Annotated in this window: 57 protein-coding genes and 1 tRNA gene (2 of these 58 running past the window's edge); 38 read left to right on the forward strand and 20 right to left on the reverse strand. The window is 61.7% G+C overall.

From position 1 onward, the window contains the following. Positions 1–115 carry the 3' portion of a hypothetical protein gene (locus tag TM1040_RS13185; protein ID WP_044026798.1) on the forward strand. The gene continues 101 nt to the left of window position 1, outside the view, so 115 of the gene's 216 nt are visible here — the last part of the coding sequence; the start codon falls outside the window, past its left edge; it ends in the stop codon at positions 113–115. A gap of 440 nt (positions 116–555) precedes the next feature. Further along, the gene (locus TM1040_RS13190; protein ID WP_044026799.1) at positions 556–825 is read left to right on the forward strand and encodes a DUF982 domain-containing protein; all 270 of its coding nucleotides are present in this window, start codon (positions 556–558) and stop codon (positions 823–825) included. Between the two features lie 298 nt (positions 826–1123). Here the strand turns inward: TM1040_RS13190 and TM1040_RS13195 are convergent. Both TM1040_RS13195 and TM1040_RS13200 read right to left on the reverse strand, forming a co-directional pair. After that, positions 1124–1197 (reverse strand) — tRNA-Cys (locus tag TM1040_RS13195). A gap of 176 nt (positions 1198–1373) precedes the next feature. Next, positions 1374–1853, reverse strand: a complete 480-nt coding sequence (locus TM1040_RS13200; protein WP_011539083.1) for an Lrp/AsnC family transcriptional regulator — start codon at positions 1851–1853, stop codon at positions 1374–1376. Positions 1854–2063: 210 nt separating this feature from the next. On the opposite strand from TM1040_RS13200, the gene cobA reads away from it, so the two are divergent. The 6 genes from cobA to TM1040_RS13230 all read left to right on the forward strand — a co-directional run bounded on the left by cobA (position 2064) and on the right by TM1040_RS13230 (position 7010). Next, positions 2064–2816 carry a uroporphyrinogen-III C-methyltransferase gene (gene cobA, locus TM1040_RS13205; RefSeq protein WP_011539084.1) on the forward strand — a complete coding sequence of 251 codons (753 nt, stop codon included), beginning with the start codon at positions 2064–2066 and terminating at the stop codon, positions 2814–2816. Next, positions 2816–3136 (forward strand): DUF2849 domain-containing protein, encoded by a 321-nt coding sequence (locus TM1040_RS13210; RefSeq protein ID WP_011539085.1) that lies wholly within the window; start codon positions 2816–2818, stop codon positions 3134–3136. The genes cobA and TM1040_RS13210 overlap by 1 nt, the downstream gene beginning before the upstream one ends. Then, entirely contained in the window at positions 3129–4796 is a 1668-nt protein-coding gene (locus tag TM1040_RS13215; RefSeq protein WP_011539086.1) for a nitrite/sulfite reductase, read from the forward strand. Before TM1040_RS13210 ends, TM1040_RS13215 begins: the two co-directional genes overlap by 8 nt. 3 nt (positions 4797–4799) lie before the next feature. After that, complete coding sequence (locus TM1040_RS13220) at positions 4800–5561, forward strand: phosphoadenylyl-sulfate reductase (protein WP_011539087.1); 762 nt, start codon at positions 4800–4802, stop codon at positions 5559–5561. Positions 5562–5566: 5 nt separating this feature from the next. Continuing rightward, positions 5567–5971, forward strand: coding sequence for a DUF934 domain-containing protein (locus TM1040_RS13225; protein WP_011539088.1), 405 nt, complete (start codon positions 5567–5569; stop codon positions 5969–5971). A gap of 166 nt (positions 5972–6137) precedes the next feature. Then, positions 6138–7010, forward strand: a complete 873-nt coding sequence (locus tag TM1040_RS13230; protein WP_011539089.1) for a ferredoxin--NADP reductase — start codon at positions 6138–6140, stop codon at positions 7008–7010. Between the two features lie 152 nt (positions 7011–7162). Here TM1040_RS13230 and TM1040_RS13235 read toward each other — a convergent pair whose 3' ends face one another. Then, on the reverse strand, positions 7163–7960 hold the full coding sequence (locus tag TM1040_RS13235) for a hypothetical protein (RefSeq protein WP_011539090.1): 798 nt from the start codon (positions 7958–7960) through the stop codon (positions 7163–7165). A 248-nt stretch (positions 7961–8208) separates the two neighbouring features. Here TM1040_RS13235 and infC point away from each other — a divergent pair, with 248 nt between their 5' ends. Beyond that, positions 8209–8757 carry a translation initiation factor IF-3 gene (gene infC / locus TM1040_RS13240; protein ID WP_044026801.1) on the forward strand — a complete coding sequence of 183 codons (549 nt, stop codon included), beginning with the start codon at positions 8209–8211 and terminating at the stop codon, positions 8755–8757. A gap of 118 nt (positions 8758–8875) precedes the next feature. Here infC and TM1040_RS13245 read toward each other — a convergent pair whose 3' ends face one another. From TM1040_RS13245 to TM1040_RS13275, 7 genes are all read right to left on the reverse strand, one after another. Beyond that, complete coding sequence (locus tag TM1040_RS13245) at positions 8876–9664, reverse strand: FAD binding domain-containing protein (protein ID WP_011539092.1); 789 nt, start codon at positions 9662–9664, stop codon at positions 8876–8878. 90 nt (positions 9665–9754) lie between these two features. Continuing rightward, entirely contained in the window at positions 9755–12133 is a 2379-nt protein-coding gene (locus TM1040_RS13250; protein WP_011539093.1) for a xanthine dehydrogenase family protein molybdopterin-binding subunit, read from the reverse strand. Between the two features lie 154 nt (positions 12134–12287). Beyond that, a complete protein-coding gene (locus TM1040_RS13255; RefSeq protein ID WP_011539094.1) occupies positions 12288–12773 on the reverse strand; it encodes a (2Fe-2S)-binding protein in 486 nt (161 codons plus the stop codon). Positions 12774–12817: 44 nt separating this feature from the next. Beyond that, the gene (locus TM1040_RS13260) at positions 12818–13891 is read right to left on the reverse strand and encodes a molybdopterin-binding protein (RefSeq protein ID WP_011539095.1); all 1074 of its coding nucleotides are present in this window, start codon (positions 13889–13891) and stop codon (positions 12818–12820) included. After that, the gene (locus tag TM1040_RS13265) at positions 13888–14901 is read right to left on the reverse strand and encodes an XdhC family protein (RefSeq protein WP_044026802.1); all 1014 of its coding nucleotides are present in this window, start codon (positions 14899–14901) and stop codon (positions 13888–13890) included. Before TM1040_RS13265 ends, TM1040_RS13260 begins: the two co-directional genes overlap by 4 nt. A 130-nt stretch (positions 14902–15031) precedes the next feature. Further along, positions 15032–16315 (reverse strand): vWA domain-containing protein, encoded by a 1284-nt coding sequence (locus TM1040_RS13270; protein ID WP_011539097.1) that lies wholly within the window; start codon positions 16313–16315, stop codon positions 15032–15034. A 63-nt stretch (positions 16316–16378) separates the two neighbouring features. Further along, positions 16379–17293, reverse strand: coding sequence for an AAA family ATPase (locus TM1040_RS13275; RefSeq protein WP_011539098.1), 915 nt, complete (start codon positions 17291–17293; stop codon positions 16379–16381). Between the two features lie 262 nt (positions 17294–17555). On the opposite strand from TM1040_RS13275, the gene TM1040_RS13280 reads away from it, so the two are divergent. The 23 genes from TM1040_RS13280 (at position 17556) to TM1040_RS13390 (ending at position 41959) form a co-directional block, all read left to right on the forward strand. Further along, a complete protein-coding gene (locus TM1040_RS13280; protein WP_044026803.1) occupies positions 17556–18578 on the forward strand; it encodes a glycosyltransferase family 2 protein in 1023 nt (340 codons plus the stop codon). Positions 18579–18588: 10 nt separating this feature from the next. Further along, positions 18589–19248: a sulfotransferase gene (locus tag TM1040_RS13285; protein WP_011539100.1), complete on the forward strand. Its 660-nt coding sequence runs from the start codon at positions 18589–18591 to the stop codon at positions 19246–19248. Next, positions 19248–21611 (forward strand): glycosyltransferase family 2 protein, encoded by a 2364-nt coding sequence (locus tag TM1040_RS13290; protein ID WP_011539101.1) that lies wholly within the window; start codon positions 19248–19250, stop codon positions 21609–21611. The genes TM1040_RS13285 and TM1040_RS13290 overlap by 1 nt, the downstream gene beginning before the upstream one ends. 2 nt (positions 21612–21613) lie before the next feature. Continuing rightward, positions 21614–22747 (forward strand): glycosyltransferase family 2 protein, encoded by a 1134-nt coding sequence (locus TM1040_RS13295; protein ID WP_011539102.1) that lies wholly within the window; start codon positions 21614–21616, stop codon positions 22745–22747. A 149-nt stretch (positions 22748–22896) separates the two neighbouring features. Next, complete coding sequence (locus TM1040_RS13300; protein ID WP_011539103.1) at positions 22897–23892, forward strand: hypothetical protein; 996 nt, start codon at positions 22897–22899, stop codon at positions 23890–23892. Positions 23893–23934: 42 nt separating this feature from the next. Further along, positions 23935–24975, forward strand: coding sequence for a dihydroorotase (gene pyrC, locus TM1040_RS13305; RefSeq protein WP_011539104.1), 1041 nt, complete (start codon positions 23935–23937; stop codon positions 24973–24975). A 76-nt stretch (positions 24976–25051) separates the two neighbouring features. After that, positions 25052–25732, forward strand: a complete 681-nt coding sequence (locus tag TM1040_RS13310) for an orotate phosphoribosyltransferase (protein WP_011539105.1) — start codon at positions 25052–25054, stop codon at positions 25730–25732. Between the two features lie 252 nt (positions 25733–25984). Continuing rightward, positions 25985–27502, forward strand: coding sequence for a replicative DNA helicase (locus tag TM1040_RS13315; protein ID WP_011539106.1), 1518 nt, complete (start codon positions 25985–25987; stop codon positions 27500–27502). A gap of 184 nt (positions 27503–27686) precedes the next feature. Further along, positions 27687–28724, forward strand: coding sequence for an alanine racemase (gene alr / locus TM1040_RS13320; protein ID WP_011539107.1), 1038 nt, complete (start codon positions 27687–27689; stop codon positions 28722–28724). Further along, positions 28721–29503: an MlaE family ABC transporter permease gene (locus tag TM1040_RS13325; protein ID WP_011539108.1), complete on the forward strand. Its 783-nt coding sequence runs from the start codon at positions 28721–28723 to the stop codon at positions 29501–29503. Before alr ends, TM1040_RS13325 begins: the two co-directional genes overlap by 4 nt. Before the next feature lie 8 nt (positions 29504–29511). Then, a complete protein-coding gene (locus tag TM1040_RS13330; protein ID WP_044026804.1) occupies positions 29512–30258 on the forward strand; it encodes an ABC transporter ATP-binding protein in 747 nt (248 codons plus the stop codon). A gap of 36 nt (positions 30259–30294) precedes the next feature. Next, positions 30295–30999: a hypothetical protein gene (locus TM1040_RS13335; RefSeq protein ID WP_044026805.1), complete on the forward strand. Its 705-nt coding sequence runs from the start codon at positions 30295–30297 to the stop codon at positions 30997–30999. After that, entirely contained in the window at positions 30996–31484 is a 489-nt protein-coding gene (locus tag TM1040_RS13340) for a paraquat-inducible protein A (protein WP_011539111.1), read from the forward strand. Before TM1040_RS13335 ends, TM1040_RS13340 begins: the two co-directional genes overlap by 4 nt. 321 nt (positions 31485–31805) lie before the next feature. After that, entirely contained in the window at positions 31806–33170 is a 1365-nt protein-coding gene (gene radA / locus TM1040_RS13345; protein ID WP_011539112.1) for a DNA repair protein RadA, read from the forward strand. A gap of 43 nt (positions 33171–33213) precedes the next feature. Then, a complete protein-coding gene (locus TM1040_RS13350) occupies positions 33214–33768 on the forward strand; it encodes a CvpA family protein (protein ID WP_044026806.1) in 555 nt (184 codons plus the stop codon). A gap of 408 nt (positions 33769–34176) precedes the next feature. Beyond that, a complete protein-coding gene (locus TM1040_RS13355; protein WP_011539114.1) occupies positions 34177–34887 on the forward strand; it encodes a Hint domain-containing protein in 711 nt (236 codons plus the stop codon). A gap of 461 nt (positions 34888–35348) precedes the next feature. After that, positions 35349–36869 carry an amidophosphoribosyltransferase gene (gene purF / locus TM1040_RS13360; RefSeq protein ID WP_011539115.1) on the forward strand — a complete coding sequence of 507 codons (1521 nt, stop codon included), beginning with the start codon at positions 35349–35351 and terminating at the stop codon, positions 36867–36869. Between the two features lie 175 nt (positions 36870–37044). After that, a complete protein-coding gene (locus TM1040_RS13365; RefSeq protein WP_084789025.1) occupies positions 37045–37608 on the forward strand; it encodes a DUF2199 domain-containing protein in 564 nt (187 codons plus the stop codon). A gap of 254 nt (positions 37609–37862) precedes the next feature. After that, positions 37863–38117 (forward strand): hypothetical protein, encoded by a 255-nt coding sequence (locus TM1040_RS13370; protein ID WP_011539117.1) that lies wholly within the window; start codon positions 37863–37865, stop codon positions 38115–38117. 83 nt (positions 38118–38200) lie between these two features. Next, positions 38201–38848, forward strand: coding sequence for an SDR family NAD(P)-dependent oxidoreductase (locus tag TM1040_RS13375; protein WP_011539118.1), 648 nt, complete (start codon positions 38201–38203; stop codon positions 38846–38848). 275 nt (positions 38849–39123) lie between these two features. Next, a complete protein-coding gene (gene surE / locus TM1040_RS13380) occupies positions 39124–39906 on the forward strand; it encodes a 5'/3'-nucleotidase SurE (RefSeq protein WP_011539119.1) in 783 nt (260 codons plus the stop codon). Then, positions 39903–40550, forward strand: coding sequence for a protein-L-isoaspartate(D-aspartate) O-methyltransferase (locus tag TM1040_RS13385; protein ID WP_011539120.1), 648 nt, complete (start codon positions 39903–39905; stop codon positions 40548–40550). Before surE ends, TM1040_RS13385 begins: the two co-directional genes overlap by 4 nt. Positions 40551–40678: 128 nt before the next feature. Continuing rightward, positions 40679–41959, forward strand: coding sequence for a M23 family metallopeptidase (locus TM1040_RS13390; RefSeq protein ID WP_011539121.1), 1281 nt, complete (start codon positions 40679–40681; stop codon positions 41957–41959). Positions 41960–42097: 138 nt separating this feature from the next. On the opposite strand, the gene TM1040_RS13395 is transcribed toward TM1040_RS13390, so the two are convergent. The 4 genes from TM1040_RS13395 to TM1040_RS13410 all read right to left on the reverse strand — a co-directional run bounded on the left by TM1040_RS13395 (position 42098) and on the right by TM1040_RS13410 (position 44726). After that, the gene (locus TM1040_RS13395) at positions 42098–42940 is read right to left on the reverse strand and encodes an ATP-binding protein (RefSeq protein WP_044026807.1); all 843 of its coding nucleotides are present in this window, start codon (positions 42938–42940) and stop codon (positions 42098–42100) included. Positions 42941–43127: 187 nt separating this feature from the next. Further along, positions 43128–44018, reverse strand: a complete 891-nt coding sequence (locus TM1040_RS13400; protein WP_011539123.1) for a twin-arginine translocase subunit TatC — start codon at positions 44016–44018, stop codon at positions 43128–43130. After that, complete coding sequence (gene tatB, locus TM1040_RS13405) at positions 44015–44503, reverse strand: Sec-independent protein translocase protein TatB (RefSeq protein WP_011539124.1); 489 nt, start codon at positions 44501–44503, stop codon at positions 44015–44017. Before tatB ends, TM1040_RS13400 begins: the two co-directional genes overlap by 4 nt. A 7-nt stretch (positions 44504–44510) precedes the next feature. After that, positions 44511–44726 carry a twin-arginine translocase TatA/TatE family subunit gene (locus TM1040_RS13410; protein ID WP_011539125.1) on the reverse strand — a complete coding sequence of 72 codons (216 nt, stop codon included), beginning with the start codon at positions 44724–44726 and terminating at the stop codon, positions 44511–44513. Positions 44727–44969: 243 nt separating this feature from the next. Here TM1040_RS13410 and TM1040_RS13415 point away from each other — a divergent pair, with 243 nt between their 5' ends. Together TM1040_RS13415 and TM1040_RS13420 are read left to right on the forward strand one after the other, a co-directional pair. Continuing rightward, the gene (locus TM1040_RS13415; protein ID WP_011539126.1) at positions 44970–45293 is read left to right on the forward strand and encodes a hypothetical protein; all 324 of its coding nucleotides are present in this window, start codon (positions 44970–44972) and stop codon (positions 45291–45293) included. 33 nt (positions 45294–45326) lie between these two features. After that, positions 45327–46016 (forward strand): helix-turn-helix transcriptional regulator, encoded by a 690-nt coding sequence (locus TM1040_RS13420; RefSeq protein WP_011539127.1) that lies wholly within the window; start codon positions 45327–45329, stop codon positions 46014–46016. A 5-nt stretch (positions 46017–46021) separates the two neighbouring features. Here TM1040_RS13420 and TM1040_RS13425 read toward each other — a convergent pair whose 3' ends face one another. The 4 genes from TM1040_RS13425 to TM1040_RS13440 form a co-directional block, all read right to left on the reverse strand. After that, positions 46022–46873: a GNAT family N-acetyltransferase gene (locus TM1040_RS13425; protein ID WP_044026809.1), complete on the reverse strand. Its 852-nt coding sequence runs from the start codon at positions 46871–46873 to the stop codon at positions 46022–46024. 42 nt (positions 46874–46915) lie between these two features. Further along, entirely contained in the window at positions 46916–48043 is a 1128-nt protein-coding gene (locus TM1040_RS13430; RefSeq protein ID WP_011539129.1) for an ABC transporter ATP-binding protein, read from the reverse strand. A gap of 67 nt (positions 48044–48110) precedes the next feature. Further along, complete coding sequence (locus tag TM1040_RS13435) at positions 48111–49229, reverse strand: hypothetical protein (RefSeq protein ID WP_011539130.1); 1119 nt, start codon at positions 49227–49229, stop codon at positions 48111–48113. Between the two features lie 4 nt (positions 49230–49233). Further along, positions 49234–50013: an SDR family oxidoreductase gene (locus TM1040_RS13440; protein ID WP_011539131.1), complete on the reverse strand. Its 780-nt coding sequence runs from the start codon at positions 50011–50013 to the stop codon at positions 49234–49236. Positions 50014–50213: 200 nt separating this feature from the next. On the opposite strand from TM1040_RS13440, the gene TM1040_RS13445 reads away from it, so the two are divergent. Further along, positions 50214–51230, forward strand: a complete 1017-nt coding sequence (locus tag TM1040_RS13445) for a Hint domain-containing protein (RefSeq protein ID WP_011539132.1) — start codon at positions 50214–50216, stop codon at positions 51228–51230. A 78-nt stretch (positions 51231–51308) separates the two neighbouring features. Here TM1040_RS13445 and TM1040_RS13450 read toward each other — a convergent pair whose 3' ends face one another. Both TM1040_RS13450 and TM1040_RS13455 read right to left on the reverse strand, forming a co-directional pair. Then, positions 51309–51701, reverse strand: a complete 393-nt coding sequence (locus TM1040_RS13450; RefSeq protein WP_011539133.1) for a hypothetical protein — start codon at positions 51699–51701, stop codon at positions 51309–51311. 4 nt (positions 51702–51705) lie between these two features. Continuing rightward, a complete protein-coding gene (locus TM1040_RS13455) occupies positions 51706–51999 on the reverse strand; it encodes a DUF883 family protein (protein ID WP_011539134.1) in 294 nt (97 codons plus the stop codon). 292 nt (positions 52000–52291) lie between these two features. Here TM1040_RS13455 and TM1040_RS13460 point away from each other — a divergent pair, with 292 nt between their 5' ends. From TM1040_RS13460 to TM1040_RS13470, 3 genes are all read left to right on the forward strand, one after another. Beyond that, positions 52292–53899: a peptide chain release factor 3 gene (locus TM1040_RS13460; protein ID WP_044027186.1), complete on the forward strand. Its 1608-nt coding sequence runs from the start codon at positions 52292–52294 to the stop codon at positions 53897–53899. A gap of 72 nt (positions 53900–53971) precedes the next feature. Beyond that, positions 53972–54910, forward strand: a complete 939-nt coding sequence (locus TM1040_RS13465) for a glycosyltransferase family 2 protein (protein ID WP_011539136.1) — start codon at positions 53972–53974, stop codon at positions 54908–54910. A 194-nt stretch (positions 54911–55104) separates the two neighbouring features. Continuing rightward, positions 55105–56437: the 5' portion of a DEAD/DEAH box helicase gene (locus TM1040_RS13470; protein WP_011539137.1), read on the forward strand. 149 nt of this gene lie beyond the right edge of the window; 1333 of the gene's 1482 nt are visible here — the first part of the coding sequence; it begins with the start codon at positions 55105–55107; the stop codon falls past the right edge of the window.

The raw sequence follows: 56437 nt of genomic DNA on the forward strand, positions 1-56437 counted from the left end.
TCGCACGACCCAGACAGTCAAGCGTCTCCGAGACGAGGAAGCCGCAGCCAACGCTGAAAAGGTTGCCCGTCTCAGAGCGTTCAGGAAAAAACATACTCCGAAACCAAAGACGTAACCGGGTCTACAAAAAGGCGCACTGCAACCTGCCCTTTTGTGGCAGATGCAGTGTTTCCAGATGCATGCGTCGAGCATTTCACTCTTTTTCGGAAGGGCGTGCTCCGCGGCGCATCGGAAGGCTCCGTGGCGGGGACATCCTCGCCACGGAGGCAACAGACTACTACCCCGATACGACAGCGCGCTCTGTAACCAACGCGGCACGAGATCCGCACTGCGCGCGCATCGCTTAGATCGCCTTTTGCGTGACTACTCCTCGCGCTGCGAGGATAGCGACGCACCTTCTTCGAGAAAGCACTGAAGACTGGGGGGATATCTCGGCCCTCCGTTGCCCTCACCTGCGCGCGCCTACATACGCCCCCGCTCATGCGGAATTTCGGATGCGCGACACCACATTGGACGGGCCTTCACGGCACGTCATACCAAATTCAAGATGAGAACATGATAGAGATTTTTTGGGGACCGAAGATGGTCCTGACCGAGATTGAAACCGGAACTCAAGAGGCCTTTGGCACCATTGAAAAGGCGCACCATTGGCTCAGCCGCAAATGGCCTGTTGCAGATTCCGCGGCCCGAGCTGCACTGGCCCAAGTCGAAGCCGCGATGGAATGCATGGGGTCCGTGCAGGACGCAAGATCGGCATTTCAAGACGCCGCCTGCAGCGCCGGGTTTCACATTGCAGATCAAAGCGCGCAGCCCCTGGCGTCATAGACGCAGCGGGCGTGCAAGGCTTTCAGCTGAAAGAAACAGCGGCCCCGCCCTCGTCGTGCAACAGACCGCAGAGGTCAATTGGGATCATTGGGAGGATAAAACCCTTCGTTCCCAATGGCATCCACCGAGACATTCACGCATGCAAATCTAGCTTCGCGGCGGAACATAGCTTGGACGGTGCCCCCCCAACCGGCCCCGCGTGATCGTAGCATTGAACGCCCAGGTTCGCAGGCAGAACAGGATCCAAGATCGACAAGCGGTGTTGGAGGACTGTAATAAACCGTCAGAGTGGATTATATGGAGGCGAGTACCGGAATCGAACCGGTGTACACGGATTTGCAATCCGCTGCGTCACCACTCCGCCAACTCGCCGCCTTGATACCTCGATGTGGCGGGTGGTGTCCGGCCACTGGGCGTGCACTGCTTTTATGAAGGTTGCCAGCGAGGTGCAAGGGTCAAAACCACATTCCTGCGCGAAAATTCATCCGCAAAATCCACCGCGAGTTCGACGAGCTGAGCCACTCGGTCATCGTCCAAAGCAGGCAAGATCAGTCGACGCGAATTTGCTCGAGCGGGAGATGCGTGGTCGATTTGATCTCTTCCATCGACAAGAGCGCCGTCACATTGTGGACCCGCACCTCTGAGATCAGCGCCTGGTAGAATTTGTCATAGGCGCGCGCGTTCTTCACCCGAACCTTCAGGATATAGTCGATGTCACCCGCAAGGCGGTGCGCTTCCTGAACTTCGGGGCGCTCCTGCAGGGCCTTGAGGAAGGATGCCTGCCAGCTGGCTTCATGCTCCGAGGTGCGGATCAGCACGAAGAAACAGGCCTCAAACCCCAGGGCCTCGGCATCAAGGATCACCGTCTGATTACCGACCACGCCAGCCTCGCGCAATTTGCGGATCCGATTCCAGACCGGGGTCTTGGAACTGCCCACTTGCTTGGCGATTTCATCCAGCGACTGCCCCGCATCACGCTGGAGTTCCGCCAGAATTTTCCGGTCCGTCGCGTCGATCCGCACTGTCATTCCAAAATTCTCCTCAAGTCAGGACGCGCGGACCTCACGGCGAAAGGCAGTGAGACATGTGTCCTTATTTCCCGGCCCATATAGCACAGAGAGGGGAATATTTCCTATATCTAGGGTCACGTCAAACACCAAAAAATGGACCGATGGATGCCCCGCGACACGCATTATATCCCGCCCCTCACGCCGCCCCTGCCGGGAGCCATGGGCGTGATGTGTCCGGGTGTCGTAGCCTTTGCGGGATCCGGTCCCGGAGATGTGGACCTGTTGACGCTCAAGGTGCTGAAGGCCCTTGGTGAGGCGGATGTCATCCTCTTTGACCGGCTGGTGAGCAAGGACATCATGGCGCTGGCGCATGAGGGTGCGTTGCTTGAAGATGTCGGAAAAGAGGGCTTCGGGCCATCAATGGCGCAGGAAGAAATCTGCGCGCGGCTGGTGCATCACGCCAAACGCGGCCTCAAGGTGCTGCGGCTCAAATCGGGCGACCCCACCATCTTTGGCCGGCTGGACGAAGAACTCTCGGCCTGCGAAGCGGCAGATGTCGACACGCAGATCCTGCCGGGGATCACCGCCGCCTCGGCGGCCGTCGCCGCCATTGGTCAGAGCCTGACACAACGGGGGCGCAATACCTCGGTGCGGTTCCTGACCGGTCATGACATGAAGGGGTTTGCCGACCACGACTGGGCCCAGCTTGCGCGCCGCGGCGAAGTGGCCGCTGTTTACATGGGCAAGAAATCCGCTCGTTTTGTGCAGGGGCGTATGCTGATGCATGGCGCCGATCTCACAACCCCCGTGACGGTGGTCGAAAACGCCTCTCGCGCAGATCAGCGTGTGCTGGCCACCACCCTGGAGCATTTGCCCGCCGATCTGGCCGCTGCGCACTTCAGCGGCCCGGCGCTCACCTTCCTTGGGCTTGCGCCGCGACAGGCGGCCGCCCTTACCGACATTCAGATGGAGCTTGCCTGATGGCCCGTGCATTCACCCCCAAAGTTGTCACCGCCAATCACTTGCTGGAGGGCGATGTGATTTACCTCACAGCTGAAAATGACTGGACCCGCGCTTTGAGCGAGGCGGAATTGATCACCGATGAAGCGGAGGCGCAGTTGCGTCTTCTGGAGGCCCAGAGCCAGGCTCAGATTGCCGTTGGTGCCTATCTCGCGGATGCGAAAGCCGGGGAACAGGGTCCGGAACCCACTCATTTCCGCGAAGAATTCCGCCGCACCGGCCCGTCGAACTATGCCCACGGCAAGCAGGAAGCCAAACTGGAGGCCACCGCAAATGTATAAGTACAACGACTTCGACTCCGCCTTTCTCGCAGAGCGCAATCGCCAGTTCCGTGCCCAGGTGGAGCGCCGCATCGCGGGCGCGCTGACCGAGGATGAGTTCAAGCCGCTGCGCCTGATGAACGGTCTCTATCTTCAGCTGCACGCCTATATGCTGCGGGTTGCGATCCCCTATGGCACGCTGAACCCCGATCAGATGCGCGCGCTCGCACTGCTCGCTGAGAAGTGGGACAAGGGCTACGGCCATTTCACCACGCGTCAGAACATCCAGTACAACTGGCCCAAACTGAAGGATGTGCCGGACATGCTGGACGCGCTGGCAGAGGTGAACCTGCATGCGATCCAGACCTCGGGCAACACGATCCGTAACGTGACGGCCGACCATTTCGCCGGCGCTGCCGCAGATGAGATCGAAGATCCCCGCCCCATCGCAGAGCTGATCCGCCAGTGGTCCACCGATCACCCGGAGTTTCAGTTCATGGGCCGTAAGTTCAAGATCGCCGTCTCCGGGGCCGCCAACGATCGCGCCGTCCTGAAGGCACATGACTTGGCGATCAAGATCGTCAAGAACGAGGACGGCGAAGTGGGCTACCAGGTGCTGGTCGGCGGTGGCCTTGGCCGTACGCCGATGATCGGCAAGGTGCTCAATGACTTTGTCGCCGCCGATGACCTCCTGCCCTACATCGAGAGCGTGATCTCGGTCTGGAACCAGCTTGGCCGTCGCGACAACAAGTACAAGGCCCGCATCAAGATCACCGTGCACGAGCTCGGACTGGAGAAGATCCGCGAGCTGACCGAAGAGCGTTTTGCGCAAGTGCGCCCGACCTTTGGCGGCGCAGATCAAGCGTTGTTTCAGGACATCAAGCGCCACTTTGCCGCGCCCGAGTTCCGCAGCGAAGGCACCGAGGTCTTTGACGCCGCTTATGACTCCGATCCTGTGTTCCGCGCCTGGGCCGACACCAACCTCGCCGAACACAAGGCGCCGGGGCATGCGATCGCGACCATCTCGATCAAGAAACATGGCGCCACGCCGGGCGATGCAACCGCCGCGCAGATGTACGCCATGGCAGATATCGCCGAAGAGTTCGCCTATGGCGAGCTGCGCATCAGCCACGAGCAGAACGTGATCCTGCCGCATGTGCACAAGAACGATCTGCCCGCAATCCACGCGCGTCTGAAGGCGGCGGATCTGGCGACCGCGAACATCGGCCTGATCTCGGACATCATTGCCTGCCCGGGCATGGATTACTGCGCGCTGGCCACCGCCCGCTCGATCCCCGTGGCGCAGGAAATCGCCACCCGGTTCGAGGACCTGAAACTCGAGCACGACATTGGCCATCTGCAGATCAAGATCTCTGGCTGCATCAACGCCTGCGGCCACCACCATGTCGGACACATCGGCATCCTTGGTCTGGATCGCGCGGGCGTCGAGAACTATCAGATCACGCTGGGTGGGGATGCGACCGAAACTGCAGCCATCGGCACGCGGACCGGACCGGGCTTTGCCTATGACGAAATCGTCCCCGCGGTGGAGCGCATCGTCGAAACCTATCTGGAGCAACGCGAGAGCGCCGAAGAAGAGTTCCTGCAAACCTACCGCCGCGTCGGCATGGAGCCCTTCAAGGCGGCGCTCTACCCGGCCTCCGAGAAAAAGGTGGCCTGAGGGATGACCCGTATAGATCAGGAGATCAGGGGCCATCCCGCCGCTGCTGGCAGCGCTGAGGCCCTGGCCGAGCAGGTTGCGGCGCTCAATGCCCGCTTCAAACACCACTCGGCCACCTCCGTGATGGAAGGGGCGCTGCGGGATGCTGGCAATATCGCGCTGGTGTCGTCCTTTGGGGCGGAATCGGTGGTGCTGTTGCATATGGCCGCCGTGATCGACCCCTCGGTGCCGGTGCTCTTTGTGGACACGGAACTCTTGTTCACAGAGACGCTGGTCTACCAGCAAGAAGTGAGCGAGCGCCTAGGCCTCAGGAATGTGCATGTCATCAAGGCGGATGACATCGCCGAAAAAGACCCCTATGGCGCGATGCGGTTTTCCGACACCGACGCCTGCTGCACCCTGCGCAAGACCATTCCGCTGCAAAAGGCGCTCGCCGGCTATGACGGCTGGATCACCGGGCGCAAACGGTTTCAGTCCGGCACCCGCGCCGCGCTCGACTTCTTTGAGGTCGAGGATGGCACCGGACGAATGAAGATCAACCCACTGGCCCATTGGGCGCCCGAAGACGTGCGCGCCTATATGGATGAAAACCGCCTGCCCCGTCACCCGCTGGTGGCCAAGGGCTATCCATCGATCGGCTGCGAACCCTGCACCAGCCCGGTCGCAGAAGGCGAAGACCCCCGCGCCGGTCGCTGGCGCAACCAGAACAAGGAAGAATGCGGCATCCACGTTGTGGATGGCAAATTCGTCCGTACAGGAGCTTGAGTAATATGAGCGTTATCGTAACCGACACGGGCTTTGCCCATGACGACTGGACCGGCGGCTTTGAGGGTGCAAATGTGCTTGATCTGGCCTCCGACACAGACCCTGCCACGCTGAAGGACCAGCTGGACGGCGTCGAGATGATCCGCGTTGATTTTCCCTCTTTTGCGGATGGGCGCGGGTTCACCATTGCGCGCATGCTGCGCCTCATGGGATATGACGGCCGTCTGCGCGCCAAGGGTCATGTGATCTCGGATCAATATGCCATGGCGCGCCGGGTTGGATTTGACGAGGTGGAAATCTCTGACGATCTGGCCACCCGCCAGCCCGAAGGCGAATGGCTGTTCCGCGCCAACTGGCAGAGCCACAACTACCAGGCACGCCTGCGCGCGCATTCCAACGCCGCGCGCTAAGCCAGCCCGAAGACCCGTCGTCAGCCCCCCCGCCCCAGCTGCGCGCGCAGTGGATCGCCTAGGGGCACCCCAAGGGCCCGTTCTGCGCAAGAGTGTCGCAGGAGGGGTTCCCCTGACCTAGATCAAAGATTAATCAGAGGTGCCGGTTTATCCCACCGGCAGAGACATGATGAACGAGATTACGCCCGTGAGTGAGCCTGTGACCGAAGCCGCCGCGCCTGCAAAGGCCAAACCCGCCCTGCCCGACGCCCAGACCGTGACGCAAGTGAAACACTGGACTGACCGGCTGTTTTCCTTCCGCTGCACCCGGCCTGCCTCCCTGCGGTTCCGCTCGGGCGAGTTTGTGATGATCGGCCTGATGGGCGACCCGGACCCAAAGACCGGCAAGCAAAAGCCCCTGCTGCGCGCCTATTCCATCGCATCGCCCTCCTGGGACGAGGAAATGGAGTTCTACTCCATCAAGGTTCAGGACGGCCCGCTCACCTCGAAACTGCAGCACATCAAGGTTGGCGATGAAATCATCCTGCGCCCCAAACCAGTGGGCACGCTGGTGCACGATGCGCTTTTGCCCGGCAAACGGATCTGGTTCTTTGCAACCGGCACCGGTTTTGCGCCCTTCGCCTCCCTGCTGCGCGAGCCGCAGACCTATGAGGATTATGATGAGGTCATCATCACCCACACCTGCCGCGAGGTAGGCGAGCTGACCTATGGCCGCGAGCTGATCGAGAGCTTGAAGGAAGACGAGCTCCTCAATGAGGTGATTGGCGAAGGATTCTGGAAGAAGATCAAATACTACCCGACCACCACCCGAGAAGAGAGCGCCAAGATGGGCCGCATCACCGACCTGATGCGCTCGGGCGAGGCCTTTGCAGATCTGGGCGTGCCGCCGCTGAACCCGGAAAGCGACCGCGCAATGATCTGCGGCAACCTTGCTTTCAACCTCGAGCTCAAGGATCTCTTCGAGAATACCTATGGCCTGGAAGAAGGTGCCAATTCCAAGCCTGCGCATTTTGTGGTGGAAAAAGCCTTCCTCGACTGAGGAGGCTTTGACAGCGTCTTACAAGAACGCCCCCGCACGCATGCTGCGGGGGCGTTTTCTATTTAGAACAGAGCCTTGCTGACACAGCTCAATAGAAAACGCCCCGAGGAACGGGGCGTTTGGGACGTTGTTCACAAAGCGGTGCAAGGGGGTCAGAGACCCAATGCGGTGCGCGCCGATTGCAGCGCTGCCTTCAACAGATCCGGGTTATCACGTGCCTGCGTGATCGCGGACTTCAGCGCAGTCTTTTTCAGCGGGTCCAACTCGGAGCCCTCGATGAGCTCGATCACACGGTCGTAGTTGAAACCCTCAGGCGTCAGCAGGGCGGCTGGCGTCTCGGCCTCTGCAGCCGCGGTGACATCTGCAGTCGCATCCGCCCCAATCTCCGGTGTAGCAGCTTCGGTGACGGCTTCAGCTGCGGCATCCGCAGTGTTCTGCGCCTCTGTGGCCAAGTCCACCGCCCCTTCGGTTACGGTGCTGACGGCCTCGGATGCGCTCTCCTGCGCGCCCTCAACGGCGTCTGCAACACCGTCCTGTGCCGCCTCGACCGCCGCCACGGCCTCTTCCTCGGCTGCGGCAACGGCAGCTTCGGCTTGTTCCTGAACGGCCTCTACCGTCTCGCCTGCCCCCTCAACCAGGTTCTCGGCTGCTTCAGAAGCTGCATCAACGGCGTTTTCAACCGCCTCTGTGGCCTGATCTACGGCCGTCTCGGCTGTTTCGGCAATCGCATCAACAGCCTCTTGCGCCTGCTCCTGCAGGTCGCCCGCTTCAGGTTCGCCGGTTTCAACCTCTGCGGCTGCCTCGGTGTCCTCGGTTGTGACTGGGGCCGCTTCATTGGCGACCTCGGCGGGCATATCGGTGACGGGCTGGTCCTCGGGCTGATTGAGGTACCAAACGGCCCCTGCAACCACCACCAAACCAATAGCGGCGCCCACTCCTGCAATTTTCATGGCAATATCCTTCCATGCTGACGTCCCGACGCGGGACGGATTGCAGATGTACTTCTGCTTAATCGAGGGATACAACAAGGGGGAAGTCTTTCGCCGCACTCCCCTCGGCAATGGGCCGCCACCCGTTCCGAGCGCTGCGTGAAAACTCTTGCCAATCGCAAAATCCCTTGTGTTTCCGGCTTGCAAGACAGTCCGACACCGATTAAATTCCCGGCTCAAATTTCTGCAATTATCAAAGGATAGAACCCATAGCTCGCAGACCTCATAACGCGCCGCCAACCCGTGACACTGGCCCGCGCGTCAACGACAAAATCCGCGCTCCCGAAATCCGCCTGATCGGGGCTGAAGGCGAAAACGTCGGCGTTGTGCATCCCGCCAAGGCGATGCAGATGGCCGAAGAGGCCGGTCTTGACCTTGTCGAGATCTCGCCAAACGCCACGCCGCCGGTCTGCAAGATCATGGACTTCGGCAAGTTCAAGTATGAACAGCAAAAACGCGAGAGCGAAGCGCGCAAGAAGCAGAAGATCATCGAGGTCAAAGAGGTCAAGTTCCGTCCCAACACGGATACCCATGACTACGATGTGAAGATGCGCAACGTGATCAAGTTCCTGGAGAACGGAGATAAGGTCAAAGTGACCCTGCGATTCCGTGGCCGCGAGATGGCGCACCAGAACCTGGGACGTGAGCTGCTTCAGCGCGTTGCCGAAGACATCAAGGAACTCGGCAAGGTCGAAAACATGCCGAAGATGGAGGGCCGTCAGATGATCATGATGATCGGCCCGCTTCCGAGCAAGTAATACCCCCTGACGGGGCCCCGCATGACGCAGGTCACGGTGCCCGGTTGCACATAAAAAAAGCCTCCCTTGATACGCAAGGGAGGCTTTTTAGCTTTCAATGATCGAAATCGAGCCTTACTCAGCCCGCGGCCGCAACGGCACGTTTGGTCATCACGGTCACGAGATGCGCGCGATAGTCCTTGGTGCCATGGATGTCGCCGATCATGCCCTCGGCCTCTACCGACAGGCCTGAAATCGCATCAGCGCTGAAAGCGCCCGAGAGCGCAGCCTCCGCCTCGCGCCAGCGGAACACGCCTTCCTCAGAGGCACCTGTGACCGCCACCCGAACACCATCGGCAAATTTCGCGACGAACACCCCGACCATCGCAAACCGCGACGCCGGCTGCAGAAACTTCTGGTAATTCGCGGCCTCGGCCACAGGGAACCGCACCTCGGTGATGATCTCACCTTCCTCAAGCGCGGTGGTGAACATCCCCTGGAAATAGTCATCCGCCGCGATCTCGCGGGCATTGGTCACAATCGTGGCCCCGCTGGCCAGAGCGGCGGCCGGGTAACAGGCGGCGGGATCATTATTGGCAAGTGAGCCGCCAATGGTGCCACGATTGCGCACTGCCGGATCGCCGATCTGACCCGCCAGGGCGGCAAGCGCCGGATAGGCCGCGGCGCCCTCTGCCACCTCTGCGTGGGTCGTCGCCCCGCCGATGGCCAGTTTGCCATCATCTGTCTGACAGATCCCTCTGATCTCCGCGATCCCGCCGAGGCTCACCAGCGTCGAGGGCATCGCCAAACGCTGTTTCAACGTCGGGATCAACGTCTGTCCCCCACCCAGCGCCTGCGCATCCTCTTCGCTCAGCGCCTGTACCGCATCAGCCACCGTTTCGGGACGTGCGAATTCAAACTCATACATCGCTCTTCCTTTCCGAAGGATCGCCCTTGGGCTCCTTCATCTTCTCATAAATATCCCGGGGGTGCGGGGGCTGGCCCCCGCTCCGCCATCTCAACCTTGCATCGCCGCCCAGACCCGCGCCGGCGTCAGCGGCATGTCGATGTGGGTGACATCCTTCCCGGCAGAGCGCAGCGCATCCACCACCGCATTGACCACCGCTGGCGGAGATCCAATTGCCCCTGCCTCTCCGCAGCCTTTCACCCCAAGAGGGTTATGCGTGCAGGGGGTCTGGCAGGAATGATCCACCTGATAAAACGGCACATCATCCGCGCGCGGCATGGCGTAATCCATGAAGCTCGCGGACAAGAGCTGACCATCCTCGTCATAAACACAGCCCTCCAGAAGCGCCTGCCCAATGCCCTGTCCAATTCCGCCGTGGACCTGACCGTCCACAATCATCGGGTTAACGATATTGCCAAAGTCATCGGCAGCGGCAAAGCGCTCGATGGTGACTTTGCCAGTCTCGGGATCCACTTCGACCTCACAGGCATAAGCGCCAGCCGGGTAGGTAAAGTTCGCCGGATCATAGAACGCCGTCTCCTCCAGCCCCGGTTCGATCTCTTCGAGCGGGTAGTTATGTGGCACATAAGCCGCCAAGGTCACATCGCCCCAGGCCACGGATTTATCCGTGCCTGCCACCGAGAACCTCCCGTCCTTAAGCTCAATATCGGCGTCCGAAGCCTCCATCAGATGCGCCGCGATCTTCTTGGCCTTGCTGATGATCTTTTCGGTCGCGCGCACCATGGCAGAGCCGCCCACCGCCAAGGAACGCGAGCCATAGGTGCCCATGCCCATCGGCGCGTTGTTGGTGTCGCCGTGCTCGATCTCCACCATATCCTCGGGGATGCCGATCATCTCGGCGATCACCTGCGGAAAGGACGTCTCATGCCCTTGCCCATGGCTGTGACTGCCGGTCATCACCACGATACCGCCAGTTGCATTGACGCGTACCGTCGCACTCTCATAGAGCCCTGCGCGCGCACCAAGTTGACCCACGAGGTTCGAGGGCGCGATACCACAGGCTTCGATATAGCAGTTGACACCCAGACCACGCAGTTTGCCGCTTTTCTCGCTCTCGGCGCGGCGCGCGGCAAAGCCTGCGATATCCGCAATCTCTTCAAGCTTATCCATCGTCGCCACATAGTCGCCGGTGTCATATTCCACCGCCACAGGCGTGGCATAGGGGAACTCGGTGACAAAGTTCTGCCGCCGGAGCGCGACCGGGTCGACATCCAGCTCGCGCGCGGCCTTGTCGATGACGCGCTCCAACTGGAAGGTCGCCTCGGGACGCCCAGCGCCGCGATAGGCATCGACTGGCACCGTATTGGTAAAGACCGCCTTGACGTTCACATAAATGAGCGGCGTCTTGTAGTTGCCCGCCATCAGCGTGCCATGCAGCCAGGTCGGCACCGAGGGCGCGAAGGTCGAGAGATACGCCCCCATATTGGCGTAAGTTTCGGTGCGCAGAGCGGTGAAGTTGTTGTCTGCGTCCAGCGCCAGTTCGATCTTGGTCACATGATCGCGGCCATGGGCATCAGACATGAAGGCCTCGGACCGCGAGGAGGTCCATTTCACCGCGCGGTTGAGCGCCTTGGCGGCAAAGGTGCAAAACGCTTCTTCGGCGTAGTGGAAGATCTTGGAGCCAAAACCGCCCCCCACATCCGGGGCCACCACGCGCAATTTATGCTCCGGAATGCCGAGCACAAAGGCGCCCATCAGGAGCCGGATCACATGCGGGTTCTGGCTTGTAGTATAAAGCGTGCTTTCGCCGGTAGCGCGGTTGAAATCGCCCACCGCCACGCGCGGCTCCATCGGGTTGGCGACCAAACGATTGTTGACCAACTCGAGCGTGGTTACATGGGCGGCCTCATCAAAGGCCTTGGCCACCGCATCCTTGTTCTCTTCGACAAAGCCCCAATCATAACAGAGGTTTGACGTCAGATCGTCATGTACCTTCGGGGCCTCCTCAGCAAGAGCGGCCTTCATGTCGATCACTGCCGGAAGCTCTTCGATCTCCAGTTCGATCGCCTCGGCGGCATCGCGAGCCAATTCGGCGCTCTCGGCCACCACCGCGGCGATCGGATCACCCACATGGCGCACCTTGCCCTGCGCCAGCACCGGGTGGGCAGGTTCCTGCATCACCTCACCAAAGCGATCCGTCACCTGCCAGCCGCAGGGCAGTCCTCCGACGCCTTCGAAATCTGCCCCGGTGAACACCCGCAGCACGCCCGGCATCGCCGCCGCTGCGGCAGTCTCAAGCGAGGTGATCCGCCCATGCGCCACATCCGAGCGCAGGAAATGCACATAGGCCTGACCGTTTACATTGATGTCGTCAGCATAATTCCCGGTTCCCGTCAGGAACCTTACGTCTTCGCGCCGTTTGGTGGCGGCCCCTATGCCGCTTTCCTTGGCTTCAATATCCTTAGGCATAATCCACACTCCTCCCAGAATTGCGAACCGGGCTTTCTGGTCATGCGGCGCGTCGGGCTCCTCTTCCCGCCGCAGCCAGACCAGAACTGATCCGCTGGATTGTCACGGGTTACTTGCAGCCCATCTGATGACAGGCTGTGCTCTTTCTTGGGGCTTATTCCGCCGCGATGGCAGAGACGTCCTGACCGGAGGCTGCCATGATCGCTTTGACGATGTTGTGATAGCCGGTGCAGCGACAGAGATTGCCCTCAAGGTAGTGGCGGATCTCGGCTTCCGAGGGCTTGGGGTTCTCTTTCAAGAGCGCCGCCGCCGACATCACCATGCCCGGCGTGCAAAACCCGCACTGAAGCCCGTGATGTTCCTGAAATGCCGCCTGAATCGCATTGAGCGTGCCGTCGGGTGCGGCTTGACCCTCGATGGTGGCGACCTCGGCCCCTTCGGCTTCCAGCGCGAGCATGGTGCAGGATTTTACCGCCTTGCCATCCACATGGACAACGCAGGCGCCACATTGGCTGGTATCGCAGCCCACATGGGTGCCGGTCAGCCCCTGCTGATCCCGCAGGAATGACACCAAAAGTGTGCGACCTTCGACATTCCCGGACACGGGGTTGCCATTCACGGTCATCGAGACCTTCGTCATAAATTCCTCCCTAGCTTGAATTCTTTTTATCTGGCTAAACCCAGTTAATCACGGGTCAGCAGATCGCGCGAGGATTTTATGCGACGCGGTTCGGATCCGCCTGCGCTGCGGCGCGGTCTTGGCCGGGTTGGGATCTCTTTCAAAAGCCCCCCTACCCCCATCGCCGCAATATCCGCCGAGGTCACATCTAGGCCACAGACCACCCGTTCCAGCACCCAATCTGCTCCGTTGAGCGCGGGCGATCGCGCGCAGCCCGGCAGGCCGATCACGGGCTTTTCGCCCAGATACCCAAGAAACAGCAGATTACCCGGATCAACCGGCATCCCAAAGCGCGTGACCTCCCCTCCCGCCATCCGGAGCGCCTCGGGCGCGACATCCTGCGGATCTGAGGTCGCAGAGCCCGTGAGCACCAAGAGGACCTCCCCCGGAGCGTCCCGGAGTGCGGAAGCGATCTCGGCCGTTCGATGCGGCTTGACCACGCGCGGGCTCAGCGTGATGCCCATCCGATCCAGCCGCCCCGCCATCGCCGCGCGGCCCTTGTCGGATGGAATCTCTTCGGTGATGCGGGTCTCGATCAGGGTCGCGGTGCCAAAGGCCGGCGCCAGCACGCGAATGGCTGCCTTGGCAGCGACTACAGCCTGCGCGAGATGCGCCTCCGGCACCGCATAAGAAATGATCTTGATCGTGGCGACCATACTGTCGGGATCGACGCGGTGATAGTCTGGCACGGTTGCCACGGTGATCATCGGATCTATCCCGTTCACCGCTGCAACCTGCGCCGCATCAAGCCGCACCACCCCCGCGCCCCGCGCATAGAGATTGACGCGCCCCGCGCCCGCACCGGAGATACGCAGCTCTTGACCCTCGGGGTCCGGCACCAGAGCCTGTGCCAAACGCAGCGCCGCGGCATCTTCATGCACATCACCGGGCTCCAGCTGCGCGACGATGATCTCTTGGTGCCCTAGCTCATTGAGATCCTCGATATGATCTGCGGTCAGTTCGGTACCTTTCGCAATCTTATAGTCCCGCCCGGAGCCATAGGGACGTGCGGCTGCGCGAATGGAATGTGCCGCAATCGTGCCCAGCGCCGCGCGCAAGGGTACGGGTCCGAATTTCATTCCGCCTTGCCCCGCAGCACTGCTGTGATCTCGGCAAGGATCGACACCGCAATTTCCGAGGGGCTGGCGGCGCCGATGTCCAACCCGACCGGGCCATGGATGCGCGCGATGTCAGCAGTGCCAAATCCGGCCTCGATCATTCGTTCGCGGCGTTGCCCGTGCGTGCGATTGGAGCCAAGTGCGCCGATGTAGAAACACTCTGACCGCAACGCGGCCATCAGCGCCGGATCATCGAGCTTGGGATCATGGGTCAGCAGGACCAGGGCGCAACGGCTGTCAAAGCCGATCTGGGCCACCGCGTCATCCGGCCAATCCTCGAGAATACGCACCCCGGGAAACCGCTCTTCAGAGCCAAAGGCCGCGCGGGGCTCGATCACAACCGGATCATAGCCCGCGATCTGCGCCATGGGGACAAGCGCCTGCGCGATATGGACGGCTCCGACCACGATCAAGCGCAGGGGCGGGTTATGCACGGCAACAAAGGTATTGCCGTCTTCCTCCACCCCGGAGCGATCCATCCGCAGGCGTTCGGGATAGGCGCCCGCCTCGACCAATCGGCCTTTGCCGCTTTTCAGGCTCACTTCATAGGCGACCGCCTCTCTTTCTCTGCGGGCCGTCACCAGCGCGTCGAGCGTCTCTTCTTTCAATACGGACCCCACAGGTTCCAACAGAACCTTGATGGTGCCGCCGCATGCCAGTCCAACCGCAAAGGCGTCGCCATCGCTCACGCCGAATTCCAACAGCTTGTGACAGCCCTGCGCCAAAGCCTCCTGCGCCTCAACGACGACGGCGCCCTCGACGCAGCCGCCAGACACGGAGCCTTCGATGCGCCCGTCGCCACCGACCACAAGCTGCGAACCGGTGCGCCGCGGCGCGGATCCCCAGGTCTGCACAACCGTACATAGAACAGCGCCCTGACCCGCGCGATGCCATGCAAGGGCCAGTTCAGGGGCCGCGTCAAAACGAGAGAGCGATCCCTCTTCTGCATTGGAGAGTGTGCCAGATGTCATGCCCGCAATTGTCATGTCAGAGATCCCGGTGCCAGTGGCCAATGGTTCGCACAAAGCATGGAGCGACGGGCGCGAAGTGCAAGGCCAAATCGTGCGGCACTGCTGCGCGAGGCGGCTCCAAGACGCTCGCTCACGCGCGTTCCTCCTGCATCATGGCCATCAGGCGCAGCTTTTCGCCAGTGTCATCCGGCCGCGAGAGCGCTTGTGCAAGATCTTCAAGCGACGCAATATTGTGACCTGCGCGAAAGCTGTCCACATGGGGCAGCATCGCCTGGATGCCGCGGGCGCGTGGCAGGAACCCATCCCACCGGAGCAAAGGGTTGAGCCAGACAAGACGCCCTGCAGAAAGCCGCAGGCGCTGCATCTCCAGCGCCAGGGTCTCTGGGACGTCGCGGTCCAGCCCATCACTTACCAGGAGCACCACCGCCCCCTGCCCCATGACTCGGCGCGACCAGTCCCGGTTGAAGGCATGCAGGCACCCACCGATCCGCGTCCCTCCCTGCCAGTCCTGCGCCTCGGCACCCGCCGCCGCGAGCGCCGCATCCACATCGCGTTGCTTCAGATGTCGCGAGATATTGGTGAGCCGGGTGCCGAAGGTGAAACCATGCACCTGCGCCCAGCGCCCCTGCCGCCCGTCAGCGGGTCGATTGGCGACCGCATGCAGAAAATGCAGCACCATGCGGCTGTACTGGCTCATGGAGCCGGAAATGTCGCAGAGAACCACAAGATTTGGAAACCGCTCGGCGCGTTTGCTGCGGGCGATGCGCGCGATTTCGCCCCCGGTGCGGCCCGCACCACGCATCGTGCGCCGCCAATCCGGCCTTGCACCTTGCGGCGCGGGTTGATGGCGGCGCGTTTTCAGAGGCGCAATCGGCAATCTCAGTGTGGCAAGCATCCGCTTGGCCTGCTGGATTTCCTCGGTGGTCATCTGTTCAAAATCAAGCGTCTTGAGCCGCTCTTCGGCCGAGAGGGTCATTGCGGCGTCGATTTCGATCTCCTCTGCTTCGTCCGTGGCCTCGGGTGATTCCTCGGGATGTTCGGGCAGTTGCCCATCCAGCAATGCCTCGGCAGCACGGGTCTCGGCAGGTTTGGCCGCGCGTTCCTGCTGTACGCCTCGGATCGCGGGCAGCATCGCCGCCATCATATGTTCCAGAAACCGGGGGTCACGCCAGAAGAGACGAAACACCTGCCCAAAGACCACGCGCTCTTCGGGACGGGAGACAAAACACGCGTGCAAGGTCCAGTAAAAATCGCGCCGCGACGTGAAACCGGCGGCCTCAACAGCCCTGATCGCATCGAGCACCCGCCCGGTACCAACATTGAGTCCGGCCTTGCGCAGAGCTCGCGCAAAATGGGTGATATTCGCGGCGAGTTTGGGATCGTCCGAGATCGCAAGCGAGGGGTATTCAACCATCAGCCTCGCTGGGGGCTTTGCCCCCAGACCCCCAGGATATTTGGTGTTAGAAGAAACCTCATGTCAGTGCTCCTGAAGCAAGGAACGGGCCTCATCCAGAAGGCGCTTGGCCTCTGATCCCTGCAGGCGCGCAATGTCATCCTGATATTTCAGAAGCGCGCCCAACGTGTCGGCGATCGTCTCGGGGCTGAGATTCACCACATCCAGCGCCAGCAGGCAGTTGGCCCAGTCGATTGTCTCTGCAACCCCGGGCTTTTTAAAGAGATCCTCGGTGCGCAGGCTCTGAACGAAGGCGACCACCTGACGGCTGAGGGCCTCGCTTGCCGTTGGCACCTGAGCCGTCAGGATTTCCAGTTCACGGTCAAAATCGGGGTAGTCCACCCAATGATAGAGGCAGCGCCGTTTGAGCGCATCATGGACCTCGCGGGTGCGGTTCGAGGTCAGGATCACCATCGGCGGCTCCGGGGCCCTGATTGTGCCAAGCTCCGGGATCGTGACCTGGAAATCTGACAGGGCCTCAAGAAGAAAAGCCTCAAACGGAGCATCGGTGCGGTCCAACTCATCAATCAGAAGAATGGGAGTGCCGCGCGCATCGGGTTGCATGGCTTGCAACAGGGGGCGCGCGATCAGGTAGTCCTGCGAGAAGAGTTCGGCCTGCAACGCCTCGCGGTCAGATTGACCCGCGCTTTCGGCCATGCGGATCGCCATCATCTGCGCTGCAAAATTCCACTCGTAGACGGCGCTTGCGGCGTCCAGACCCTCGTAGCACTGCAGCCGGATCAATGGCCGGCCCGTCACCGCCGCCAGCGCCTTTGCGATCTCGGTTTTGCCGACGCCGGCCTCACCTTCAAGGAACAAGGGCCGTCCAAGGCGTGTGGAGAGGAACACCACCGTCGCCAGGGCGCGCCCGCAGACATAGCCCGCCTCGGACAGCTCGGACTGAACCGCGTCGATGGATTGAAACCCTGCTGTTGTCATGAGATCCCCCGCCTTGCGCACTGCTCGTCCCAAGAGGGCATGAGGAGCCCTCAGCGTCAAGCAGTGTGACCGCAGAGCGCATGCAACATGTTGGGCGCAAAGCGTGTTCGGCCAATTGACGTCAGCGCATGGAGGGTGCGACAAGGTGCGCGCGCCGGATGACCAAAGCCCCAGCTTGGGGCAGGATCGGCCAAAGACCGCGCAGCGCCGCAGGCACCTGATCCGGGCGCAACCGGCAGGAGCAGAACGAGGGACAGGACAGATGCGCATTACCGCAGTGACCTGCGTCAAGAATGAAGGTCCGTTTCTGTTGGAATGGATTGCCTATCATCGCCTGATTGGCGTGACGGATTTTCTGTTTTACTCGAACGACTGCACGGACGGGAGTGATGTGCTCCTGGATGCGCTGGCGCAACGTGGTGGGCTCAGCCATCTGCCGAACCCGGCCAAAGGGCGCGCCTATCAGATGGAGGCTCTGAAGGACTGCGCCCATCAGCCCGTGGTCAAGCAGGCCGATTGGATATGGATTACGGATGTGGATGAGTTCCTCAACATCCATGTGGGCGATCACAGCATCCCTGCCCTGATCGAGGCCTGCCACTCCCCGGCGGCGATCTCTGTGACGTTTCAATTCTTTGCCAACGCCGGAATCGAGAAATTTGAAGATCGCCCGGTAATCGAGCAATTCACCCGGAGCCACAACCCGGACATCTGGTGCGGGGAAACCGCGATCGAAGTTAAGTCCCTGACCCGGCGCGATTTTCCCTTGGGATACTACGGTGCCCACCGTCCCTTTGTCAGCAAGTCCGCCAAGACGCATCCGCGCTGGTGCGATGGCAGCGGCAGGCAGGTCCCGCAAAAGTTTCTGACCGCCGCCAACCCGCGCCGGATCCGCAAGTTCCCCGCCAAAGGCGCGCGGCAGCTCGCAACCCTCAATCACTATGCGCTGCGCTCACTCGACAGCTATCTGGTGAAGAACGACCGCGGCGACGTGAACCGCGAAAACCGTGCCTTTGATGATACCTATTGGCGCGAGCGCAATGACCCGTCGTGGGAGGATCGCTCGATCCTGCGGCTGCTGCCAAACCTGAAGGCCGCGCTTGCCGAGATGAAATCAGATCCCGAAATTGCCCGTCTGCACGACGCCTGCGTCGCCGCGCACCTCGCCCAACGCGATGCCCTGCTGGCGCAGCCCGCGTATCAGGCGATGCGCGCCCAGCTGCAAAAAGCCTCTCCGCTGCCGCCGCAAGAAGAAGCGATGTTGATGCGGCTGGGTCTGATGTGAGGCGGAGGCGATGACTGTGGAGATCATCAATCTGGGACTGCCGAAATCCGGCACCACGACGCTCAAGGACGCGTTGACCCGCGCGGGGTATTCCGTGGCCGATCACCGGATAAAATCCGAAGAAGACCCCGACGACCCCGATGACCGGGTCTTTGTCGGTGATCTGATGTATCAGGGGCTCTATAAGTACGGCGATCCGCTGGCGCTGCTCAACACGCATGATGCGCTCACCGAGGTGAGCTTTATCTACGGGGGCAATTCGGTCTGGCCGCAATGCGACCACGCAATGCTGCTGGCGCTGCGCAAGCTGCACCCGAGACTGTGTTTTGTGGCCACACGGCGCGACACCGAACAGATGGCGCATTCGATCATGCGCTGGAACAACCTGGGCAAGCTGCGGCTCCCGCTCTCGACGGTTCCGGGCCTGCCGGTGGGATACGGGCACGAAATCGACGAGCAGATGATCTGGATCGACGGCCACTACGAGGCGCTGGCGCATTGGTTTCGCAATGACCCGCTGTACCTTGAACTCGATGTCGCCGCGCCTGATGCGCAGTACAAGCTGGCGCGTTTTCTGGGCCGCCCCCTGCCATGGTGGGGACAATCCAATATCAATCCAGAAGGGCCCTCTGCGCGCGGGCGCGGCAGACGACAGGACGAGGCAGGCTGATGCGGATCTATCTTCATATCGGGCTGCACCGCGCAGGATCGGAACGGATACAGGCGGTGTTGGCCGACAAGCGCGACCAGCTGCGCGCACGCGGAATTCTGGTGCCGCGAGCGGCGGGGAGCAAGAACCACACCCGCCTGTTCATGGCCGTGAGCGATCCCGAGCATGTTGACCCGCTGCGCTACAATCGCGGCTTCATCAGTCCGGAAAAACAGGCGGACCTGCGCGCAAACCTGCAGGAGAGCCTCTCGCGCGACATTACCCAGTATCAGCCCCACACGCTCATCCTGAGCGCGCATCAGCTCGGAACGCATCTGTCGCGCAAAAGCGAGCTGGAACGGCTGAAGGCTCTGCTGGCGCCGCTCTCGGATGACATTCGGATCGTTGCCCATGTCGAGGCACAGGCGCGGATGCTCGCGGATGTCTTTGCAGAACAAGTCTTTGAGGGGCGCGCCGCCAGCCTCTCGCGCGAGGTGGAACTGACCCGCGAAGACAGCTGGTGGTCGGCGGCGCTTGACACCCTGCCACCGGTTGATCCGCAGGCAGGTCAGTTCGAGGAAACCCAAGGCGCGCCATTCTGGCTCGATTTCAAGGCCTTGCAAGGATTTTGGGAGGAGGTTTTTGGCGCCGGAACGGTCTCCTTCCGCAGCTACCGAGCAGAGGTCTTTGACAGCGCGGACGTGACGCAGGAAGTCTGTGAGACCTTTGGCATTGCGGAACAGATTGGCCGGGTGGATCCAGCCAAACGCAGCAGGCCAATCCCCGCCGCATGGCTCACACGTGGGCGGCAATTCAACGCATTGCTCTTGCGGCTTTTGGCACAGGGCAACCATATCCTGCCACGCAAGCTGTGGCGGCAGATGATTCAGGACCTCAAGGTCGATGGCCCGCCGTTGGACCCAGCCAGACTGGGCGCGGTGACACGGTTTTTTACGGCTCAGAACACCCATCTCTGTGCAGAGCATGCGGCGCTGTCGCAGGATGTCTTTGAGATCGAGACCTCCACCGAAGACTGGTCAGAGGCCCCCCCACTACAGGGGTTTCGCGCCTCGCAGTATCTCCTCGCCTTCCTCTACCGGATCGAAAAGGCCACCAATGAAGAGCGCGCCGCACGCGAGGGGGACCTCAAGGCGCACCAGAGCGCGCGCGCGGCTCAGCAGAGCGCAGAAGGTGCCGCCCCCACAGCCAAGGCTCGGCGCCTGATGCCCCCGCTTGCGCTCAAGAATTTTGCGATGCTTCAGGGCTCGACTTTCAAGCCACACGACCGGCTGGGTCGTGTGGATGAGACCGCCGAAAGACCGCCCTACACAGAGGTGCCCCCCCGCATCCTGTCAAAGGGGCAAAGCGGCAATGTCATCGTCGGCTGCATGAAGGATGAGGCCCCCTATATCCTTGAGTGGGTCGCCTATCACCGCATGATCGGGGTGGATCATTTCCTGATCTACACCAACGGCTGCAGCGACGGCACCGCAGAGCTCCTTGATCGGTTGCAGGCGCTTGGCATCCTTGAGCATCGCAACAACGACAATTGGAAAGGCAACTCGCCCCAGCAATACGCCCTCAATCAGGCGCTGAAAGAGCCAGTGATCAAACAGGCCGATTGGGTGATCCACATCGACGTAGATGAGTACATCAACGTGCGCTGCGGCAATGGGACATTGGCTGATTTCTTCGACCATGTGCCAGATGCCACCAATGTCGCGATGACATGGCGGCTCTTTGGTCACAACGGCATCACCACGTTGAACGACCGCCCGGTGATTGCACAATTTGATCGCTGCGCGCCCAAGTTCTGCCCCAAGCCCCATACCGTCTGGGGCTTTAAGACCATGTTCAAAACCATTGGCGCCTATCAGAAAATCTCTTGCCACCGGCCCAACAAGCTGGAGGAGGAAAAGCGCGCGCAGGTGAAATGGGTCAATGGTTCTGGTGAGGACATGACCCATGAGGTGATCGACAACGGCTGGCGCAGCTCGAAAAAGTCCATCGGCTATGATCTTCTGCAACTCAATCATTATGCGTTGCGCTCGGCAGAGAGCTTCCTTGTGAAACGCCAGCGTGGGCGGGCGCTGCATGTGGATCGCTCGATCGGGCTCAACTACTGGATTCGCATGGATTGGAACGACCATCGCGACATCACCATCCAGCGCAACCTGCCCAGGATGCAGGCGGAGATGGATCGCTTGCTCGCAGATGAGACCCTGCGCGCCCTCCACGAGGCGGGGTTGGCGTGGCATCGCGCCAAGGCGGCAGAGCTGCACCAGCAGGAGGAATTCGAAGCGCTTTATCAGCAGGCGCTGGAGATCGACATCCCCGCAACCGAGCGCGTGGCCTGGGCGCTCTCGCTGGATCTGGAGAGCTGACCATGCGCACGCTGGCCGTATTGACAGTTCGCAATGAGGGGGCCTTTCTGCTCGAATGGCTGGCGCACCACAAGGCAGTAGGATTTACGGATTTTCTCGTCTTTTCAAACAACTGCGACGACCCCACCGCCGAGATCCTGACCCGTCTCGATGAGATGGGCCATCTGGCGCATGTGGAAAATACCGGCCCCTTCGACAAGGGCGGCATCCAGTTCACCGCCATGAAACGCGCAGACAAGCATCGCCTCGCCAAACGCGCCGACTGGATCATGGCGCTGGATGTGGATGAGTTCGTGAACATCCACACCGGGCGCGGACAGATCTCGGACCTGCTCGAAGCACTGCCAGAGGCGGATGCCATCACGCTGACATGGCGGCTCTTTGGCAACGCGGATCAGGTCCGCTACGAAGGCGAGCGTGTCACCGATCGCTTCACGCGCGCCGCGCCCGCAGTCATGCATTGGCCTTGGCGCGCGTCGATGTTCAAAACGCTCTATCGCAATTCAGGCGTGTATCGCAAAATCGGCATCCACCGCCCCCGCAACGTGAAGGATGAAGCCGCCCGCGACCAATACCGCTGGTTCGACTGCGTCGGACGCGAATTGATGGGCGATTTCAAAACCAAGCGCGTGTTCTCAAACTACGGTCAGGACAACTACCAGCTGGCGCAACTCAATCATTATCCGCTCGGCGCAATGGAGAGCTATATTCTCAAGGCCAACCGGGGACGCGCGGTGCACTCAGAGGATCTTCTGGATGTCGACTACTGGGTGGAGCGCAACTTCAACACGGACGAGGACACCTCGATCAGGCGCTACCGGGCGGCGCGCGATGCGATCCTCGACCTGTTCTTGGCTGACGAGGCTCTGCGCAAACTCCACGAGCGTGCCGTGCAATGGCGCAAGGACCGCTTCATGGAACTGATGCGCGAAGAACCTTACCGCGCACTCTTTGGCCGACTCATGATGACGCCTCCCTCGCGCCCGATCAGCCAGGTCACGGGCCGTACCCTGGCCGGATTTGCCACCCTTGGACACCAAAACCAGCGCAGGATCCGCGTCAAGAAGGACACCGTACCGGGTGAAACACCAAGTGGTGACAGCCCGAACACAAGCCCGCTGCCCGACAAGGACTAGCCCGCTGATCTCGCCCTGCTCTCGGTGGGATTATCGCCAACTGAGCAACAATGGCCGACAATTGGGCCAAGGTTTTTCTAAATTTAGCCTCAATCTCAGCCTAGATGTGACCCCGAGCAAGACCGAAAAAGGTGTGGCAGGTGGCGCGCATGCAAGACGACACGGATATTCTCGAGCAGGATCTCTCAGGCCTCAAACCTGCGGAATGGCAGGCTCGGCTGGCAGAGATGGCCGAAGAAAACGGCATGTACCAGCCGCTTGGAGAGCGTCATTTTGCGACCTTCATCGATCAGGGCAACACGCTTCTCGTCACGTTCGAGAGCCGCCAGGGGATCGAGAGCTTTTCCGAAACCGCGCAGCCGCTTGGGTTTGATCTGGTCAAGAACCTCGGCTGGTCGCATCTGTGCCTGATCTCGGACGGCGATACCTGGTTTCGAGAGCCTCGGATCTACGGGTTCTTTGACCAGTTGATCGACGACGGGTTCTTTGAAGAATTTGACAACGTGGTCTTTTATGGCGCAGGCCCCTGTGGCTATGCGGCAGCGGCCTATTCGGTGGCAGCCCCCGGCGCCACCGTGGTGGCCATCCAGCCGCAGGCGACGCTTGACCCACGGATGACCGAATGGGATGACCGCTTCGTCGAGATGCGCCGCACCTCTTTTACGGATCGCTACGGCTACGCGCCGGATATGCTGGATGCGGCCGAACGGGGCTTTGTGCTCTATGATCCCTATCAATCGCTGGACGCCATGCATGCCGCGCTCTTTGCGCGCCCCAATGTGACCCGCTTGCGTCTGCCGTGTATGGGCGAAGCCATTCAGACCCGCCTCATCGAGATGGACATCCTCTATCGGATCATGTCGCTCGCGGGCAGCGGTCGTCTCACCGCAGAGGCCTTCTACAGGCTTGCCCGGGCGCGGCGCGACAATAACGTTTACCTCCGCAACGTGTTGAACCGGCTCGACTATCTCGAGCGGCCCTATCTCAACATCCTTCTGTGTCGCAATGTGAACGACCGGCGTCGCATGCCGCGTTTCCGACGCCGCCTACGGGATCTGGAGCGCCGCGCTGCCGAGGGAGAGTTCCGCATGCCGCCGGGTCCCGCTCTGCCCCCTGATCCGCAACACGGCGACGACGGCCTCTAAGCTGCCTTCCCAAGTTCATGGGGCTGTGCTAACGCCTGCGCCATGACCCAGAGCCTGACGATCACCCGCCCCGACGACTGGCATCTGCATCTGCGCGACGGCGACATGCTGCGCGCGGTGCTGCCGGAAACAGCCCGCCATTTTGGCCGCGCCATCATCATGCCCAATCTCGTGCCCCCGGTTGTCACCGGCGCCGAGGCCAGCGCCTATCGCGACCGCATTCTTGCCGCACTCCCTGAGGGCATGACGTTCGAGCCCCTGATGACGCTCTATCTCACCGAGGACACGGACCCTGCAGATGTCGCAGCCGCCCATGCCTCGGGTCTGGTCAAAGCCGTCAAGCTCTACCCCGCTGGCGCCACCACCAACTCCTCGTCCGGTGTGCGCGATTTCGACAAGGTCCGCCCCGTGCTTGAGAAAATGGCCGAAATCGGCCTGCCGCTCTGCACCCATGGCGAGGTCACCGACCACGACATCGACATCTTTGACCGCGAGGCCGTCTTTATCGATCGCGTGCTGGACCCGATCCGCCAATCCACACCGGGCCTGCGTGTGGTGATGGAGCATATCACCACCAAGGACGCGGCGGATTATGTGCGATCGCAGGACAAGGATCTTGGCGCGACAATCACCACGCACCACCTGATCATCAATCGCAACCACATCCTCGTGGGCGGGATCAAGCCACACTATTACTGCCTGCCTGTCGCCAAGCGCGAAGAGCACCGCCTCGCCCTGCGCCAAGCTGCGACCTCCGGTGATGCGCGGTTCTTCCTTGGTACCGACTCAGCGCCCCACACCGATGCCAACAAGCTCCAGACCTGTGGCTGCGCGGGTTGTTTCACGGCGACCAACACCATGGCTCTGCTGGCCCATGTATTTGAGGAAGAAGGCGCGCTCGACAAGCTCGAAGGGTTTGCCTCCAAGAACGGCCCCGCCTTTTATCGCTTACCCGAAAACGATGGTCAGATCACACTGGTGAAACAGGACGCGCCCGTCGCTTTCCCGGAACAGATCGACACGCCGGACGGCCCCGTGACCGTCTTTGATCCAAGCTTTGCGGTGCATTGGACCGTCACCTGACTTCATCTTCTCGATAAATATCCCCGCCGGAGGCTCCCGCCCGCGCCTCTGGCACTCTGCTCTCGAAGGATACGCCATGATCCCCTCCTCCTACCCCTCCGCCGAAGAAATTGCCCGCCTCTCTGCCCGCATGCTCTTGGAAATCGGCGCGGTGAACTTCAACACCGATGAACCCTACACGCTGGCTTCGGGCCTGCCGTCGCCGAGCTACATCGACTGCCGCAAGCTGATTTCCTTCCCGCGCATCCGCTCCACCCTGATGGATTTCATGGCTGTCACGGTGATGCGCAACGCAGGCTTTGAGGCCTTCGACAATATCGCGGGCGGCGAAACCGCAGGCATCCCCTTTGCCGCGCTGGTGGCCGAACGCCTCGCCCTGCCAATGACTTATGTGCGTAAAAAACCCAAAGGCTATGGCCGCAATGCCCGTATTGAGGGCGCCATGTCCGAAGGCGAGCGCGTCCTGCTGGTCGAAGATCTGACAACCGATGGCGGTTCCAAGCTTTCTTTCGTGGACGCGATCCGCGAAACCGGTGCCACCTGCGGGCACACGGCGGTGATCTTCTATTACGACATCTTCCCCGAGACCACAAAAACGCTCGGCGATCACGGCGTACAGCTGCATTATCTCTGCACCTGGTGGGATGTGCTGGCCGAGGCGCGCGCGCAGGCTGCCTTCAGCACCGAAACCCTTGACGAGGTAGAGAAATTCCTGCGTGATCCGCGCGCCTGGCAAGAGGCCAACAAGAAGACCTGAGGAAAACCTGTCCTTCAGGGCATCTGTCATCTGTGGATAAGGCCGCGCCGAATCGGAGCGGCCTTTCCCATATCTCGCGGCTGACGCGCGTTTGACACACAATATGCGGAGAAAATGTCCCCTTCAGGCGATTTTATCAAAAATTGCCCACATCGACCTCTGCGGTTATCCTCAAACGATCCACAGGGATTTCCAGATGGTATTCGGGGCAGTTTCCAGCGTAAAACACGAGCCTATCAAAAGAGAGCAATCATGAACGAGATCACCTCTTTCAACGGCGATCCACAGCCGCCAGCGTCACCGGACGCGCGCGGTGCGGCAGATGAAGCGCAGGCAACAGAATTGCCCCATTCCGTCGAGGCGGAACAGCAACTGCTGGGGGCAATTCTCACCAACAATGACGTCTATGACAAAGTCGCCTCGATCATAAATTCCTCGCATTTCTACGACCCGGTCCACGCCCGGATCTACGAGGTGGCCGCGGCCCGGATCTCCAAGAACGCGCTGGCTTCGCCAGTGACGCTCAAGGCCTTCATGGAGGATGATCAGGGCCTCAAAGAATTGGGCGGCCCCGCCTATCTCGCCAAGCTGGCCTCGGCGTCGATCTCCGCCTTTGCGGTGCGCGACTATGCACAGATGATTTATGATCTGGCGATCCGGCGCGAACTCATCGCGCTTGGCCAGACCATCGCGGAAAAAGCCCGCCGCGTCGATGTCGCCTCCGAACCCAAGGAACAGATCGTCGAGGCCGAACAGTCGCTCTACCAGCTGGCCGAACAGGGCCAGACCGAACAGGGGTTCAAATCCTTCCTGCGCGCTGTCACCGAGGCCGTGAATGTCACCAATGAGGCCTACCAGCGCGGCGGCGGCATGGCCGGGATCTCTACCGGGCTGGATGATCTCGACAAACAGCTGGGGGGCTTGCACCCTTCGGACCTGCTGATCCTCGCCGGACGCCCCTCGATGGGGAAAACCTCGCTTGCCACCAACATCGCCTTCAACGTCGCCAAAGCCTATCGGCGCGGTCTGAAACAGGACGGCAGCGAAGGGGCCATTGACGGCGGCGTTGTGGGCTTCTTCTCGCTCGAGATGTCCGCCGAACAGCTGGCAGGCCGGATCCTGGCCGAAGCGTCAGAGATCTCCTCGCACAAGATCCGCCAGGGTGACATGACCGAAGAAGAGTTCCGCCGGTTCGTCCAAGCCGCCAAGGATCTGGAAAGCTGCCCGCTCTTTATCGACGATACGCCCGCGATCCCGATCTCACAGCTGGCCGCCCGCGCCCGCCGCCTGAAACGGACCCATGGGCTCGACCTTCTGGTGATCGACTACCTGCAGCTCTGCCGCGGCATGTCCGACAACCGCGTGAACGAGATTGCCGAGATCTCGATGGGCATGAAAGCCATCGCCAAGGAACTCAACATCCCCGTCATCGCCCTGTCGCAGCTCTCCCGTCAGGTCGAAAGCCGCGAGGACAAACGCCCGCAGCTCTCCGACCTGCGGGAATCGGGCTCGATCGAACAGGACGCCGACGTGGTCATGTTCGTGTTCCGCGAAGAATACTACAAAGAACGCGAAAAACCGGGCGACCACGAGCTCGACAAGATGGAAGAGTGGAAACAGGCGATGGAACGCTTGCACGCGAAGGCCGAAGTCATCGTCGGCAAACAGCGTCACGGCCCCATTGGCACGGTCGAACTTTCGTTCGAGGCGCAGTTCACGCGCTTTGGCAACCTCGCCAAAGCCTGGCAGCAGCAACCCGACGGCTATTAAGGTCACAAAAGGGGCGCCGGGCCACCGGTCCCCTTCATCTTTTCCTCAATACCTCGGGGGAGGCCCATCAGGCCGGGGCAGCGTCCCCACCTGTGGGTGCATGACACGCGCGATCCGCTGCTCAATGCAGAGCAGGATGCGGTTTCCCCCTTGACCCTCCGGCCCTCCGTGTCATGAACAAGCCATGAGTACGGCACGTTTAAAAATCAATCTGGATGCGCTGGCGATCAACTGGCGCAATCTGGATGCCAAGACCAACTGCGAGACCGCAGCGGTGGTCAAGGCCAATGGCTATGGTCTGGAATCCGGCCGCGTCGGCAAGGCGCTGGCACAGGCAGGCGCGCGCAATTTCTTTGTCGCCATCGCCGAAGAAGGCATTGCGCTCAGGCGCGCGCTTGGACCCGGCCCGGGTATTTCGGTCTTTGCAGGTCATATGGAGGGCGACGCAAAACTCCTGCGTGACTTCCAGCTGACGCCGATGCTCAACTCGCTGGATCAGATGCTGCGCCATTTCGAGAGCCTGCCGGGCCACCCCTTTGGCGTCCAGCTCGACAGCGGCATGAACCGGCTTGGCATGGAGGCCGCCGAATGGATGGCCGTGCGCGACATCGCCCTCGATCAAAACCCCGTCCTCTTGATGTCGCATCTGGCCTGCTCGGACGAGCCGGGCCACGGCATGAACGCATATCAGCTCAAGAATTTCATCGAGATGACCGAGGGGCTCAATATCCCCCGCTCGCTCGCGGCCACTGGCGGCCTTCTGCTGGGGCGCGACTACCACTTTGATCTCTGCCGTCCCGGCATCGGGCTTTATGGGGGCGCACCCTACGCCGATGCGCTGCCCGTGGTCGAGCTTGAGGTGCCGGTGATTCAGGTGCGCGACCTCGCCCCGGGCGAGAGCGTCGGCTACGGCAACACCTGGATTGCGCAGCGCGACAGCAAGATCGCCACCATTGCCGGCGGCTATGCCGACGGGCTGCACCGGGCGTTCCAGCGACAGGGGATCATGGCTTATGCGGGCGGCACCCCCTGCCCCGTGGTGGGTCGGATCTCGATGGATCTCATCACCGTCGATGTCACCGACCTGGCCGAAGTGCCGCCCTACCTGAGCCTCATGAATGAGACGCAGACCGTGGATGTGCTGGCAAACGCCGCTGATACCATCGGCTATGAGGTCCTGACCTCGCTCGGCAACCGCTATGCGAGGACCTACAGCGCATGACCCCCACCTCCGCCCTTGGGATGATCGGCCGCGCATCGCTGGGCCGCCTCGCCGCCCTCGGGCGGATCACGCGCTTTGCCGCCTCAACCTTCAGCCACATGCTGCGTCCGCCCTTTTACCCGCGCGAATTGGCAAATGCGCTGTTGCAGGTGGGCTGGCTCAGCCTGCCGGTGGTGGCGCTAACCGCGATCTTTACCGGCGGCGCGCTGGCGCTCCAGATCTATGCGGGCGGTGCGCGTTTCAACGCCGAGGCCGTGGTGCCGCAGATTGTTGCCATCGGCATGGTACGCGAGCTTGGCCCGGTCCTTGTAGGCCTGATGATTGCGGCGCGCGTGACCTCGTCCATTGCCGCCGAAATCGCCACGATGCGCGTGACCGAGCAGATCGACGCGCTGGTGACGCTCTCGACCAATCCGATGAAATACCTTGTCGCCCCGCGCGTGCTTGCCGCCCTCCTCACGGTGCCGGTTCTGGTCGGCGTCGGAGACATCATCGGCATCATGGGCGGCTATGTGGTGGCCACCGAAACCCTGGATTTCAACGCCGCCGCCTACCTCAAGAACACAGTCGACTTTCTTGAGCTGCGCGACATCGTCTCCTCCCTCGTGAAGGGCGCAGCCTTCGGCACTATCGCCGCCCTCATGGGATGCTACTACGGCATGCAATCGGGCCGCGGCGCCCAAGGTGTCGGGCGTGCGACCAAGGGATCGGTCGAGGCCGCCGCCGTGCTGATCCTTGCAGCCAACTTCGTGCTCACGGGGGTGTTTTTCTCGCTATGACCCATCCGATGATCGAAATGCGCGAGGTCGCCAAGGCCTTTGGCTCAAACGCTGTTTTGCGCGGTGTGGATCTGGAGGTCGCCAAGGGCTCCTCGCTGGTCATCATCGGCGGCTCCGGCACCGGGAAATCCGTGGCGCTGAAATGTGTGCTCGGCCTCATTGAGCCAGACTCAGGCGAGATCCGTGTGGATGGAAAGCCCGTCGGCCAAGGCGACCGCGATGCGTTCCTGTCGCGCTTCGGTATGTTGTTTCAGGGCGGCGCGCTGTTTGACTCGCTGCCGGTCTGGCAAAACGTCGCCTTTCGCCTGTTGCGTGGCAGCCTCGCCCGGCCCCGCGACGAGGCGCGCGAGATCGCGATCGAGAAACTTCGCCGCGTGGGCCTGAAGCCCGATGTGGCCGACCGCCTGCCCGCCGAGCTGTCGGGCGGCATGCAAAAGCGCGTCGGTCTTGCCCGTGCCATTGCCGCGGAGCCAGAGATCATCTTTTTTGACGAGCCCACCACCGGGCTTGACCCGATCATGTCCGGCGTCATCAATGACCTTATCCGCGAAATCGTGGTGGAGATGGGCGCCACCGCCATGACGATCACCCACGACATGACCTCGGTGCGGGCGATTGCCGACAATGTCGCCATGCTGCACGGCGGCAAGATCCGCTGGACGGGTCCGGTGGCGGAGATGGACAATTCGGGCGACCCCTACGTGGAGCAATTCATCTCCGGCAGCGCGGAGGGCCCGATCGAGGCGGTGCGGTAGAACAGCGTTTGTCCCATTCTACAAAGAGTTTTATTTGTGAATTTGAACGTATTGCTTGGCGATATGCTCGCCGCGATACTTGCACCAATCATCAACGGCATACTCGGCTTGTTTGCAGCCCTAGTCAGCCTGATGGCAGAATTGCTACCACCTGTACTTGCCCCAATTGTCGAAGCTATCCTCTGGGTTTACGTCGCCCTCATTGCAGCGTTCAGCCACTTGATATGGGGTCTTGTGCGGCTCTTGGGACTTGCGAGCCATGCGCGCGGCATATCGTTTGCGTTTTTCGCCCTTGCGATTGCGGCAACGCTTTATCTTCTGGCAGGTATGGCGCTTTTCTTTGAGGGCGACACTCAGAACGTCCTGAGGTCTGGCTACAGCACCCATTCCGTATTGGTTGCTTTTGTGGGCATGCTCGTCGCAGCCGCAATCGGTTCATGTTTGCGCAACGATCCATCGGCCACCGAACCAAATGAGGCGATTGCCCAAACCTCCGACGCGCCGTCAGTGGCCCCATCACATGTCAGCAGTCGCCGCCGCGCCTACGTCACGGGCGCTGTTCTGGCTGTGGGCTGCGGGCTTCTGGGCCTGTGGATCTACAACACTGTGCTGGCAGCGAAAGAGAAACGCCCTTGCACAAAGACCGAAACCGCGATCATCGTGGCCGAACGGGTTGTCGCCTCAAAATCTGGCGCGCAAAACAGCTTTGATACGGAGGACCTGAAGTGTCGGCTTCCATGACTGCAGCCAGCGCGCGGGGCAAAACGCTTCTTTTCCTCCGCCTCGCCAATCTCGCCCTGCTGATCCTCTATCCCATCGCGTGGTTTGCACCTCTGTTGCGGGCCGGTCTTCTGCCGATCTTCGGCCTGTCGGAAATCTCCGTGCTCACCGGCCTTCAGAGCCTCTGGAACAGTGACATCGTGCTGGCGCTGGTGGTCACGGTCTTTGCGCTCTTTGCGCCCTACCTCAAAACCATCGGCCTTGCCTTGGTGCAGTTCCGCTTATTGGATGCGCGCAGCCTTCCTGTGCTGAATATCCTCGGCAAGCTTGCGATGGCCGATGTCTTCTTGATTGCGCTTTATATCACGCTTGCAAAAGGCATCAGCTACGCCACCATCGAGGTCGCATGGGGCATGTATCTCTTCACCGCCTGCATCCTCGCCTCCATCATTCTTTCAATTGCGACGGACCGCCATATCAGACGCGAGTCGGGGGCGGGTCAATGACGGCCCATCGGGCCGCCGCGCCCCGCGCGGTCGCAGATCATTGAGGCGCAGGCGACTCGCATTCAGGCTGGACAAGGCGCGTTCAGGGCAGACCTGCCCCTGAACCGCTTCTCAGCAGATCACTTTTTGCGCCGCGCAGCGGCGCGCGGCCCAACGGGAGACGATCATCTTTTGATGATCGTACGACGGGCGGGAGCCCCACCCATATGCGGGGAAAAAGGGGCGCTGCCCCCGGCCCTCTGGGCCTCCCCCGGCATATTTTGTGTTAGAAGAAGATTGGCCAGACTTGAACAAACCAGAAACATCTGCCACTGATCCCCCATGGCAAAGACAACATTCTCCTGCTCCGCCTGCGGGGCCTCCTATTCCAAATGGTCCGGTCGCTGCGAGGGCTGCGGTGAGTGGAATACGATTTCCGAAGACAAGGGGCTGAGCTCTGGAGGACCGGCCAAGAAGTCCCTTGGCGCAATGCGCGGCAAACGACTGGCGCTGAGCGATCTGGCCACGCAAGAGACGCCTCCTCCGCGCACCCTTTGTGGTGTGGCAGAGCTTGATCGCGTCCTTGGAGGCGGCCTGGTCGATGCGTCGGCCATCCTCGTGGGGGGCGATCCCGGGATCGGTAAATCCACGCTGCTGTTGCAAGCTGCGGCGCAATTTGCACACGCAGGCCTGAAGACGGTCTATGTTTCGGGAGAGGAAGCCTCGGCGCAGGTACGGATGCGCGCCCAGCGTCTGGGACTGGCACAAGCCCCTGTCAAGCTCGCGGCGGAAACCAACCTGCGCGATATTCTCACCACGCTTGAGGCGGAAAAACCCCAGCTGGCCATTATCGATTCGATCCAGACCATGTGGGCCGACAATGTGGACAGTGCGCCGGGATCCGTCAGTCAGGTGCGCGCGGCGGCCCATGAGCTGACCACTTTTGCCAAGACCAATGGTGTCAGCATCATCATGGTGGGCCATGTCACCAAGGAAGGCCAGATCGCCGGGCCTCGCGTGGTCGAACATATGGTCGACACGGTCTTGTATTTCGAGGGCGAGCGCGGCCACCAGTTCCGCATCCTGCGTGCCGTGAAGAACCGCTTTGGCCCTGCCGACGAGATTGGCGTCTTTGAGATGACCGGCGGCGGGCTGGCGCAAGTGGTGAACCCTTCGGCCCTGTTTCTGTCCGAACGCGGCCAGCCCTCGCCCGGATCGGTGGTCTTTGCCGGTATCGAAGGCACCCGTCCGGTCCTCGTGGAAATGCAGGCGCTGGTGGCGCCTTCGCCCCATTCGCAGCCCCGCCGCGCTGTGGTGGGCTGGGACAGCTCGCGCCTTGCGATGATCCTCGCCGTTCTGGAGGCGCGCTGTGGCATTCCTTTTGCCGGGCTTGATGTCTATCTCAATGTTGCGGGCGGCATGAAAATCTCTGAACCCGCGGCCGACCTGGCGGTGGCGGCCGCCCTCCTTAGTGCACGCGAGGACACCGCCCTGCCCGCCGATACGGCAATATTTGGCGAAATATCCCTATCTGGCGCGCTCAGACCGGCCCCTCAGACCGAAAACCGGTTGAAAGAGGCGCAAAAACTTGGTTTCACGGCAGCGATCGCTCCGAGCGGTGGCAAAACTGTTTCTGTCCCCGGCCTGACCCTGCGCCCGGCCGCCGACCTCACAGGATTTGTTGGCGAATATTTCGGAGCAGGCTAAAAGGCCACTCAAGTTATATTTCGCGGGCAAACAGGCGAGGGACATGGAAGGTTTCACCATTATCGACGGCGCAGTGGCGCTGGTTATCGTTGTATCGGCGCTTCTTGCCTATGCACGCGGCTTTGTCCGCGAGGTCATGGCCATCATCGGCTGGGTCGCCGCTGGTGTTCTCGCCTATATGTTCGCACCACAAGCAGAGCCTCTGATGGCTGAGATCCCTGTGGTGGGGGATTTCATCGCGGACAGCTGTGAGCTGTCGATGATCGCGGCATTCTTTGCCGTCTTTGCCATCGCCCTGATCGTCGTGTCGTTCTTCACGCCGCTGCTGGCGGGGCTGGTGCAGCGTTCTGCACTGGGTGGTCTCGACAATGGCGCTGGGTTCTTCTTTGGCGTCCTGCGCGGCATCCTGCTCGTAGTGATTGGCTTCTTTGTCTACAACGTCATCATGACCGGGCAGAGCTTTACCATCGTGGATGAGAGCCGCTCGGCTGCGGTCTTCAACCAGGTCATCGGCAAGGTCGAAGAGCAAAACCCCGAGCAAGCGCTGGGCTGGGTAACGCAGAAGTATGAAGAGTTGATCGCCTCCTGCGGTATCTGAGAGACATCATCTACCGAGATTGAGAGGGCGTCCAATTCGGGCGCCCTTTTCATATTCGCGAAAGTGCATGCTGCCCTTTCAGGGGACCGTTCAATCTGTTCACAGAGTTATCCTCAGACCAGCGTAAGTGTTAACGCAAGTGCGCAAGCGATTAACACTCCGTTAATAAAGAAGAATCGATTCTAAACATCTCGGCGCAGGGGTCGGAATCCTGCAAAAACTGTTAATAACTTCTTAATTACCCCCAGAACGCGCGTTAACCTTTGGGGTTTGCTGCGATTTTCGGGTCTCAAAAGGCATCTGGTACCGAAACCGTCCCAAGCCTGCCCCATTCTTGTCCCAATTCGGGGGCCAATTGAGATCAACGAAGGCAAAAAGCCTCGCCGCTCTCAGAAGGGACATTGGGACATGCTGTTGGATCACACCACCGCGTTTACGGATTACCAGCCGGTTGACCTGCTTTTGGACCTGCGTTCAGGCGACGCAGAGGCACAGGCAAACGCCCGCCTGCGCCCTCAGAACGGTGGAGTGCTGCCCGGCACGCTGATCGAGACCGGTTCCGGTTTCAAACAGGCCCGCGCCCTGCGCCCCGGCGACATGGTGCAGACCTTTGACGGCGGCCTACGCGAAGTTGTGAATGTGCGCCACTCGGTGCCGCGTCTGACGGCAATGGTGCATGTACCTGCCGGTGCGCTTGGCAATGACGCCGCGCTCGAGCTGCCTTCTGACGCCATCGTTGCCATTGAGGGCGATCTTGCGCTCGATCTCTTTGACCTGCCCGTCGTGACCGCGAAGCTGGTGGCCCTGATCGGCTACAACGGCATCACCACCGCCCTGCCCGAACGTCTGGCGCGTATTCACATCGAATGCGCCGAAGAAGAGCTGGTTTGGTGTGAAGGCGGCATGGTGCTGAACGCAGCCGAAGCAGAGACCGAAGGCTTCTATGAACTCCTGGATCTGGCAGAGACCCGCCAGATTGTCGAAGCCGGCCGCATCGAGGCGACCGAGACCTTCGAGATCGACGAAGACGCAGAAGATGCAGACTTCTTTGGCGTTGAGGCGGCACCGGCACCGGCCTTTGACCCCATCGACCTGCTCTTTGGCCGCTACGCCGCCTGAGCGCGAGCGGCGCGCATCCTGTCACGCGCCCTGCCTGACAGCGCACGCTGTCCAGCCTATCCCATGGGCACCTCCTGCGTCTTTTCCGGGGAATCCTGCCCCGTTCCAGCCCGAACTTGTGATCCTTTGATGACAACGCCTGTCAGACCGCCTATGTGAGGGCCGTCACTGTTCGACAGGATTCGGAGCCAAAGCCCCTGTGTTGACCCAGTACTCAGCCGACCTGTGCCGCCAGTTGTGTGCGGCAGGTTCTGCCCCTCTGGCCCCCCACAGCCATAGTGCAGCCCGCCTGCGCGCCGCGCTGCACCCTTCTGATCCTGTCGCCCCGTTCACGAGAACTTCCCCAGATCACGGCCCAGCATCCCCTGTTGCGGCCATTGTCGTTGGCCTCTGCGCCCCGACATCTCACGCCGCGGCCTTCGGGCTGTAAGCCACTCGAACGATTAATTTGGAGCCTCGCCATGTGCGGTATCTTGGGCATCGCAAGCAGAAACGAACAAGTGTTTGCGGAACTCTATGACGGGCTGCTGATGCTGCAGCATCGCGGTCAGGATGCGTCAGGCATCGTCACCTACGGCGATGGGTTCTTTCGCGAACGCAAGGCCAACGGTCTGGTGAAGGACGTCTTTGGTGCCAAAGACGCCGAGACCCTGCAAGGCCGTGTCGGGATGGGCCATGTGCGCTACCCCACCGCAGGTTCGCTCTCGGCCGCCGAGGCGCAGCCGTTTTTTGTGAACGCACCCTATGGGATCTACCTGGTCCACAACGGCAATATCACCAACACCGAAGAGCAGCGCGCAAAGGTCACCGGCAAATACAGCCGCCACCTGCGCACCACCTCGGATTCCGAGATCCTGCTCAACGTGCTGGCGGATAAGGTGGCTGACGCGATCAAGGTCAATGGCAACGCGGATCCGATCCGCAACATCTTTGCCGGTGTGAAAATGACCATGGAGCGCGTCCAGGGCGCCTATTCCGTGATCTGCCTCATCGCCGGCGTCGGCATGCTGGCCTTCCGCGACCCCCATGGCATCCGCCCGCTCTCCGTGGCCCAACGCGAAGCCGAGGGTGAGGGCAATGATTATGCCTTTGCCTCCGAGGATGTGGCTTTTGGCATCAACGGCTTTGAAAAACTGCGGGACCTCAAACCCGGCGAGGCCATCCTCGTCGATCTTGACGGCAACAAGCACGAGTTCCAGGCGGTCGAAGGCAAGCTCACCCCTTGTATCTTCGAATATGTCTACCTCGCCCGCCCCGACAGCCTCTTGGACGGGATCTCGGTATATAAAACCCAGATCCGCATGGGGCAGACACTCGCCAAGCAGATTGAGGCATCCGGCCTCGACATCGACGCCATCATCCCGGTGCCAGACAGCGCCCGCCCCGTGGCACTTGAGGTTTCCAACATCACCGGCATTCGCTACCGCGAGGCGCTGGTGAAAAACCGCTATGTGGGCCGAACATTCATCATGCCCGGGCAAGAAGAACGCCAGAAATCCGTGCGCCGCAAATTGAACGCGATCCCGCGCGAGATGCAGGACCGCAACATCCTGCTCATTGATGACTCCATCGTGCGGGGCAATACGATCAAGAAGATCGTGCAGATGTGTCGCGAGGCCGGTGCCAAGAAGGTCTATATCGCCTCCGCTTCGCCGCCGGTGAAATACCCCAATGTCTATGGCATCGACATGCCCACCAAACACGAACTGGTGGCCAACGGGCGCTCGATCGAGGAGATTCGCGAGGAGTTGGGGGCGGATGAGCTGTTCTACCAGAACCTCGAGGACCTGATCTGGGCCGCCAAAGGTGGAAACCCGGACATCGAAGCCTTTGATTGTTCGTGTTTTGACGGCGAGTATGTCACCGGCTCGGTCAGCGAGGACTACCTCAACACGCTCGAAACCAGCACCCGCGTGACCAAGAAAATCAAGGACATGCCTGATGCAGGCGCATCCTGGAACGGCGCAACGCTGGCCACCTGAGCCCTGAGCCCCCCATGCGCGGATCTGCGCCCGTCACGCAGCCGTCACGCGCCTGTGCGGGCGCAGTGATTGCAAGTCTGCGCCAACGGGCGTAAGGGGGGCCAACACATCTTGATGGCGCTGATCCCAACAGGTCGGCGCCATTGTCTATTTGACTTTCGAAAGGGGCGCCTTCTTGGACGCGCATCTTGCCCGCATGCTGAGCTCTTCGCGTCAGTGCCGCTGCTGCGGCGCGACCTTTGCCCAGCTTCTCAGCCTCTCCTGCGACCGGCCGGACATCGTGCCGGGCGATCTCGAATTGCAGGACAACACGGCCGTTTTCGTCACCGAGGGCGACGTGCTGACAGAGGATTTCTGCCGTTTCGGCACCCTGCGGTTCCTGCGGGCAGTGTTGGCAATTCCGCTAGCGGATTCGCGCGGTGAAGAGTTCATTCTCGGCACTTGGGCCGGGGTGAGCGAAGAGGTCTTCAACGAATATCTCGACCTCTTCGAACTCCGTGAAACCGAGAGCATGGGCAGCCGTCCGGCGTGGCTGTCCAACCAGATCCCGCCAGACAGCAACGGCCCCCTGGCCTGCATGCTGCACATGCGCCCCGATGGGCAATACCCGGAGCTTCAGGTCTCCGAGGTCAATCACGATCTCGCGCGGATGCAGGAGCTTGGCCTGAACCTCGAAGAGTTGCTGACCTTTCTGCACGCCTACGGCCACGACCTCGCCTCGCTGGTCTACGATTCCTGATGCATCGCACCCGCACAGGCGCAACCGACAGACCAGGACACAGCGCCCAGCAGCCTGCCCCGTGAATATCCGGCTCCTTTTTGCGCATTGCCGCCCGGACATCGGCTGAGGCTTGCTCACTGCGTCGATCCCCACTTTTCCTCGCCGCGCACGACTGCTAGCTGGCGGCCGTTGTATTTGACCACCACTCACACCTCACAGCATGCGTGTCCGGGATCGCAATTTCCGCCCCCGGCCACGCCACCAGGCACACAATGTCAAACGCAGACTCCAACGTCGCAGCGCTCGCAACCCAGAAGGACGCGCTGCCAGATCGCAATCTCTCCGTCATTGGCCTCTTTGGTTCCGAGGGCAACATGCAGGCGCTTGTGCGCCATGGCTCGGGACGGGTGCAGACCGTCCAGGCTGGGGAACGCATCAGCCTTGGGCGGATCATGGCCATTGATGCCGCAGGCCTCCTGATCGAGCGTCGCGGCGAGATCGGTCGCCTGCCGATGCTCGTGGATTAACGCAGGCGCATCGGCGCGCCCCGGCTGCGCCGCTGCGATCATGGGGCTTGACCCCGGCGCGGCGCCGCCGCATGTAAGCGCCCATGACCGATAAAATCGCCCTTATCACCGGGGCCTCGCGCGGCCTCGGTGCCGCCCTGGCAGAGGCGCTTGCGCCCACCCACCACATCATCGCCGTCGCCCGCACCACGGGCGCGCTCGAAGAGCTGGACGACCGCATCCAGGCCGCAGGCGGTTCCGCGACGCTGGCCCCCATGGACATCACGGTCCCCGAGGCGATGGCCACCCTCTGCCGTGGCATCTTTGACCGCTGGGGCAAGCTGGATCTGTGGCTCCATACCGCAATCCATGCCGCCCCCCTCAGCCCGGCTCACCATGTGGCGCCAAAGGACTGGCAGAAATCCGTCAGCGTCAACGCCACCGCGCCTTCGGTGCTGGTACCCTATGTGGCGCCGCTTCTTGGACAGGACGGCACGGCGGTGTTCTTCGACGACCCGCGCGCGGGCGAGAAGTTCTTCGGCGCGTATGGCGCCACCAAAGCCGCCCAGATCGCCTTGGTGCGCAGCTGGCAGCAGGAAACCATCCGCACCGGCCCGCATGTCAAACTGCTGACACCCCCGGCCATGCCGACGGCCCTGCGCGCCCGCTTCTTCCCCGGCGAGGATCGCACGCCTCTGACGCCTCCGGCGGAGGCTGCAAAGGCGCTTCTGACTGACATCCTCGCCCCCTGACGGGCGCCAACCGGCTCTTTCTTCTAACACCAAATATCCCGGGGTCCGGGGCAGCGCCCCGGCTCTGTTCCCGCCTGCCTCCACGCTGGCCGCACTCGGGCCCTTGCTCCCTCGGGTGAATTGGTCACACCGGTTGGCGCGCTCAATATGGGGTGCAGGCAAAAACCTTGCCCTGCAGCGCCCCGCCACCTATTCAGGGCGCAACTGCCACGGCCCGTTCGACCGGCGCCCTGGCATCGAAACCTGAAAATTTCGCAGACATGCAAGGGGTCAAAATGCGCATTCTGGTCACCAATGACGACGGCATCAGCGCGCCGGGGCTGGCGGTCCTTGAACAGATCGCAACAGAGCTGGCCGGCCCCGAGGGCGAAGTCTGGATCGTCGCACCCGCCTTCGAACAATCCGGCGTTGGCCATTGCATCAGCTACACCCACCCCTCGATCCTCTCCGAGCTTGGACCCCGCCGATTTGCCGCCGAGGGCTCGCCGGCCGACTGTGTTCTCGCGGCCCTTCATGTGGTGATGAAGGACACCCCGCCGGACCTGATCCTATCGGGGGTAAACCGGGGCAACAACTCTGCCGAAAACGCCCTGTATTCAGGCACCCTTGGCGGCGCGATGGAGGGCGCCCTTCAGGGCGTGCCCGCAATGGCGCTTTCGCAATATTACGGCAGCGGCAATCGCGACCTGGAGAACCCCTTTGAGGCCGCGCGTGCACATGGCGCGGAGGTGGTGCGCAAACTCCTGTCCGCCACGCCGCAGAACGACAGCCCCTACCGGCTCTTTTACAACATCAACTTCCCTCCCGTGGCCGCCGGGGATGTGAAGGGCATCAAAGTCACCACCCAGGGCTGCCGCAGTGGCAAGCGCTTCTCCGCAGAAGAGCAGTTCTCCCCCAACGGCAAGCGCTTCATCTGGGTGAAGGGCGGCGACCAGCAGGTATCCACCGCGCCGGAAACGGACGCGGCGGCAAACCTCGACGGGTTCATCTCTGTCACTCCCATGCGCGCGGATCTCACTGCGCATGACGCTGTGGAGGCCTTGAAGGCGATCGAATGAGCGGGCCTGACGCGCAAACCAAGATGCAGTTTCTCTTTGCCCTGCGCTCGCGCGGGGTCACCGAAGCTGCCGTTCTGGAAGCCATGGAGGCCGTGGATCGCGGCCTGTTCCTGCGCGGCATTTTTTCGGAACGCGCCTATGAGGATGTGCCGCTGCCGATTGCCTGTGGTCAGACGATTTCGCAGCCCTCCGTTGTGGGCCTGATGACTCAGGCGCTGCAGGTCAATCCCCGCGACACCGTGCTCGAGGTGGGGACCGGCTCGGGCTATCAGGCGGCGATCCTCGCCAAGCTGGCGCGCCGAGTCTATACTGTCGACCGCCACGGACGCCTTGTGCGCGAGGCTCGGCAGGTGTTCCAGCAAATGAGCCTGTCCAATATCACATCCCTGGTGGGCGATGGCAGCCATGGCATGCCGGATCAGGCGCCGTTTGATCGAATCATCGTCACCGCCGCTGCCGAAGATCCCCCCGGCCCGCTCTTGGCGCAGTTGAAGGTCGGCGGCATCATGGTGGTCCCGGTGGGCCAATCGGATGCGGTCCAGACCCTGATCCGCGTCCGAAAGACCGAAAATGGGCTGGAATATGACGAATTGCGCCCCGTGCGCTTTGTTCCTCTGCTGGAAGGGCTTGGAAAAGACACCTGAGCTGCCTTATTTCGGAGAGAGCCCCGTCGCGCGGCGCAGAGACCCGGTTCAGGCCCGGGCCGCCAGATACGCCGCCGCCGTCAAAGTCTCCGCCAGAACGGGGACGCCATTTGAGGAGAGCAAGAGATATGACCCGCACGCCGAAGGTCTTCCGCACGATCCGCCCGATCCCGCTGCCTTTTCCCCGGTCCTCGTCCGCATCGAGTGGCGCATCGCGCCTTCGACCTTCGATTGCCCTACTGCCGCTGGTGCTGCTGGCAGCCGCCTGTACCGAGCCGCTCGATTATGATCTGCGGGGCCAGCTTGGCGCCTTCAACACCACAAGGGCCGCGCAGACCGCCACCGAAAACCGCCCAGCGCCCGACAGCCGGGGGCTGATCACCTACCCGTCCTATCAGGTTGCAGTCGCGCGCAATGGCGACACGGTTGCGGATCTCGCCGGGCGCGTCGGGCTGCCCGCGGTCGAGGTCGCGCGTTTCAACGGCGTGGAGACCACCGACCCCCTGCGCAAAGGTGAGGTGCTCGTCCTGCCCCGCCGCGCGCCCGAGGCCTCTGCGCGCAGTGGCACCGCCACGCCTGGCGGCGTGGATATCGCCTCGCTTGCAGGCAGCGCCATTGACAGCGCCCCCTCGACCTCGCCCAATCCGGGCTCCGTGACCACCACCACGCTGCAGAACACCCCCAGCAAACCCGCACCCACGCGCGTGCAGGCGGGCCCAGAACCCGTGCGCCACAAGGTGACGCGTGGCGAGACCGCCTATACGATCGCGCGGCTCTACCAGATCCCGGTCAAGGCACTGGCGGAATGGAACGGGCTTGGAAGCGATTTTGCGATCCGCGAAGGCCAGTACCTGCTGATCCCGCTCAAAGATCCCAATGCCCGGCCGCCAAAGGCAGAGACGCAAGAGGCCGTGACCGCCCCAGGTCAGGGCAGTGCGACCCCGACCCCGCCCAGCGCCACGCAGCCCTTGCCGGATGAGGATGTCAAACCCGCCGCAGAGGCCCGCACAGAGCCCACGCCCACGGTCAAAATCCAAGAGCCCACCCGCGCATCAGAGGCCGCGATGGCCTATCCGGTGACCGGCAAGATCATTCGCGCCTACTCCAAGGGCAAGAACGACGGCATCGACATCGCCGCCGCCCCCGGCAGCCCCGTGAAGGCCGCAGAGGCCGGCACCGTCGCCGCGATCACCGCGGACTCCAACAAGGTGCCGATCATCGTGATCCGTCACGACCGCAATCTTCTGTCGGTCTATGCCAATGTCGATGGGATCCGGGTTCAAAAGGGCGATCGGGTCAACCGCGGCCAGAACATCGCCAAGCTGCGCGGCAGCGCCGAAGAGGCCTATGTCCACTTTGAAGTGCGCGACGGCTTTGAGAGCGTCGACCCTCTGCCCTATCTGCAATAACCCGCCACGATCACCCCGCCCCGCTACTTTGCGGATGCGGGCGCCTAAGACCCCCCGCGCCGAACCTCCAGGTTCGGCGCCCGGCCCAACGGGAGCGGGGTGCTTTGCGCCCCGGCGACAGGCGGGAGAGGTCCCTCCTCAGCGCAGCGCGACGCCTTCGCGCCCCGCAAGATCGGTAAAGAACTGCCAGGCCACGCGGCCCGAGCGCGCGCCGCGCGTGGCCTGCCATTCGATCGCTTCGGCACGCAGCCGCTCAGGATCCACTGTCACGCCATAGGCGGCGCAATAGCCCTCGATCATCGCGAGATACGCATCCTGATTGCAGGGATGAAATCCCAGCCACAAGCCAAACCGATCCGAGAGCGAGACTTTCTCTTCGACGGCCTCGGAGGGGTTGATGGCCGAGGAGCGCTCATTCTCGATCATATCGCGCGGCATCAGATGGCGTCGGTTGGAGGTGGCATAGAACACCACGTTCTCGGGCCGCCCCTCGATGCCGCCATCCAGCACCGCCTTCAGGCTTTTGTAGTGCTGATCGTCGTGGCTGAACGACAGATCGTCACAAAAGAGGATAAACCGACACGGCGCCCCGCGCAGATGGTTCAGAAGCCGCGCCACCGACGGCAGGTCCTCACGCTGCAGCTCGACGAGCTTCAACTCAGGATGATCCGTCACCAAAGCGCCATGAATGGCCTTCACCAGCGAGGACTTCCCCATCCCGCGCGCGCCCCACAGGAGCGCATTGTTGGCCGCGTGCCCGGCGGCAAAACGGCGGGTGTTTTCCAGCAAAGTATCGCGCGAACGGTCAATCCCCACGAGGAGATCAAGCTCTACGCGATTGATCTCGGGCACGGGCTCCAGTCGGTCCGGCTCAACATGCCACACAAATCCCGAGGCTGCGGAAAAATCCGGCGTCGACTGGGGAACGGGTGCCATCCGCTCCAGCGCCTCTGCAATGCGGGTGAGTGTGTCTTGATCCATGCCGTCCTCCACGTCGTCTTGCTGCCCTGACAAAGCACGATTGCCTCATGGCGACAAGAGCTTGCACAGTCGAGGGCTCGTGCGGCGACGCCAATCCCCATGCGCCCTGTGAACACCAAACAACAAAAGAAAAAGGCGCGCTCCAAAGGGGGCGCGCCTTTTTCAAAGGTTTCAGTGCATGTGGCGCTTATTCGCCGTCCAGCTCGTCGTCATAGTAGCCTTCGGCGCGCAGCTGCGCCTCGCGCTTTTTCTCGACGCGCCCGACGAGGAAGATCGATACCTCATAAAGCCCGTAGACCACCGTAAAGAGAATGATCTGGGTGATCACATCCGGCGGCGTCACCAACGCGGCCAGCACCAGAATGGCCACAACCGCATATTTGCGCATGCCACCCAGCCCTTCGGCGCTCACCAATCCGGCCTTGCCCATCAGGGTGAGAAGAACCGGCAGCTGGAAGCACAGACCAAAGGCCATGATGAATTTGAGCGTAATATCAAGGCTCTCGTTCACTTTGCCAAAGAAGGTGATCTTCACCCCTTCGGATGTCTCCGGCACCACGGCAACATCCGCAGGCACGTCGCCTCCGGTGGCTTGCGACAACAGGCCCGCAAAGATCGAGCTCACGTCAGCAAAGCCGAGGAAGAACTGCATTGCCAGTGGCGTCACCACAAATTGCGCAAAGGACGCGCCAAGCAGGAACATGAAGGGCGAGGCAATCAGGAACGGCAGAAACGCGCCTTTCTCGCTCTTGTAGAGGCCCGGCGCCACAAACCGCCAGAGCTGAAAGCCGATCACCGGGAACGACAGCGCAAATCCAAACACCATCGAGATCCGGAAAAGGGTAAAGAGATACTCCTGCGGCGAGGTATACTGCAGCGTCGGGGAGGGATCGCCCAATTCTCGTAGGGTCTGCTCGATCGGAGCGACGAGGAACTGCAGGATCGGTTCGGCTACCATAAAGGCCAGCACGATCCCCACCGCAAAGGCCATGACCGCCCGGATCAGGCGGCTGCGCAATTCGGCCAGATGCTCGATCAGCGGCGCTGTGGAATCGTCAAGATCGTCTGTTTGGCTCATGCCTTGGTCTCACTGTCAGAAGATGCCGTGCTGGCGGGCGTGGCCGAGAGAGCGGCTTCGGCTTCTTCGGCCTTGGCCGCGGCCTCTGCAGCTTCCCGCGCCATGCGGTCTGCGGCGGCGCGCGCGGTGGCGGCCTGGATCTTCTTGGCGTTTTCGGCCCGGTCAGCAGCCAGTTTCCCGGTCTCGCTCTCTGGGTCGAATTTGGTCGGGTCGATGGAATCGGTCAAATCACGCGTGGCCTGTTTGACGCTATCCATGGCCGACCCCATCGGGTTGGTCGCGGTTTTAAACGTCTTCTGGATGTCACTGACGCCCGCCTCATCCGCCGCGTCTTCCATCGCGCGACTGAATTCGCGTGCCATGCCGCGTGCCTTGCCCACGAACCGGCCCACGTTGCGAAACAACTTGGGCAGATCCTTGGGCCCGACCACGATCAGGGCCACAACGCCAATGACCAGAAGCTCGGTCCAGCCAAGATCGAACATCTAGGGCTCAGGCCTTGTCTTTTTCAGCTTCGGGCGTGACGTCCTTGGCCTCTGCGGCGGCGTCATCCTCGAGTTCCTTGGTGCCTTCGTTGATGCCCTTCTTGAAGGAGGTGATGCCTTTTCCGACCTCACCCATCAGCGAGGAAATCTTGCCGCGGCCAAAGAGAACCAGAACCACGACAGCGATCAGAAGAATGCCGGGAAGGCCGATATTGTTGAGCATGAGTGTTGCCTTTCGTTATGCGCGGGCGTGGATGCTGGCATCCATTCTGCCCAAATGCGATGTCCTGTTCCGAGTGATAGGCGCTGCAACGCGCCGCGCAAAGCGCCGCTGCGCAGATCTCACCCTGCCCGCAGCCGTTTGCAGCAGTTTTTTCAGAGCCGCCTCACCCAACTGACAGGTTTATGTCAGTTGCTCTTCCTTAAGACAGGCCCATCGAAACCGTCAAGACAAGGAAGACGACAGATGACCAAGACCGTTGTGGAAGTGGTGACCTTCAAGCTGAACCCCGGCGTCAGCGATGCAGACTATGTGGCCGCAAGCCAGAAAACCGAGAGCTTTATTGGCGCGATGCGCGGCTTCATCGACCGTCGTCTCTCCAAGGGCGAAGACGGCACCTGGATGGACTATGTGGTCTGGGCCGATATGACTGCAGCGCAGGACGCCAGCGCCCAGTTCGAACAGGCAGAATGCGCCGCCGACCTGATGCAGATGATCGATCCAAAGACTCTCATGATGCGCCATGAGCACCAGATGTGGACCATGTCCCCAGCCTCCGCGATGGGTTGACCTGATGGTGCGGCGCAGGTGAAAGATCATCCCATGCGCCGCACCGACCGCCTTTTTGAAATTATCCAGATCCTGCGCGACGGGAAATTGCACCGCGCGCAGGACATTGCCGCGCGGCTCGAAGTGTCGACCCGGACCATTTACCGCGATATGGACACGCTTGTGGCCTCTGGCGTTCCGGTCGAAGGCGAGCGCGGCGTCGGCTATATGGTGCGCGAAGCGATCACCCTGCCTCCGCTGACGCTGACCCCATCCGAGCTGGAGGCGCTCAATCTCGGCATGGCCATTGTCGCCGAAGCGGCCGATCCCGAACTCAAGTCCGCTGCCGAGAGCCTCGCCGCCAAGGTCGACGCCGTGCTGCCGGTGGAAACCGTGGCCGAGGCAGAGGCGTGGAAATTTGCCGTCTATCCCTTTGGCGATGCGGCGCGTGGCTTTGCCTGGATGCCCACCTTGCGGGCGGCGATCAAGGCGCGCCAGAAGCTGGCCCTGCGCTACCGGCGCATTGACCAGACCCTGACCGAGCGGGTGATCCGCCCGCTTCATATGGAATATTGGGGGCGTGTCTGGACGCTGACGGCATGGTGCGAAACACGAGGCGATTTTCGCGTCTTCCGCGTCGATCTCATTGAGACGGCCGAGGCCTTGCCTGAGCTTTTTGTAGATGAACCGGGCAAACGCTTGCAGGATTATCAAGCCTGCGAGGATGCGCGTGAGGGCTCCTGAAGGGATCAGCCCAACTCGAAGCTTGTCACGCCATAGATAAGATCCCGCGCAACTTCGGGGCGACGTCCCCGGTACATGCGCGCGGTTTCAAACACGGGCACCAGACCGAGATCGCGTGCCAGGGCCACCGCTGCCGCATTCGGTTCTGGCACATCAAGAAAGACCTCTTCGTCTTTGGGCCAGTCCCGGAGCAGCCCTGCCAGCACAGCTTGTGCCGCCTCCCGCGAGGTTGCCACGAGAGGCGCGATCTTGGCGCCGGTCTCGCAGCGCCGCAGGGTGCCAAAGCCGCTGATCCCGGTCTCGTCATAGGCCGCGATGCTCACATGTCCCGGCGCCCTCAGCCAGTGCTGCCAGAAGGCCGGGCGCGGTGCTGGAAACACGCGCGCGTCAAACGCCGCCACATCCTGCGTCAGCCCGTCCAGCCACGTCAGGCTGAAGGCGTCAGAAGCCCGCGGCACCGCGTCCAGCACGCCGCCGAAACGAATGTTGCTCCACGCCAGATCAAAGCCGGAGCGGCGGTAGTTTTCCTGCTGGTCCACCACCCCATCGAGGCCAACGCTGCGCTGGCCCGCATGCTCAAGGGCGCGTTGCCAGAGCGCATACCCATAGCCCTGCCCCCGGTGCTGAGGCGCCACAATGTAAAACCCCAAAAAGGCAAAGGCCGCGCCATAGGTCACAACAGAAATGCAGGCGATCATCTCGCCCTCAAGAAAGCCGCCCCAGAACCCGCGTTCATCCTGTGCCGCAAAACAGGTCGCATCGCTTGGGCCGGGGTTCCAGCCTTCATGCGCGGCCCAGGTCACGGCCACATCGATTTCATCGCGCGTGAGCGGGCGGATCTCAAAGCTCTGCTGCATGGCGGCCTCCGGCTGACAGGGCTCCAGCATGCCGGGAGAAGATCACCGTGTGAAGACAAAACACCGGTCGCGCGGCACCGTCAGCCACATTGCGCGCCCCTCGGCGGGCAAGAACACATTGGGCACCGTGGCCTTGAGGATCGAGCCGTCGAAGTCCATTCGGAATTCCACAAGGCTCTCATTGCCGAGGAATCGCGCACGCTGCACGATGCCGCGTGCGGGCACACCATCGCGGGCCGTGGCTTCCGGGCCTCGACCATTGCGGTCAAAATCGATGCGCAGATGCTGCGGGCGGAATACGATTTCCACATCTGTGCCATCCGGCACGCCGGGCGCGAGGAACTGGCCAAAGGGGGTCTCGGCAAGCGCGCCATTGACCTGTGCTGGCAGCGTGTTCACATCCGAGAAAAACGCCACCGCAGCCTTGTCGACAGGACGGGTGTAGACATTGTAGGGCGCGCCCTGCTGCACGATACGCCCGTCGCGCATGAGCGCAATCTCATCGGCCATGCGCATCGCTTCTTCGGGTTCGTGGGTGACAAGCAGAACGGCAGTGTCTTCTTCTTTCAGAAGGCTCAAAGTCTCGTCTCGGATGCCATCGCGCAGGCGATTGTCCAGCCCCGAAAACGGCTCATCCATCAGCATGATCTTGGGGCTCGGCGCGAGCGCGCGCGCCAGCGCCACCCTCTGCTGTTCCCCGCCCGAGAGCTGATGTGGATAGTCATCTATGTATTGCGCCAGCGACACCCGGTCCAAAAGCTCGCGGGCGCGGGCGCGTTTCTGGTCCTTGCTGCCCTTCAGGCCAAAGGCCACATTATCGCCAACGCTCAGATGCGGAAACAGGGCAAAGTCCTGAAACATCAGACCAATCTCGCGCCGCTCGGGCGGGACGCGAAAAATGGTGTCGCAGATCAGCTTGCCATCGACGTAGATTTCGCCCTCGTCCTGCATTTCCACGCCTGCGATCATGCGCAGGGTGGTGGACTTGCCACAGCCCGAAGGCCCCAGAAGGCAGGTCACCTGCCCCGGCAGCACGGTCAGCGAGACATCATCCACCACCGCGCGGCCCTCAAAGAACCTGCGGATATTGCGGATTTCCAGCCGGGGCGTCACCTCGTGCCCTTCCGCTTGTACGGAGGGCAGCGCGGATTTGGTCCTCTGCTCTGGCATGGTCTGGCCCTTTGTCTTTGGAACGCTCTCAGTGGGAGGTTGCGCGCTGATACCAAGGCGGCTTGCCTCAGGCAAGGAACTCCACCTCGCCGCTTGCCCGGGGCTGGCCATTGACCATCAGCGTCACCCGATGCGCCCCCGGCAACAGCGTAAAGGTCGAGGCCTGCGCCTTAAGCGGATGCGTCTTTTGCAAGCTCAGGCCGTCAGCGCCCAGCGTGCCGGTCTTCCACTTGAACACCTTGGTTGAGGTCTTGCCACCAGCCCGTTGAAAGGTCAGGGCATAATCCACCAGCACCCGCGCGCCCCTGCCCCCCTGCAGCCGCGCGCCCAACATCAGTTTTTCACCGATCCGCACGCGTCCGGGCAGTTCAAGCTCTGCCGAGAGATCAAGTTCCGGATCATACCCAAGCAGTCGCAGCGCGCGGGGATCGCCCGCCTTGATCAGGCCACGCAGCGCATGGGAGGTCATCCAGTCCAGCTCTTTTTGGGCCTGCTCGCCGCGCGCTTGCCACGCGGTCAGTTGGTCCACCACGATCTGCGGGTCTTTTTTGGCGATGTCATTCAAGTGATTGGCCACCGAACGTGTGACAAAACGTGTGTCATCGCCGTGAAGACGGTCTAGGATCGGCAAGGGCGCATCCAACGGCAGATTTACCGCAAGGCCCCAGGGCAGCCGCGGGCGCGTGCCCTCACTGGCAAGCCTTCGCACATGATAATGCGCGTGCCCGGCCCAACGCGACATGCGCGCAAGCACAGGATCGGGCCAGGTTTTCAACAGCGGGCGGATCGCAAACTCCATGGAAAAACGCTGTGTTACGGCCTCCAGTAGATCCAGCGCCAGAGGCAGATCGGCCTCGGTCTTGGTGAGATCCGCAACCCATTCCCCAAGCGGAGCAAAGATGAAATCGCCAAAGTCATCATCGCGCAGGCTTGGGTCCAAAGGTGGCGGCAGAGCCGCAAAAATCACCGGTGCAACTTGATCGAGCGGACCCGGGACATGCTTTGACAGCATCTCGGCGATCCAGTTGATGCGCGCCTTGAGCTCAAGATCAAGGAGCCGCGCCATCACATCCGCCTCAAAGGCGCGCGGGTCAAACTCCACCGAAGCCGCGTCAAAAAGCCCCGCCAGATAGCGGGTCTTTTCCACGTTAAAAAGCTGATCCTTCAGCGAAAACGACTCGGCCATCAGGTCAGAGCGTCATATTGGTGGCACCGCCATCCAGCAGGATATTCTGGCCAATGATGAAACCCGCATGCTGCGAGCAGAGGAACGCGCAGGTCGCCCCAAATTCCTGCCGCGTGCCATAGCGTCCGGCAGGGATCGTGGCGGCGCGCTGCGCGCGGGCCTCATCCATGGAAATCCCCTGTGCCTGCGCCACGCCCGTATCAAGGGAAACCGCCCGGTCGGTGGCGTGGATGCCTGGCAATAGATTATTGATCACAACACCTTGGCCCGCAACCTGACGTGCAGTGCCCGCTACATAGCCAGTGAGGCCCGCCCGCGCGGAATTGGAGAGCCCAAGCGCCGCGATGGGCGCTTTGACGGACTGCGAAGTGATATTCACCACCCGGCCCCAACCGGCTTCCATCATCGCGGGCAGCAACGCTTTCATCAGCGCAATGGGGGTAAGCATATTGGCGTCGAGCGCCTTGATGAAATCGGCGCGGTCCCAGTCGCTCCAGACACCCGGAGGTGGGCCGCCCGCATTGGTCACCAGAATGTCGACCCCTTTGGCGCGGTCGATAAGCTCGGCGCGCGCGCCTTCGTCGGTCACATCGCAGGCCAGCGTCTCCACACGCACACCGAAGCGGTCGCGCAGGTCCTGTGCCGAGGCCTCCAGTGCCTCGGAGCCACGCGCGTTCATCAACAGATCGACACCTGCCTCGGCCAGCGCCTCTGCACAGCCCAGACCCAATCCCTTGCTCGATGCGCACACCAATGCGCGCTTGCCGCGAATGCCCAGATCCATGAAACTCTCCTGCTGTTGCGTGTTTGAGGCAGACCCTGACAGCGCGCGGACCGGTTTTCCAGATGACAAAGCATGCATCGGCCAGAAAATTTCCTCCGCGCGCCCGTTTCTTGCCCAAGTGTGAACCTAGTCTTTACCACGAAAGGCGCAGTGTAAGTGCGCGCGCATCCGGCCCGACAACAGTGATTGACCCGAAGACAGTGACCGACGTGACCAACGACACCCTTTCCCATTATGCGCTCCCGGCCTACCCGGCCGAGCAGTTTTGCGTGGACATCGGCGCCAACGCGGGCGACCCGATTGGGATTCTGGATGATTTGGTGATGGATGACATCTACGAGCTCACCAGTGATGCGCGCCTGCGACGGCTCGCCTTTGGGGTGTCAACAGAGGGCACGATCACCCTCCACTCCGAGAGCGAGATGGGCCAGGACGGGGCGCGACTGCATCTGGATTGCGCCGTCACACTGATGCCCGACCTGGGCAGCGCCATCGAGGCGCTGATCGCGGTTGAGGTGGATAATGAGGGGTTGATAGCCCGGCTCTACCTGATCCCGCAGGCCCCACTTGCGCAGGGCACGGGCTATCGTCTGGTGCGCGCCAGCCGCGAGCCGGTCTGGACACGTTTGGCGCAACTCAGCTGTGTGGCCTTTTCGCGCGGCACGCATATCACGATGGGCACGGGAGAGCAGCGCCCGATTGAGATGCTGCGCGCCGGCGACCGGGTCTTGACCCGCAACAGTGGCGCGCGCCGCATCACCTGGGTGGGTCACACCACCGTCCGCGCGGTCGGAGAAATGGCGCCCATCCTGATCCGCCAAGGGGCGCTCAACAATGCGCGCGACCTTTTGGTGAGCCCGGACCACCGGCTCATGATCTATCAGCGATCAGATGCGCTCGGGGCGGGACGGAATGAATTGATGATCCGCGCCCGCGATCTTGTGAATGGCGACAGCGTGGTGGTTCAGGACGGCGGCTTTGTGGACTACTATCAGATCCTGTTTGACCGCCATCACATCATCTATGCCGAGGGCATTGCCGCGGAATCGATGCTGGTGGACCCGGTCACGCGTCCAGCCCTCCCCGAAGAGGTGCAGCAACGTCTGACGCAGCCCCGCCGGCATGGAACGCGCGGCGATCACGGCTTGGAAATCCGGCGCCCAATGCTCAGTCACCCAGACACCGTAGACTTGCTCAAACGCGCCTCGTTGCGCTGACCGCCGTTGCCTCGGACGTGACGGCGCACGTGCGCAAAGTGTCAATTTTACGCCTTTCAGGATAGCGGGACACGTCCGTCAGGACCGGCCTTGCTGCATGCGCGCAAAGCCTGCGCCTTCGTTCATGCCATTCACAAAGGCCTCGGCGACGCTGGGCGCGGTCGACACGTGACCGTGCGGATGCGCCACATGTGGTGCTGCGGCCTGCACGCCGCTGACGCCAGAGCCTGAGTGCGCGCCTTCGTCCGCGCCCACACCGCCCTTCAGCAGCAAGAACACACCGGAGAGGCCAAACCAGAGGCTGCCCAGGATCAGGGCCGCAATCGCGTGGGGCTGTCCGGCCTGCAAAAGCGCGGCATACAGCGCGGTGCTCAGAAACCCGGCGCCAACGGCGGCGCTCAGCGCTGTCAGAACGGCATAGCGCGCCCGGCGCGCGCTGCGCCGGGCTTGGGATTTAAGAAACCTGAACATCTGGTTACCGACGGTTGCTCAGGTAACCCAAAGCAAAGCCAAGCCCCGCAGCAATCGCGGTCGCGGCGAGCGGCTGCGCGCGTACCGCGTCTTCGGCCTGACGGCTCATCTGCGCGGCCCCATCGGCAACGGTCTGGGCTTGATCGCGGGCGGTCTCGCGGGCGGCGTCCCGCGCCTTGCCTACGCGGTCCTTGGCGAGATGAGAGACGGATTTGCTCAACTCCGCAATGTCAGAGCGCAGCACATCCATCTGGGCAATAATTTCGTCACTCGAGGGGGCGGCTTGATCCTTGGGCATGGGTATCTCCTTTCCATTTTGCGTTTCGCATTCACCTACCCAACGTGTCGGCGCGCTGTTTTGTTCCGGATTTTTTCGGGGCCCCACTACGGCGCTCGGCGAAATTCTCGGCTGACACCTCGACGGGCACCGACATTTTTTAAGAGTCTCCTGAGTGGTCGACCTCTCCGGGGCGGCCCTTGTTTTGGGTGCCAGCAACGCTCCGGCCCTGATGCGCCCAGTGAAACACATCGCACCCGTTCAGCACGGCTTTTCCTTGCCTCTGAGCCGCTTTGTGGCTAAGGCCAGCCTCATGTTGGACACCGCTCATAACCGCCCCGATCTGCCGCCGGAAATCGCGCGGCGCCGCACCTTTGCGATCATCTCGCACCCGGATGCGGGCAAGACCACTCTGACCGAGAAGTTCCTCCTTTATGGGGGCGCCATCCAGATGGCGGGTCAGGTGCGCGCCAAGGGCGAAGCGCGGCGCACGCGTTCTGACTTCATGCAGATGGAAAAGGATCGGGGCATCTCGGTTTCGGCCTCCGCAATGTCCTTTGACTACGGGGATTTCCGCTACAACCTCGTCGACACGCCCGGCCACTCGGACTTTTCCGAGGACACCTACCGCACGCTGACGGCGGTGGACGCGGCGGTGATGGTGATTGATGGCGCCAAGGGTGTGGAAAGCCAGACCCAGAAGCTCTTTGAAGTTTGCCGCCTGCGCGATCTGCCGATCCTGACCTTCTGTAACAAGATGGACCGCGAGAGCCGCGATACCTTCGACATTATCGACGAGATTCAGGAAAACCTCGCCATCGACGTCACCCCGGCGAGCTGGCCTATCGGCGTCGGGCGTGACTTTATCGGCTGTTATGACCTCTTGCGCGACCGGCTCGAACTGATGGATCGTGCTGACCGCAACAAGGTGGCAGAGAGCATCTCGATCAACGGGCTTGATGATCCCAAACTGGCCGAGCACGTCCCGGAGCATCTGTTGGAAAAGCTGCTCGAAGAGGTCGAAATGGCGCGCGAGCTTTTGCCGACGCTGGACCCGCAAGCGGTGCTCGAGGGGCATATGACCCCGATCTGGTTCGGCTCTGCGATCAACTCCTTTGGGGTGCGCGAGCTGATGGACGGGATCGGCCAATACGGCCCTGTGCCTCAGATCCAATCCGCCGAACCCCGCCAGATCGCGCCCGAAGAGAAAAAAGTCGCAGGCTTTGTCTTTAAGGTGCAGGCCAATATGGACCCAAAGCACCGCGACCGCGTCGCCTTTGTGCGTCTGGCGTCGGGCCACTTCAAACGTGGCATGAAGCTGACGCATGTGCGCAGCAAGAAACCGATGGCGATCTCCAACCCGGTGCTGTTCCTCGCCTCTGACCGCGAGCTTGCAGAAGAGGCCTGGGGCGGCGACATCATCGGCATTCCCAACCACGGCCAGCTGCGCATTGGCGACACGCTCACCGAAGGCGAGGCGCTGCGCGTCACCGGCATCCCCTCATTCGCACCGGAGCTGTTGCAAGGCGTGCGTGCGGGCGACCCGATGAAGGCCAAGCACCTTGAAAAAGCCCTGATGCAATTTGCCGAAGAAGGCGCCGCAAAGGTCTTCAAACCTTCGATCGGCTCGGGCTTTATCGTCGGTGTTGTCGGCGCGCTGCAATTTGAGGTGCTCGCCAGCCGCATCGAAATGGAATACGGCCTTCCCGTGCGCTTTGAGGCATCGCAGTTCACCTCCGCACGCTGGGTGCATGGGGACAAGACGGCAGTGGACAAATTCGTCAACGCCAACAAGCAGCACATCGCCCATGACAACGATGGCGACATCGTCTACCTCACGCGGCTGCAATGGGACATCGACCGGGTAGAGCGGGATTATCCCGACTTGAAACTCTCCTCCACCAAGGAGATGATGGTCTAACACCACGGGCGCTCCTCACCGGGCGCCCGTCTTGGTTTCAAAAGGGTTAAGAGACGAGGGCAAGCCTCTGCTATGACAGTAAAATGGGGGCTTGTCGCCACGCTCAAAGCCGAGGCTGAGGCTGTTTTGAACTTTGCTGCTTGGCATCTGGAGCAGGGCGCGCATCGCCTGTTTCTCTATCTGGACGCAGCCTGTCCTGACGCACTGCCGCATCTTCAGGATCACCCCCGTATTCGCGTGATCGAGACGACCGAGGCCCATTGGCTTAAGCGTCGCGGGCGCGTTCCGGAAAAACATCAGGTTCGCCAGAGCCTCAACGCGACCCGCGCCTATCGACGACAAGCGCGCGATCTGGACTGGCTCATCCATATCGATGTGGACGAGTTCCTCTGGTCCCCCGATCCGCTGGCGCCACAGCTGGAAGCACTCGACCCAGACGTCCTGTGCGCGCGCGTACGCCCGCTTGAACATCTTGCCGGTAGCGCCGACCGGTTCAAATCCCGCATCCCTTCCGGGTCAGATGCCTCTCAGATCAGCACCCGTATCTATCCGCGCTTTGGCGGCTACCTCAAAGGCGGATTTGTCAGCCATGTGCAGGGCAAGCTCTTTGTACGCACGGGTCTAGAAGAGGTGGATCTGCGCATCCACAATGTGTTTGTCGAAGGCGTTGAAAACCCCTGCGCCACTGAACTTACAAACATCGACCTCTGCCACCATCACGCAAGCGACTGGGCGCAGTGGATCGCACAATATCGTTACCGCCTGAACAAGGGCTCCTATCGGGCCGATCTGCGCCCCGCGCAGCCCCGCAGCGCAGGCGGCACCACCCTGCACGAGCTGCTTTCGCTGCTCGAGGCGGAAGAGGGCGAATCCGGCCTCAGGGCGTTTTTTGACGAGACCTGCGCCGACAGCCCCGAACTCCGCCAAACGCTTGCCTCAGAGGGGCTTTTGCGTCAACGCGCCCTGCCCCTGGTCGCAATTCGTCAGAAACACTTCCCGCATTTTTCGTAAACTGTTTCTCAATTACGGCAAATTCCGGGATTCTCACCCAGTTCCCCACCGTTAAGTCGCGATCATTTGACCGTATCTCTCAATTTTGCTATGTGCCGCGTCATCCGGGGACACCTGTCTGCTCAGGCGTCCAACTGATACCGGGATAGAGACACACGCGCGGGCCAGGTCAGTGTCCGCAAAAACGGACGCATATGACAAAATTCACCGATCTGAACCTCAATCCGAAGGTCCTCAAAGCCATCGAGGAAGCCGGATACGAAAGCCCCACCCCGATTCAGGCAGGCGCAATTCCCGCCGCATTGGAAGGGCGCGATGTCCTCGGAATCGCTCAGACCGGCACCGGCAAAACCGCCTCTTTCACCCTGCCGATGATCACCCGCCTTGCGCGTGGCCGCGCCCGGGCGCGCATGCCGCGCTCGCTGGTGCTCTGCCCGACGCGCGAACTCGCTGCGCAGGTGGCTGAAAACTTCGACACCTACGCCAAACACGTCAAGCTCACCAAAGCCCTCCTGATCGGCGGCGTTTCCTTCAAGGAACAGGACGCCGCAATCGACCGTGGTGTAGACGTGCTGATCGCCACACCGGGCCGTCTGCTCGATCATTTCGAGCGCGGCAAGCTCCTGCTGACCGGGATCGAGATCATGGTGGTCGATGAGGCTGACCGGATGCTGGACATGGGCTTCATCCCCGACATCGAGCGCATCTTCTCGCTGACCCCCTTCACCCGTCAGACGCTGTTTTTCTCCGCCACCATGGCGCCGGAAATCGAGCGGATCACCAATACGTTTCTCTCCGGCCCCGAGCGGGTCGAGATCGCCCGTCAGGCCACCACCTCCGAGAATATCGAACAGGCCGTGGTGATGTTCAAAGCCTCCCGCAAGGATCGCGAAGGCAGCGAAAAACGCCGGGTTCTGCGCGAGCTGATCAACCAGGAAGGTGAGGCCGTGCAGAACGCCATCATCTTCTGCAACCGCAAGACCGATGTGGACATCGTCGCCAAGTCCTTGAAAAAATACGGCTATGACGCCGCGCCGATCCACGGCGACCTGGATCAGAGCCAGCGCACCAAGACCCTCGACGGGTTCCGCGACGGCACACTCAAGATCCTTGTGGCCTCCGATGTGGCCGCCCGCGGTCTGGACGTTCCCTCCGTGAGCCATGTGTTCAACTTTGATGTGCCGGGTCATGCCGAGGACTACGTCCACCGGATCGGCCGCACCGGCCGCGCAGGTCGCGATGGCAAGGCCATCACCCTGTGCAGCCCGCGTGACGAAAAGGCGCTCGATGCTGTCGAAGGTCTGGTTCAAAAAGAAATCACTCGCCTTGAAAACCCGGTAAAGCCGACGCCGCGCAAAACTGCGACCAAGGACGAGGATGCAGGCGACAAGCCCAAACCCGCCCGTCGCAGCCGCAGCAAAGCCGCCTCCGCCAAGACCGACGCGACACCAACGCCCGAGGCGGCAAATGACGCAGCCCCGCAGGTCGAAGCCCCTCAGCAGCAGCCCCAAGAGCCCAAGGAGACCC

The sequence above is a fragment of the Ruegeria sp. TM1040 genome (genome assembly GCF_000014065.1).
GTDB lineage: Bacteria > Pseudomonadota > Alphaproteobacteria > Rhodobacterales > Rhodobacteraceae > Epibacterium.

Bases quoted from the DNA above. Each gene is read 5' to 3' on its own strand.
- TM1040_RS13190 (WP_044026799.1), top strand. From the start codon at position 556: ATGATAGAGATTTTTTGGGGACCGAAGATGGTCCTGACCGAGATTGAA.
- TM1040_RS13200 (WP_011539083.1), bottom strand. From the start codon at position 1,853: ATGACAGTGCGGATCGACGCGACGGACCGGAAAATTCTGGCGGAACTC.
- cobA (WP_011539084.1), top strand. From the start codon at position 2,064: ATGTGTCCGGGTGTCGTAGCCTTTGCGGGATCCGGTCCCGGAGATGTG.
- TM1040_RS13210 (WP_011539085.1), top strand. From the start codon at position 2,816: ATGGCCCGTGCATTCACCCCCAAAGTTGTCACCGCCAATCACTTGCTG.
- TM1040_RS13215 (WP_011539086.1), top strand. From the start codon at position 3,129: ATGTATAAGTACAACGACTTCGACTCCGCCTTTCTCGCAGAGCGCAAT.
- TM1040_RS13220 (WP_011539087.1), top strand. From the start codon at position 4,800: ATGACCCGTATAGATCAGGAGATCAGGGGCCATCCCGCCGCTGCTGGC.
- TM1040_RS13225 (WP_011539088.1), top strand. From the start codon at position 5,567: ATGAGCGTTATCGTAACCGACACGGGCTTTGCCCATGACGACTGGACC.
- TM1040_RS13230 (WP_011539089.1), top strand. From the start codon at position 6,138: ATGATGAACGAGATTACGCCCGTGAGTGAGCCTGTGACCGAAGCCGCC.
- TM1040_RS13235 (WP_011539090.1), bottom strand. From the start codon at position 7,960: ATGAAAATTGCAGGAGTGGGCGCCGCTATTGGTTTGGTGGTGGTTGCA.
- TM1040_RS13245 (WP_011539092.1), bottom strand. From the start codon at position 9,664: ATGTATGAGTTTGAATTCGCACGTCCCGAAACGGTGGCTGATGCGGTA.
- TM1040_RS13250 (WP_011539093.1), bottom strand. From the start codon at position 12,133: ATGCCTAAGGATATTGAAGCCAAGGAAAGCGGCATAGGGGCCGCCACC.
- TM1040_RS13255 (WP_011539094.1), bottom strand. From the start codon at position 12,773: ATGACGAAGGTCTCGATGACCGTGAATGGCAACCCCGTGTCCGGGAAT.
- TM1040_RS13260 (WP_011539095.1), bottom strand. From the start codon at position 13,891: ATGAAATTCGGACCCGTACCCTTGCGCGCGGCGCTGGGCACGATTGCG.
- TM1040_RS13265 (WP_044026802.1), bottom strand. From the start codon at position 14,901: ATGACATCTGGCACACTCTCCAATGCAGAAGAGGGATCGCTCTCTCGT.
- TM1040_RS13270 (WP_011539097.1), bottom strand. From the start codon at position 16,315: ATGGTTGAATACCCCTCGCTTGCGATCTCGGACGATCCCAAACTCGCC.
- TM1040_RS13275 (WP_011539098.1), bottom strand. From the start codon at position 17,293: ATGACAACAGCAGGGTTTCAATCCATCGACGCGGTTCAGTCCGAGCTG.
- TM1040_RS13280 (WP_044026803.1), top strand. From the start codon at position 17,556: ATGCGCATTACCGCAGTGACCTGCGTCAAGAATGAAGGTCCGTTTCTG.
- TM1040_RS13285 (WP_011539100.1), top strand. From the start codon at position 18,589: ATGACTGTGGAGATCATCAATCTGGGACTGCCGAAATCCGGCACCACG.
- TM1040_RS13290 (WP_011539101.1), top strand. From the start codon at position 19,248: ATGCGGATCTATCTTCATATCGGGCTGCACCGCGCAGGATCGGAACGG.
- TM1040_RS13295 (WP_011539102.1), top strand. From the start codon at position 21,614: ATGCGCACGCTGGCCGTATTGACAGTTCGCAATGAGGGGGCCTTTCTG.
- TM1040_RS13300 (WP_011539103.1), top strand. From the start codon at position 22,897: ATGCAAGACGACACGGATATTCTCGAGCAGGATCTCTCAGGCCTCAAA.
- pyrC (WP_011539104.1), top strand. From the start codon at position 23,935: ATGACCCAGAGCCTGACGATCACCCGCCCCGACGACTGGCATCTGCAT.
- TM1040_RS13310 (WP_011539105.1), top strand. From the start codon at position 25,052: ATGATCCCCTCCTCCTACCCCTCCGCCGAAGAAATTGCCCGCCTCTCT.
- TM1040_RS13315 (WP_011539106.1), top strand. From the start codon at position 25,985: ATGAACGAGATCACCTCTTTCAACGGCGATCCACAGCCGCCAGCGTCA.
- alr (WP_011539107.1), top strand. From the start codon at position 27,687: ATGAGTACGGCACGTTTAAAAATCAATCTGGATGCGCTGGCGATCAAC.
- TM1040_RS13325 (WP_011539108.1), top strand. From the start codon at position 28,721: ATGACCCCCACCTCCGCCCTTGGGATGATCGGCCGCGCATCGCTGGGC.
- TM1040_RS13330 (WP_044026804.1), top strand. From the start codon at position 29,512: ATGATCGAAATGCGCGAGGTCGCCAAGGCCTTTGGCTCAAACGCTGTT.
- TM1040_RS13340 (WP_011539111.1), top strand. From the start codon at position 30,996: ATGACTGCAGCCAGCGCGCGGGGCAAAACGCTTCTTTTCCTCCGCCTC.
- radA (WP_011539112.1), top strand. From the start codon at position 31,806: ATGGCAAAGACAACATTCTCCTGCTCCGCCTGCGGGGCCTCCTATTCC.
- TM1040_RS13350 (WP_044026806.1), top strand. From the start codon at position 33,214: ATGGAAGGTTTCACCATTATCGACGGCGCAGTGGCGCTGGTTATCGTT.
- TM1040_RS13355 (WP_011539114.1), top strand. From the start codon at position 34,177: ATGCTGTTGGATCACACCACCGCGTTTACGGATTACCAGCCGGTTGAC.
- purF (WP_011539115.1), top strand. From the start codon at position 35,349: ATGTGCGGTATCTTGGGCATCGCAAGCAGAAACGAACAAGTGTTTGCG.
- TM1040_RS13370 (WP_011539117.1), top strand. From the start codon at position 37,863: ATGTCAAACGCAGACTCCAACGTCGCAGCGCTCGCAACCCAGAAGGAC.
- TM1040_RS13375 (WP_011539118.1), top strand. From the start codon at position 38,201: ATGACCGATAAAATCGCCCTTATCACCGGGGCCTCGCGCGGCCTCGGT.
- surE (WP_011539119.1), top strand. From the start codon at position 39,124: ATGCGCATTCTGGTCACCAATGACGACGGCATCAGCGCGCCGGGGCTG.
- TM1040_RS13385 (WP_011539120.1), top strand. From the start codon at position 39,903: ATGAGCGGGCCTGACGCGCAAACCAAGATGCAGTTTCTCTTTGCCCTG.
- TM1040_RS13390 (WP_011539121.1), top strand. From the start codon at position 40,679: ATGACCCGCACGCCGAAGGTCTTCCGCACGATCCGCCCGATCCCGCTG.
- TM1040_RS13395 (WP_044026807.1), bottom strand. From the start codon at position 42,940: ATGGATCAAGACACACTCACCCGCATTGCAGAGGCGCTGGAGCGGATG.
- TM1040_RS13400 (WP_011539123.1), bottom strand. From the start codon at position 44,018: ATGAGCCAAACAGACGATCTTGACGATTCCACAGCGCCGCTGATCGAG.
- tatB (WP_011539124.1), bottom strand. From the start codon at position 44,503: ATGTTCGATCTTGGCTGGACCGAGCTTCTGGTCATTGGCGTTGTGGCC.
- TM1040_RS13410 (WP_011539125.1), bottom strand. From the start codon at position 44,726: ATGCTCAACAATATCGGCCTTCCCGGCATTCTTCTGATCGCTGTCGTG.
- TM1040_RS13415 (WP_011539126.1), top strand. From the start codon at position 44,970: ATGACCAAGACCGTTGTGGAAGTGGTGACCTTCAAGCTGAACCCCGGC.
- TM1040_RS13420 (WP_011539127.1), top strand. From the start codon at position 45,327: ATGCGCCGCACCGACCGCCTTTTTGAAATTATCCAGATCCTGCGCGAC.
- TM1040_RS13425 (WP_044026809.1), bottom strand. From the start codon at position 46,873: ATGCAGCAGAGCTTTGAGATCCGCCCGCTCACGCGCGATGAAATCGAT.
- TM1040_RS13430 (WP_011539129.1), bottom strand. From the start codon at position 48,043: ATGCCAGAGCAGAGGACCAAATCCGCGCTGCCCTCCGTACAAGCGGAA.
- TM1040_RS13435 (WP_011539130.1), bottom strand. From the start codon at position 49,229: ATGGCCGAGTCGTTTTCGCTGAAGGATCAGCTTTTTAACGTGGAAAAG.
- TM1040_RS13440 (WP_011539131.1), bottom strand. From the start codon at position 50,013: ATGGATCTGGGCATTCGCGGCAAGCGCGCATTGGTGTGCGCATCGAGC.
- TM1040_RS13450 (WP_011539133.1), bottom strand. From the start codon at position 51,701: ATGTTCAGGTTTCTTAAATCCCAAGCCCGGCGCAGCGCGCGCCGGGCG.
- TM1040_RS13455 (WP_011539134.1), bottom strand. From the start codon at position 51,999: ATGCCCAAGGATCAAGCCGCCCCCTCGAGTGACGAAATTATTGCCCAG.
- TM1040_RS13460 (WP_044027186.1), top strand. From the start codon at position 52,292: ATGTTGGACACCGCTCATAACCGCCCCGATCTGCCGCCGGAAATCGCG.
- TM1040_RS13465 (WP_011539136.1), top strand. From the start codon at position 53,972: ATGACAGTAAAATGGGGGCTTGTCGCCACGCTCAAAGCCGAGGCTGAG.